General features: G+C 73.0%; 44 protein-coding genes and 2 pseudogenes. 23 read left to right on the top strand and 23 right to left on the bottom strand.

The window, feature by feature from the left end:
• Positions 1–113, bottom strand: a pseudogene (locus AB0L21_RS35365) (esterase); the annotation flags it as partial.
• 429 nt (positions 114–542) lie between these two features.
• Here AB0L21_RS35365 and AB0L21_RS35360 point away from each other — a divergent pair.
• The 4 genes from AB0L21_RS35360 to AB0L21_RS35345 all read left to right on the top strand — a co-directional run bounded on the left by AB0L21_RS35360 (position 543) and on the right by AB0L21_RS35345 (position 4,474).
• Entirely contained in the window at positions 543–2,411 is a 1,869-nt protein-coding gene (locus AB0L21_RS35360; protein WP_365788305.1) for an amidohydrolase, read from the top strand.
• Positions 2,412–2,515: 104 nt separating this feature from the next.
• Entirely contained in the window at positions 2,516–3,178 is a 663-nt protein-coding gene (locus AB0L21_RS35355; protein ID WP_365709617.1) for a hydrolase, read from the top strand.
• Positions 3,179–3,231: 53 nt separating this feature from the next.
• Positions 3,232–3,756 carry a DoxX family protein gene (locus AB0L21_RS35350; RefSeq protein WP_365788303.1) on the top strand — a complete coding sequence of 175 codons (525 nt, stop codon included), beginning with the start codon at positions 3,232–3,234 and terminating at the stop codon, positions 3,754–3,756.
• A complete protein-coding gene (locus AB0L21_RS35345; protein ID WP_365709611.1) occupies positions 3,737–4,474 on the top strand; it encodes a YoaK family protein in 738 nt (245 codons plus the stop codon). The genes AB0L21_RS35350 and AB0L21_RS35345 overlap by 20 nt, the downstream gene beginning before the upstream one ends.
• 155 nt (positions 4,475–4,629) lie before the next feature.
• Here the strand turns inward: AB0L21_RS35345 and AB0L21_RS35340 are convergent, their stop codons facing one another.
• Complete coding sequence (locus AB0L21_RS35340) at positions 4,630–5,607, bottom strand: helix-turn-helix domain-containing protein (protein ID WP_365788302.1); 978 nt, start codon at positions 5,605–5,607, stop codon at positions 4,630–4,632.
• A 202-nt stretch (positions 5,608–5,809) separates the two neighbouring features.
• Here AB0L21_RS35340 and AB0L21_RS35335 point away from each other — a divergent pair, with 202 nt between their 5' ends.
• Complete coding sequence (locus AB0L21_RS35335; RefSeq protein ID WP_365709607.1) at positions 5,810–7,462, top strand: MFS transporter; 1,653 nt, start codon at positions 5,810–5,812, stop codon at positions 7,460–7,462.
• A 13-nt stretch (positions 7,463–7,475) separates the two neighbouring features.
• On the opposite strand, the gene AB0L21_RS35330 is transcribed toward AB0L21_RS35335, so the two are convergent.
• The 8 genes from AB0L21_RS35330 to AB0L21_RS35295 all read right to left on the bottom strand — a co-directional run bounded on the left by AB0L21_RS35330 (position 7,476) and on the right by AB0L21_RS35295 (position 16,869).
• A complete protein-coding gene (locus AB0L21_RS35330; RefSeq protein WP_365788301.1) occupies positions 7,476–9,218 on the bottom strand; it encodes a pyruvate dehydrogenase in 1,743 nt (580 codons plus the stop codon).
• 78 nt (positions 9,219–9,296) lie between these two features.
• Positions 9,297–10,490 carry an XdhC/CoxI family protein gene (locus tag AB0L21_RS35325; RefSeq protein WP_365788300.1) on the bottom strand — a complete coding sequence of 398 codons (1,194 nt, stop codon included), beginning with the start codon at positions 10,488–10,490 and terminating at the stop codon, positions 9,297–9,299.
• 20 nt (positions 10,491–10,510) lie between these two features.
• Entirely contained in the window at positions 10,511–11,500 is a 990-nt protein-coding gene (locus tag AB0L21_RS35320) for an amidohydrolase family protein (RefSeq protein WP_365788299.1), read from the bottom strand.
• Between the two features lie 68 nt (positions 11,501–11,568).
• Positions 11,569–12,051 carry a (2Fe-2S)-binding protein gene (locus AB0L21_RS35315; RefSeq protein WP_365709599.1) on the bottom strand — a complete coding sequence of 161 codons (483 nt, stop codon included), beginning with the start codon at positions 12,049–12,051 and terminating at the stop codon, positions 11,569–11,571.
• Entirely contained in the window at positions 12,048–12,980 is a 933-nt protein-coding gene (locus AB0L21_RS35310) for an FAD binding domain-containing protein (protein ID WP_365788298.1), read from the bottom strand. Before AB0L21_RS35310 ends, AB0L21_RS35315 begins: the two co-directional genes overlap by 4 nt.
• Positions 12,977–15,253: a xanthine dehydrogenase family protein molybdopterin-binding subunit gene (locus AB0L21_RS35305; RefSeq protein ID WP_365788297.1), complete on the bottom strand. Its 2,277-nt coding sequence runs from the start codon at positions 15,251–15,253 to the stop codon at positions 12,977–12,979. Before AB0L21_RS35305 ends, AB0L21_RS35310 begins: the two co-directional genes overlap by 4 nt.
• A 267-nt stretch (positions 15,254–15,520) precedes the next feature.
• Complete coding sequence (locus AB0L21_RS35300; protein WP_365788296.1) at positions 15,521–15,859, bottom strand: GNAT family N-acetyltransferase; 339 nt, start codon at positions 15,857–15,859, stop codon at positions 15,521–15,523.
• A 20-nt stretch (positions 15,860–15,879) separates the two neighbouring features.
• Entirely contained in the window at positions 15,880–16,869 is a 990-nt protein-coding gene (locus tag AB0L21_RS35295; protein WP_365788295.1) for a pirin family protein, read from the bottom strand.
• A gap of 223 nt (positions 16,870–17,092) precedes the next feature.
• Here AB0L21_RS35295 and AB0L21_RS35290 point away from each other — a divergent pair, with 223 nt between their 5' ends.
• From AB0L21_RS35290 to AB0L21_RS35230, 13 genes are all read left to right on the top strand, one after another.
• Positions 17,093–17,536: an SsgA family sporulation/cell division regulator gene (locus AB0L21_RS35290; protein WP_365709589.1), complete on the top strand. Its 444-nt coding sequence runs from the start codon at positions 17,093–17,095 to the stop codon at positions 17,534–17,536.
• 125 nt (positions 17,537–17,661) lie between these two features.
• Positions 17,662–18,237 (top strand): DNA starvation/stationary phase protection protein, encoded by a 576-nt coding sequence (locus tag AB0L21_RS35285; RefSeq protein WP_365709587.1) that lies wholly within the window; start codon positions 17,662–17,664, stop codon positions 18,235–18,237.
• 124 nt (positions 18,238–18,361) lie between these two features.
• Positions 18,362–19,729: a cytochrome ubiquinol oxidase subunit I gene (locus tag AB0L21_RS35280; protein ID WP_365788294.1), complete on the top strand. Its 1,368-nt coding sequence runs from the start codon at positions 18,362–18,364 to the stop codon at positions 19,727–19,729.
• Positions 19,722–20,978, top strand: a complete 1,257-nt coding sequence (locus AB0L21_RS35275; protein ID WP_365788293.1) for a cytochrome d ubiquinol oxidase subunit II — start codon at positions 19,722–19,724, stop codon at positions 20,976–20,978. The genes AB0L21_RS35280 and AB0L21_RS35275 overlap by 8 nt, the downstream gene beginning before the upstream one ends.
• Positions 20,975–22,705 carry an ATP-binding cassette domain-containing protein gene (locus tag AB0L21_RS35270; protein WP_365788292.1) on the top strand — a complete coding sequence of 577 codons (1,731 nt, stop codon included), beginning with the start codon at positions 20,975–20,977 and terminating at the stop codon, positions 22,703–22,705. The genes AB0L21_RS35275 and AB0L21_RS35270 overlap by 4 nt, the downstream gene beginning before the upstream one ends.
• Complete coding sequence (locus AB0L21_RS35265; protein WP_365788291.1) at positions 22,702–24,366, top strand: ATP-binding cassette domain-containing protein; 1,665 nt, start codon at positions 22,702–22,704, stop codon at positions 24,364–24,366. The genes AB0L21_RS35270 and AB0L21_RS35265 overlap by 4 nt, the downstream gene beginning before the upstream one ends.
• A 92-nt stretch (positions 24,367–24,458) precedes the next feature.
• Positions 24,459–25,310, top strand: a complete 852-nt coding sequence (locus tag AB0L21_RS35260) for an NmrA/HSCARG family protein (protein ID WP_365709575.1) — start codon at positions 24,459–24,461, stop codon at positions 25,308–25,310.
• Positions 25,311–25,479: 169 nt separating this feature from the next.
• A complete protein-coding gene (locus AB0L21_RS35255; protein ID WP_365709573.1) occupies positions 25,480–26,544 on the top strand; it encodes a helix-turn-helix domain-containing protein in 1,065 nt (354 codons plus the stop codon).
• Between the two features lie 133 nt (positions 26,545–26,677).
• A complete protein-coding gene (locus AB0L21_RS35250) occupies positions 26,678–29,425 on the top strand; it encodes an AAA family ATPase (protein WP_365709571.1) in 2,748 nt (915 codons plus the stop codon).
• A 46-nt stretch (positions 29,426–29,471) separates the two neighbouring features.
• The gene (locus AB0L21_RS35245) at positions 29,472–30,254 is read left to right on the top strand and encodes an alpha/beta hydrolase (RefSeq protein WP_365788290.1); all 783 of its coding nucleotides are present in this window, start codon (positions 29,472–29,474) and stop codon (positions 30,252–30,254) included.
• Between the two features lie 135 nt (positions 30,255–30,389).
• The gene (locus AB0L21_RS35240; protein WP_365788289.1) at positions 30,390–31,637 is read left to right on the top strand and encodes an ABC transporter substrate-binding protein; all 1,248 of its coding nucleotides are present in this window, start codon (positions 30,390–30,392) and stop codon (positions 31,635–31,637) included.
• Positions 31,609–32,541 carry a sugar ABC transporter permease gene (locus tag AB0L21_RS35235; RefSeq protein WP_365788288.1) on the top strand — a complete coding sequence of 311 codons (933 nt, stop codon included), beginning with the start codon at positions 31,609–31,611 and terminating at the stop codon, positions 32,539–32,541. Before AB0L21_RS35240 ends, AB0L21_RS35235 begins: the two co-directional genes overlap by 29 nt.
• An 11-nt stretch (positions 32,542–32,552) precedes the next feature.
• Positions 32,553–33,368 carry a carbohydrate ABC transporter permease gene (locus AB0L21_RS35230; RefSeq protein ID WP_365788287.1) on the top strand — a complete coding sequence of 272 codons (816 nt, stop codon included), beginning with the start codon at positions 32,553–32,555 and terminating at the stop codon, positions 33,366–33,368.
• Positions 33,369–33,429: 61 nt separating this feature from the next.
• Here the strand turns inward: AB0L21_RS35230 and AB0L21_RS35225 are convergent, their stop codons facing one another.
• From AB0L21_RS35225 to AB0L21_RS35200, 6 genes are all read right to left on the bottom strand, one after another.
• Complete coding sequence (locus AB0L21_RS35225) at positions 33,430–33,657, bottom strand: hypothetical protein (RefSeq protein ID WP_365788286.1); 228 nt, start codon at positions 33,655–33,657, stop codon at positions 33,430–33,432.
• Between the two features lie 33 nt (positions 33,658–33,690).
• Entirely contained in the window at positions 33,691–34,140 is a 450-nt protein-coding gene (locus AB0L21_RS35220) for a DUF5709 domain-containing protein (protein ID WP_365709621.1), read from the bottom strand.
• An 11-nt stretch (positions 34,141–34,151) separates the two neighbouring features.
• The gene (locus AB0L21_RS35215) at positions 34,152–35,078 is read right to left on the bottom strand and encodes a glyoxalase (protein ID WP_365788285.1); all 927 of its coding nucleotides are present in this window, start codon (positions 35,076–35,078) and stop codon (positions 34,152–34,154) included.
• A gap of 113 nt (positions 35,079–35,191) precedes the next feature.
• Positions 35,192–36,061: a ferredoxin gene (locus AB0L21_RS35210; protein WP_365788284.1), complete on the bottom strand. Its 870-nt coding sequence runs from the start codon at positions 36,059–36,061 to the stop codon at positions 35,192–35,194.
• Positions 36,062–36,102: 41 nt separating this feature from the next.
• Positions 36,103–36,564 carry an AAA family ATPase gene (locus tag AB0L21_RS35205; protein ID WP_365788283.1) on the bottom strand — a complete coding sequence of 154 codons (462 nt, stop codon included), beginning with the start codon at positions 36,562–36,564 and terminating at the stop codon, positions 36,103–36,105.
• Between the two features lie 115 nt (positions 36,565–36,679).
• The gene (locus tag AB0L21_RS35200) at positions 36,680–37,402 is read right to left on the bottom strand and encodes an FAD binding domain-containing protein (protein WP_365788282.1); all 723 of its coding nucleotides are present in this window, start codon (positions 37,400–37,402) and stop codon (positions 36,680–36,682) included.
• 196 nt (positions 37,403–37,598) lie between these two features.
• On the opposite strand from AB0L21_RS35200, the gene AB0L21_RS35195 reads away from it, so the two are divergent.
• The gene (locus AB0L21_RS35195; RefSeq protein WP_365709551.1) at positions 37,599–37,997 is read left to right on the top strand and encodes an ACT domain-containing protein; all 399 of its coding nucleotides are present in this window, start codon (positions 37,599–37,601) and stop codon (positions 37,995–37,997) included.
• 31 nt (positions 37,998–38,028) lie between these two features.
• Here the strand turns inward: AB0L21_RS35195 and AB0L21_RS35190 are convergent, their stop codons facing one another.
• Positions 38,029–38,595 carry a helix-turn-helix domain-containing protein gene (locus AB0L21_RS35190; RefSeq protein WP_365709549.1) on the bottom strand — a complete coding sequence of 189 codons (567 nt, stop codon included), beginning with the start codon at positions 38,593–38,595 and terminating at the stop codon, positions 38,029–38,031.
• Positions 38,596–38,680: 85 nt separating this feature from the next.
• Between AB0L21_RS35190 and AB0L21_RS35185 the strand changes: the two genes are divergently transcribed.
• Positions 38,681–39,604 (top strand): SDR family oxidoreductase, encoded by a 924-nt coding sequence (locus tag AB0L21_RS35185; RefSeq protein WP_365709547.1) that lies wholly within the window; start codon positions 38,681–38,683, stop codon positions 39,602–39,604.
• A 177-nt stretch (positions 39,605–39,781) separates the two neighbouring features.
• On the opposite strand, the gene AB0L21_RS35180 is transcribed toward AB0L21_RS35185, so the two are convergent.
• Entirely contained in the window at positions 39,782–41,959 is a 2,178-nt protein-coding gene (locus AB0L21_RS35180; protein ID WP_365788281.1) for an MMPL family transporter, read from the bottom strand.
• A 277-nt stretch (positions 41,960–42,236) separates the two neighbouring features.
• Here AB0L21_RS35180 and AB0L21_RS35175 point away from each other — a divergent pair, with 277 nt between their 5' ends.
• Positions 42,237–43,058, top strand: coding sequence for a DUF1684 domain-containing protein (locus AB0L21_RS35175; protein WP_365788280.1), 822 nt, complete (start codon positions 42,237–42,239; stop codon positions 43,056–43,058).
• A gap of 394 nt (positions 43,059–43,452) precedes the next feature.
• Here the strand turns inward: AB0L21_RS35175 and AB0L21_RS35170 are convergent, their stop codons facing one another.
• Positions 43,453–44,115 carry a ScbR family autoregulator-binding transcription factor gene (locus tag AB0L21_RS35170; protein WP_365788279.1) on the bottom strand — a complete coding sequence of 221 codons (663 nt, stop codon included), beginning with the start codon at positions 44,113–44,115 and terminating at the stop codon, positions 43,453–43,455.
• A gap of 290 nt (positions 44,116–44,405) precedes the next feature.
• Between AB0L21_RS35170 and AB0L21_RS35165 the strand changes: the two are divergent.
• A pseudogene (locus AB0L21_RS35165) lies at positions 44,406–45,030 on the top strand (MFS transporter); the annotation flags it as partial.
• A gap of 180 nt (positions 45,031–45,210) precedes the next feature.
• Positions 45,211–46,056 carry a DUF1206 domain-containing protein gene (locus tag AB0L21_RS35160; RefSeq protein WP_365709539.1) on the top strand — a complete coding sequence of 282 codons (846 nt, stop codon included), beginning with the start codon at positions 45,211–45,213 and terminating at the stop codon, positions 46,054–46,056.
• A 32-nt stretch (positions 46,057–46,088) separates the two neighbouring features.
• Here the strand turns inward: AB0L21_RS35160 and AB0L21_RS35155 are convergent, their stop codons facing one another.
• From AB0L21_RS35155 to AB0L21_RS35140, 4 genes are all read right to left on the bottom strand, one after another.
• A complete protein-coding gene (locus AB0L21_RS35155) occupies positions 46,089–47,807 on the bottom strand; it encodes an LCP family protein (protein ID WP_365788278.1) in 1,719 nt (572 codons plus the stop codon).
• Between the two features lie 159 nt (positions 47,808–47,966).
• Positions 47,967–48,338, bottom strand: a complete 372-nt coding sequence (locus AB0L21_RS35150) for a metalloregulator ArsR/SmtB family transcription factor (RefSeq protein ID WP_365788304.1) — start codon at positions 48,336–48,338, stop codon at positions 47,967–47,969.
• A 212-nt stretch (positions 48,339–48,550) separates the two neighbouring features.
• Entirely contained in the window at positions 48,551–48,808 is a 258-nt protein-coding gene (locus tag AB0L21_RS35145) for a hypothetical protein (protein ID WP_365788277.1), read from the bottom strand.
• Between the two features lie 279 nt (positions 48,809–49,087).
• Positions 49,088–49,288 carry a hypothetical protein gene (locus tag AB0L21_RS35140; RefSeq protein ID WP_365788276.1) on the bottom strand — a complete coding sequence of 67 codons (201 nt, stop codon included), beginning with the start codon at positions 49,286–49,288 and terminating at the stop codon, positions 49,088–49,090.
• Positions 49,289–49,491: the final 203 nt, after the last annotated feature.

Raw genomic sequence — 49,491 nt, 5'->3', positions numbered from 1 at the left:
CGGCCCTCGGCGGGGGGCAGGTCGAACAGGTACGGCGGGTTGGCGGTCGCCGCAGCGAACTCGGCCGCGGCGGGCTCCAGCACCGGGGTCACCGGCGCCTGGGCATCAGACATGCGAATCTCCTGGACATGCGTAAGGGGCGCCGGTCGTTCCGGCATACGACCCGGATCGTCGTGCTGGGCACTCCGGCGCCGCTGAGCGCAACCGTAGACCGCTGTCCGCACGGCGGTTGCCCGTCCGTGCACGCCTGACGTCCTCAAAGCGCACGAACACCGCCCGCCGCACGCCGAGTGCGCTATGGGGAACAGGCCTGTGCACGGACGGGACACACGGCGGTGTTCCCCGGGCCTAGCGTGAGGGCACAGCGGTCGCGGTCCGCCCATCGGCACGACGGCGGACTCTCGCGCCACCACCGCTTTTCTCGCCCGCGTCTCTGATCGCTTTCTCGTCGCTCCGCTCGCCGCTCTCGGCGACCGCCGAGCGCGAGGGCAGCGGACATCCAGGACGCCCACCACGGAGGAGGTCCCGCACACGTGTCTGCCATGCCGGTCGGCGGGCTGGTTCCCCAGGCCATCGACGATGCCGCGGAGCTGGTCGTCCGCAACGCCAGTATCCATACGGGTGACCCGCGCCGCCCGCATGCCGAGGCGCTCGCCGTGCGAGGCGGTGTCATCACCGTCGTCGGCGACGACAAGGACGTCGCCCCGCACATCGGGCCCGCCACGAAGGTGGTGGACGCGCTCGGCCGGCGGATGATCCCGGGACTCAACGACGCCCATCTGCACGTGATCCGGGGCGGTCTCAACTACGTCCTGGAGCTTCGCTGGGACGGGGTCCGCACGCTCCGTCAGGCGCTGGCGATGCTGCGGGAACAGGCCGCGCGGACGCCGAAGGGCCAGTGGGTGCGCGTGGTCGGTGGCTGGTCGGCCGACCAGTTCGCCGAACGTCGGCTGCCGACCGTGGCCGAGCTGAACGCCGCCGCCCCCGACACCCCGGTGTTCGTGCTGCACCTGTACCAGTCGGCCGTCCTCAACCGGGCGGCGCTGCGGGCCGCCGGATTCGACAAGGACACGCCCGACCCAAAGGGCGGACAGATCGTCCGCGGCCGGGACGGGGAGCCGACGGGCATGCTGCTGGCGGCGCCGAGCGCCCTCATCCTCTACTCGACACTGGCCAAGGCGCCGGTTCTGGAGGGCGAGGACAAGAAGGTGTCGACCCGTCACTTCCTGCGCGAGCTCAACCGCTTCGGTCTGACCTCGGCGATCGACGCCGCCGGCGGTTTCCAGAACTTCCCGGAGAACTACAGCACCGTCATCGAGCTGGCGAAGGCCGGCCAGCTGTCGCTGCGCATCGCCTATCACCTCTTCCCGCAGACCGCGGGCCAGGAGATAGCCGACCTCACCCGCTGGATCGAGATGGCCCGCCCGGAGGACGGGGACGCGTGGCTGCGTCTCAACGGCGCGGGCGAGAACCTCACCTGGGCGGCTGCGGACTTCGAGAACTTCAGCCAGCCTCGTCCTGAACTCGGCGAGTACGAGGGTGAGTTCGAGAAGGCCGTACGTCTCCTCATGGAGAACGGCTGGGGATTTAGGCTGCACGCCACCTACGACGAGACCATCCGCCGGGACCTCGCGGTCTTCGAGAAGCTGGCCGCCGAGGGGCTCTTCCCGGCGGGGAACCGGTGGTTGTTCGACCACGCGGAGACCGTGTCCGCGGAGAGCCTGGACCGTGTCGCCGCGCTCGGCGGTGCCATGTCCGTCCAGAACCGGCTGTACTTCCAGGGCGAGGCGTTCCTGCGCCGCTACGGCCCCGGAGCCGCCGCGGACGCCCCGCCCATCCGGGCCATGCTGGACCGCGGACTGACCGTGGCCGCCGGCACGGACGCCACCCGGGTCTCCACCTACAACCCCTGGGTCGCCCTGCACTGGCTGGTGAGCGGACGCGACATCGGCGACCTGGTGCTCCGCTCCCCCGGCAACCGAGTCGACCGGGAGACCGCACTGCGGATGTTCACCGTCGCCGGCGCCGAGCTGACCGGCGAGGAGCAGGTCAAGGGCGTGCTGCGGCCGGGGTGTTACGCGGACCTCGCGGTGCTGTCCGACGACTACTTCACCGTGCCGGAGCCGGAGATCGCGCACATCGAGTCGCTGCTCACGGTCACCGGCGGCCGGATCGTCTACGCCGCCCGGGAGTACGAGGGCCTCGACGAGGAGCTGCCGCCCGTCACCCCCGCGTGGAGCCCGGTGGCGCACTTCGGCGGCTACCAGGCGTCCCGGCCGGCCGGCGTGCGCCAGGCGGAGGCCCTCGGCGAGGCCGTCGCGGAGTCGGAAGAGCACCGGGCGTGGCGCGCACGGCGGGGCCTGGCCCCCGGCGCCGCCGACATGCCGTTCGATCCCTGCTTCGTCCTCTGAGCGAACCCCCCTTCGTTCGCACCCACAGACCCCGTCCTCAGGACGGTTTTCCCCGACGCGGACGCCCGTCCGCGCCGCTGCTCATGGAATGGAAAGGCACTCTCATGGTCGACATCGCCCAGGTCACCGCGTCCCCCAGCCCCGACCTGCTGACCCCGGACAACTGCGCGGTCCTGTTCGTGGACCACCAGCCGCAGATGTTCTTCGGCACCGGCAGCGGCGACCGGACCGCGATCATCAACTCCACCCTGGGTCTGGCCAAGGCCGCCAAGGTGTTCGACGTGCCGGTCGTGCTGAGCACCGTGGCCGCCGAGTCCTTCTCCGGTCCGATCCTGCCGCAGCTCGCGGACGTGTTCCCGGACCAGAAGATCATCGACCGCACCACGATGAACGCCTGGGAGGACACCGCGTTCGTCGAGGCCGTCAAGGCGACCGGCCGCAAGAAGCTCGTCATCGCCGGTCTGTGGACCGAGGTCTGCGTCGTCCTGCCGGTGCTCTCCGCCATAGCCCAGGGCTACGAGGTCTACGTCGTCACCGACGCGTCCGGCGGTGTCAGCCCGCAGGCCCACGAGCACGCCGTCCAGCGCATGATCCAGGGCGGCGCCGTGCCGGTCACCTGGGTCCAGGTGCTGCTGGAGCTCCAGCGTGACTGGGCCCGCGGCGAGACGTACGTGCCGGTGACGGAGGTCGTGAAGGAGCACGGCGGCGCCTACGGCCTCGGCCTGGTGTACGCCCAGACCTTCATCGGCGGCCACGCGGCCGGCTGATCCTCTCCCCCAGCACAGCGATCAAGGACTGAGTCAGGAACAGGCAGGAAGAGATGGACGCGGGACTGCTGGTCCTCCGGGTGGTGGCGGGACTCCTCATCACCGGCCACGGAGTACAGAAGGTGAGCTTCCGGCTCGGGGGCCACGGCTTGGCAGGCGGAACCGAGGAGTTCCGGCACGACGGGTTCCGCGGCGGCCGGCTGACCGCGGTCGTCGCCGGCGCCAGCCAGATCGGGGCCGGCCTGTTCCTGACCGCCGGTCTGCTCACACCCCTGGCGGCGATGGCCGCCATGGGCGTGATGACGGTCGCGGGCACCGTCAAGTGGCCCAAGGGCCTGTGGGTGCAGAACGACGGCTACGAGTACCCCCTGGTCCTCGTGGTCGTCTCCGCGGCGCTGGCCCTCACCGGGCCCGGCGCGTGGTCCCTCGACCACGCGCTCGGCGTCACGCCGTGGCCCGTGTGGGTCGCGGTCGCCGCGATCGTGACCGGCCCGGCGAGCGGGCTGCTGACCCGCCTGGTGCTGCACCGCTCGCCCCTGGCACCGGAAGGAAAGACCTATGCGCAGCCTGCTGACTGACGCGGCCCACACGCTGGTCCCGCCCAAGGGCGACCGGCACGGCCCGCTGCCTCCCCTGATGCTGACCCTGACCGTGGTCACCGGTCTGGTCGACGCGGTGAGCTATCTGGCGCTGGGCCACGTCTTCGTCGCCAACATGACGGGCAACGTGGTCTTCCTCGGCTTCGCCCTGGCAGGCGCCCAGACCCTGTCCGTGCTCGCCTCCGTCGTCGCGCTGGCGGCATTCCTCGCCGGCGCGCTGAGCGGCGGCCGGCTCGGGACCCGGTTCGCGGGGCATCGCGGGCACCTGCTGAAGACGGCCACCGCCGCGCAGACCGTGCTGGTCGCCGTCGCCGTCGTCGTCACGGCGGTCGCCGACGGCCGGGTCACCACCGGCGTCGAGTACACGCTGATCGTGTGCCTCGGGCTCGCCATGGGGCTGCAGAACGCGGTCGCCCGGCGCCTCGGCGTGCCGGACCTCACCACGACCGTACTGACGCTGACCCTCACCGGTCTGGCCGCGGACTCCCCGCCGGCGGGCGGCGCGGCACCCAGGCCAGGCCGCCGGATCCTGTCCGTGCTGGCCATGCTGCTCGGCGCCTTCGCCGGCGCGGAACTCGTCCTGAACGGCCACCTCGTGCTCACCCTGGGCCTGTGCCTGCTGCTCCTGGCGGTCACCTCCGCGGTGACCCACCGCCTGTCCACCGACGGTGCCGCCTGGACCCGACCACCGTCCTGACCGAAGGCCCTGGTCAGAACGGAACGCCCTGGTCCGGACGCAAGGCCCCCGTCCAGATGCAACGCCCCGGGTCCAGACGGAACGCCCGGCCCAAACGGAACCCCTGGTCCGGGCGGAACCCCTGGTCCGGGCGGAAGCACTCCGGCCGGCCGGGTTCATCCCCCGGCCTCCCGGTCGCCCCGCCCGGCGAACTCCCGCCATTCGCTGGGCGACATCCCGTAGGCCGCGCGGAACACGCGGCTGAAGTGGGTGGGGCTCGCGAAGCCCCAGCGGTGCGCGACCGCCGCGATGGTCGTGTTCTCCGCGGAACGCAGGGTGAGGGCACGCCGGCACTCGGCCAGCCGCCGGCGCTGGATCAGCCGGCCGACCGTCGTGCCCTCCTCCCGGAACAGCTTGTGCAGGTAGCGGACGGAGATGTGGTGGGCACGGGCGATCGTCTCCGGAGACAGGTCGGCGTCGCTCAGCCGCAGGTCGATGAAGTCCAGGATGTCCGACATCAGCGGCGCCCGGGTGCCGGGCTCCTGTCCACCCTGGTCGGCCAGTTGCTCGCCGGCCAGGGTGGACAGCAGGCTCACGGCGTTCCAGGCGAGCATGTCACCGACCGGGGACCGGGACACCGCCGCGGTGTCGGCGAAGTCGGACAGGAACGGCGAGAGCAGGGCGCCCAGCCGGGACGTCGGGGTGACCGGGGCGTGCGTGAGGCGGGGCACGTCGGAGTGGGCGAGCCCGAGGAGTGCACGGGAGAGCAGGAACACCTTCAGGCGTGCCTGCCGCGGGAAGTCCAGCTCGGGGGGCTGGTGCACGTCGTAGAAGCAGATGTCGCCGGGACCCAGGAGCACATCCGCGGCGGGCTTCCGTGCGGGTGAGGCGCCGCCGGTGCCGCGCAGCCCCACGAAGAGGTACTCGCCGCTCTCCCGGGCGATCAGCCGCCGGGGACGTGCGGCGGGGCCCGGCGCCGCGTACGGCGGTCTCTCCCGGGGCAGGCATGCGGGTACCGCGTCCCTGATGACGATGTCCAGGCCCATGGGCATCCGCCGCGCCCTGCTGCCCGGTGACGTACCGGCGGTGGACGGGCCGGCCGTGGATGCGCCGGCCGTGCGCCTGCCGATGAGGGACGTCCCTGTGACAGACATGAACCGCCCTTGCCTCCGAACCGTTGTCGCGTGGAGCGGCGACGGCGTCGGAGGATCCGGACCCGGCTCCGCTTCGCCCGGAGCGTAGGCCGGTGGATGTGCGAAAAAAGTGACAAGACAGTGACCGGGGGCTGCGCTGCCGGGCCACACCCCATGCGCTCATGGTCAAGAGCCGGGGGACGGCGGCCCCTACTGTCCCGGCATGAGCAGCGCATCTCCAGCCTCCGCACCCGCCGCGACCGACTCCCCCTGGGCGCCGCTCGCGGCGCGCGTCTTCCGGGCCCTGTGGATCGCCCAGCTGGTCTCGAACATCGGCAGCTGGATGCAGACGGTGGGCGCGCAGTGGCTGCTGGTCGGGCACGGTGCCGCGCTGGTGACGCTCGTGCAGACCGCCGCCGGCCTTCCCGTGCTCCTGCTGGCCCTGCCCGCCGGGGTGGTCGCCGACCGCTTCGACCGGCGCTCGGTGCTGCTGGCCGCGCAGTGCGCGATGCTCGCCGTGTCCGGTGCCCTCGCCGTGCTGGCGTTCCTGGACGCGCTGACGCCGGCGGTGCTGCTCCTGCTCACGTTCCTGCTGGGGTGCGGCACCGCGCTGATGGGCCCGGCCTGGCAGGCGATCCAGCCGGAACTGGTGGAGCGCCGGCGGCTCGGTCAGGCGGCGGCGCTGGGCGCGGTGAACATGAACCTGGCCCGTGCCGTCGGTCCGGCGCTCGGCGGGGCGGTGGTGGCGGCGGCGGGCGCGGGCTGGGTCTTCGCCTTCAACGCGGCCTCCTACCTGGGCATCGCGGCCGTCCTCGTGGCGTGGCGGCGCCCGGAGCCGGCTACCGCCACCGTCCCCGGGAACGACGGCCTGCTGGCGGCCCTGTACGCCGGCCGCCGCTATGTGTGGAACGCGCCCGGCGTCCGCCGGGTGCTGCTGCGCACGCTCCTGTTCATCCCCGGCGGTGCCGCGCTGTGGGCGCTGCTGCCGCTGACCGCGAGCCGCTTCCTCGGCCTCGGCTCGGGCGGATACGGGCTCCTGCTCGCGGCGGTGGGCGTGGGAGCCGTGGCGGGTGCGTTCGCGCTGCCGCGCGTCCGTGCCCTGCTGGGTGCCAACGGCACGCTCGCCGCAGGCGCCCTGGTGTTCGCCGGGGTGCTCGCCGTGCTGGCGACGGTCCGCACACCCTGGCTGGTCACGGTCGCTCTGCTGCCGGCGGGGCTGGCCTGGATCGGGGTGCTGTCCACGCTCAACGCGGCCGTGCAGACGCGGCTGCCCGGCTGGGTCAGGGCGCGTGGCCTCGCCGTGTATCTGCTGGTCTTCCAGGGCGGCCAGGCGCTCGCGGCACCGCTGTGGGGCGCGGTGGCCGACTGGGTGGGGCTCAGCGCGTGCCTGCTGGTCGCCGGCGCGGTGATGCTGCTCAGCGCGGCCAGTGTGCGCCGGTGGCCGCTGTACGACGCCGAGGGCATCAATCCCTCGCCGTCCGACCACTGGCCGGCCCCTCCCCTGGTGTTCGAGCCGGGAGAGGCCGACGGCCCGGTCCTGGTCTCCGTCGTCTACCGCGTCCCGGCCGGGAACCGGGCCGCGTTCACGGACCGCATGCGCCAGGTCGCCCGCTCCCGGCGCCGTACGGGAGCCCTCTCCTGGGGTCTCTACCAGGACGGCAACGACCCGGAACGCTTCGTCGAGAACTACCTCGTCGGCTCCTGGGCGGAACACCGCGCCCAGCACCACGTCCGGCTGACGGCCACCGACCGCCGGCGCGAGGAGGAGGCTCGTGAGCTGCTGGCGCCGGGGACGGTGCCCGAGGTGACCCATGCCTTCGACACCGTGGCGGGGCCGGCCGTACCGGCCGGGTCCGGCCCCGCGCTCGCCGAGTAGGGTGCGCGCCCGGTCAGGGGCGGGGGATGTTGCGGAGGTTGGCCCGGGCCAGGTGGACCATGCGGCCGACGCCTCCGCTCAGGACGGTCCGGCTGGCGGACAGGGCGAAACCGGTGAGCTGCTCGGTGGTGATCTTCGGCGGTACGGCCAGCGCGGCGGGGTCGGTGACGACGTCGACCAGCGCGGGCCCGTCGTGGGCGAACGCCTCGCGCAGCGCGTCCCGGACCTGGCCGGGCTGCTCCACCCGGATGCCGCGCGCTCCGGCGGCCGTGGCGATGGCGGCGTAGTCGGCGTGCGGGTAGCTCGTGCCGTGCGGGGGCAGGCCGTCGACCATCATCTCCAGGTCGACCATGCCGAGGGAGGAGTTGTTGAAGACGACCACCTTGACGGGCAGGTCGTACTGGACGAGCGTGAGGAAGTCGCCCATGAGCATGGAGAATCCGCCGTCGCCGGAGAGCGAGACGACCTGCCGGCCGCGGTCGAGGAACTGGGCGCCGATGGCCTGGGGCAGCGCGTTGGCCATGGAGCCGTGCACGAAGGAGCCGAGGATACGACGGCGGCCGTTGGGCGTGAGGTAACGCGCCGCCCACACACAGCACATGCCGGTGTCCACGGTGAACACGGCGTCGTCGGCGGCCTCTTCGTCGAGCACCGAGGCCACGTACTCGGGGTGGATCGGGGTGTGCCGGTCGACGTCGCGGGTGTAGGCGCTGACGGCGCCTTCGAGGGCGTGCGCGTGCCGCTCCAGCATCCGGTCGAGGAACCGGCGCGACTGCTTCTCCCGCACCGCGGGGGTCAGGCAGCGCAGGGTCTCGCGGACGTCTCCCCAGACGGCGAGGTCGAGTTGGGTGCGCCGGCCCAGCCGCTCGGGCTGCACGTCGACCTGTACGGTGCGCACATGGCGGGGCAGGAAGTCGGTGTACGGGAAGTCGGTGCCGAGGAGGATGAGCAGGTCGCACTCGTGCATGGCCTCGTAGGCGGCGCCGTAGCCGAGCAGACCGGACATGCCGACGTCGTACGGGTTGTCGTACTGGATGTGTTCCTTGCCGCGCAGGGCGTGGCCGACGGGGGCCTTGACCTTCCCGGCGAACTCCATCACCTCGGCGTGGGCGCCGGCGACGCCCCGGCCGCAGAACACCATGACGCGTTCGGCGCCGTCCACCAGCTCGGTGAGCCGGGCGATCTCCTGGTCGCTGGGGCGGATGGCGGGCAGGTCCAGGGGCATGGCGAGTTCGGGTGCCGCGTCCGGGGAGTCCTCGGCGGCGGTGTCGCCGGACAGCGCCACGACCGAGACCCCGCGCCGGCCGACGGCGTGCTGGATGGCCGTCTGCACCACGCGGGGCATCTGACGCGGTGAGGAGATCAGCTCGGAGTAGTGGCTGCACTCGGCGAACAGCCGGTCGGGGTGGGTCTCCTGGAAGTAGCCGGTGCCGATCTCGCCGCTGGGTATGTGGGCGGCCAGCGCCAGCACGGGCGCCATCGAACGGTGGGCGTCGTACAGGCCGTTGATCAGGTGGAGGTTGCCGGGTCCGCAGGATCCCGCGCACGCCGCGAGCCGCCCGGTGAGCTGGGCCTCCGCTCCGGCGGCGAACGCCGCGACCTCCTCGTGGCGGACCTGGATCCATTCGACGTCGGCGTGCCGCCGGACCGCGTCGACGACGGGATTCAGGCTGTCTCCGACCACGCCGTACATGCGGCGCACGCCGGCGCGCGCCATGAGGTCGACGTATTGTTCGGCGATGGTCTGCTTGGCCATGGCACTCCTCGGGTTCGGGCCTTGCGGCACGACCCTCCGGGCGGGGGCACGGAGGGCCTGCCTCGCGCCCGGACCACGCTAGTGAGCGCGGAGCCCCGCGGTTGTCCGTCCGCGCACGGGATCGGCTCCGGCAGCGCACCGGGCGTCGGCGGCGCCGGGACGGTCCCCGTTCGCGGTCGGGTGGATGGGCCCGTCCAGCAGGGCGAGCGGGCGGGCGCTGCGGCCGCTGCGGACGGCGATGAGTTCCGCGGCGAAGGACACGGCGGTCTCCTCGGGTGTCGACGCGCCCAGGTCGAGGCCGAGGGGCGCGTGCAGCCGCGCGAGGGCGTCGGGCGACACGCCGGCCGCGGCGAGGTCCTCCCGCCTGCGTGCCTGGACGCGGCGGGAACCGAGCGCTCCGACGTAGGCCAGGGGGCGGCCGAGGGCTTCGGCGAGGACGGGGACGTCGAACTTCGGGTCGTGTGTCATCACGCACACCACGGTCCGGTGGTCGGTCTCCGTGGCCGCCAGGTACCGGTGGGGCCAGTCGACGACGACCTCGTCGGCGTCCGGGAAGCGCTCGGGTGTGGTGAAGGTGGCGCGGGCGTCGCAGACCGTGACGTGGTAGCCGAGGAGGGTGCCGATCCGGCTCACCGCGCCGGCGTGGGCGTTGGCGCCGAAGACCAGCAGCCGGGGCGGCGGGGCCCACGCCTCGAACAGCACGCGCGGGGCGTGCGGCTCGCTCGGCACGCCTGCGGCGTACGTCCGTACGGCGGTGCCGTCCTGGTCGAGCATGCGGCGGGCGTCGGCGAGGACGGCGAGGTCCAGGGCGGGGTTGCCGGTGCTGCCCAGGTGCCCGTCCTTCCACACGGCGACGGATCCGCCGTCGTCTCCGGTGGGTCCCGGCAGGACGCGCGCCACGACGACCGGGCGCCGCGCCGCCGCGGCCAGTGCGGCGGCGCCGAGGACCCTTGCCGTCCCGTCGTCCACGGCCTGGACGAAGACGTCGATCTCGCCTCCGCACATCAGCCCCACCGCGAACGCGTCGTCGTCGGCGTACCCGAAGGACACGCACCGCGCCCGGCCCGACTCCAGCACCTCACGGGCCAGGTCGTAGACGGCGCCTTCGACGCAGCCTCCCGACACACTGCCGAGGGCCGTACCGTCCTCGTGGACGCAGAGCGCCGCTCCGGTGCGCAGCGGTGCGCTGCCCCGGACGGCGACGACGCTCGCGAGGGCGCAGCGGGCTCCGGCGGCCTGCCACTCCAGCAGGCGGGGCGCCAGGTCTCGCATGGGATCTCTCCGATCTGCCGTCAGCTGTGGTTCGGCGTGCTCAGGCCGAGGAACCTGCGGCCGTTCGCTTCGAGGGTCTCGGCGTCGATGCCGTGCGCCAGCGGAAATCCGACCGGGTCGGGCTGCGCCATGTCGAAGGGGTAGTCGCTGCCGCAGACGATCCGGTCGGGCGAGGCGTGGGCCCGCAGCAGCGCGAGGACCTCGGGGTCGTGGGTGATGGTGTCGAAGTAGAGCAGGCCGAAGGACTCCGCCGGGGGACGGCTGCTGCCACGGCGCACGTCGTCGCGGGTGCGCCAGCCGTGTCCCCACCGGCCCAGCAGCGAGGGCGCGCAGCCGCCGCCGTGGACGAAGCAGATCCGCAGGCCGGGGAGTTCTTCCAGGACGCCGCCGAGCAGGACCCCGGCCACGGCGGTCGTGGTCTCCACGGGGTTGCCGATGAGGTTGACCAGGTAGTGGTGGTCCCATTCGGTGCGCGGCAGTTGCATCGGGTGGACGAGGACGGACAGGCCCAGTTCGGCCGCGATGCCGAGGACCTGCCGGGGGACGCCCCGGTCGTAGGAGCGGCCGTCGACCACGGGCGGGACCGCGATGCCCGCGATGCCGTCGGCGGCGGCGAGCCGGGTCAGTTCCCTGCGGGCGGCGTCGGCGTCGTCCAGCCGGACCAGTCCGAGTCCGACGAGGGTGCCGTCCGTGCGGGACACGGCGTCGGCGAGTTGTTCGTTGTAGGCGGCCACGTAGTCGTCCGCGTCGGCGGGGGCGTGCACGGGGAAGGCGAAGGGCGGGGCGGAGATGACGCGCGCGCCGAGTCCGGCCTTCAGGGTGTCGGCGACGATGGTGTCGACGTCGGTCATGGCGGTGGTCGGGAACGACAGTGGGATGTCGCCCAGGAAGAGTTCGCCGTCGCGGTCGTTCATGCCGCCGAGCGGGTTCCCGGGTGGCAGGGGGAGCAGGTCGCGGGGCAGCCAGTGGGCGTGCACGTCGATCACTCCGGCGCGGATGTCACCGTTCATGTGTGTCTCCTCGGTCGCCCCCGGGACCGCCGCTTCGCGGGGGCGGTCCGTGCGGGGGCCGGCGTGTGTCAGGCGGTGGTCTCCCGCTGTTCCCGGGCGGCGCGGGCGATGGCGCGCCGGATGGGTTCGTAGCCGGTGCACCGGCAGATGTTGGAGCCGACGACGGCTTCGACGGCGTCGGGCTTGTCGGCGAGGTCGGGGTCGGCGTCGAGCGCTCCGGCGGCGACCATGAGGAAGCCGGGGGTGCAGAATCCGCACTGGAGGGCGTGCTCGGCGGAGAACGCCCGTTGCAGCGGGTGGGGTTCGCCGTCGGGCCCGGCGAGGCCCTCGACCGTGCGGATCGAGCTGCCGTCGCACTGTACGGCCAGCACCAGACAGGCGCGGATCGCCTCGCCGTCCATGAGCACGCTGCACGCCCCGCAGATGCCGTGCTCGCAGCCCAGGTGGGTGCCCGTGAGCCCCAGGTCGTCGCGGAGGACGTCGGCGAGCAGGCGGCGGGGCTCGACGTCCAGGGCGTGTGCGGTGCCGTTCACGGTGAGCGTGATGTTCATCGGGGGTCTCCCTGTCGTGGGACGGGACGCGAGCGCAGGTCGGTTGCCGCCTCGGTGAGTGTTCTGCCGACCAGCACGGCGATGGCCTGCCGCTTGTACTCGACGTCGGCGTACGGCTCGGCGAGGGGTGCGGCGTCCTCCTGGGCGGCGGCCCGGCCGGCGCGGGCGAACGGATGGCCGTCGGGGAGCCGGGAACCCGCGGGGAGCGGGGCGAAGTCGGCGCCGATCAGCGCCTGTTCGGCGGCGCGGGCCCGGAGGGGGCGGTCGGCGGAGTTGACCAGTCCGATGCGTGCGTCGCTGATCACGCCGTCGGTCACCGTGAGGGCCGCCGCGACCGCGACCTGGGCGAAGCAGAAGTGCGTGCGGCGGTGTTCGACGAAGCCGACGCCGGTGTTCTCGCCGAGCAGTGGCAGGCGTACGGCGGTGATCAGCTCCTGCGGCCGGCGCGCGGTGCGGTACGGGCCGAGGAAGTAGTCCCGCGCCGGGATGGAGCGGGCGCCGTCGGGGCCGGTGACCTCGACGGTGGCGTCGAGGGCGACGCCGATGGCGCACCATTCCGAGGCGGGGTGGGCCCAGCCGAAGCTGCCGGCCATGGTGCCCCGGGAACGGATGGGCGGGTGGGCGATGTTGACGACGGCCCGGGACAGCAGGGTGCCGAGCGGGCCGGGGACGGCGTCGGCCGACTCGAAGGCCGCGTGGCGGACGAGGGCGCCGACGCGCAGTTCGTCGCCGTCGACGCGCATGCCGTCGAGTTCCGGGATGCGGTTGATGTCGACGACGAGCTGCGGCCGGACGCGTTGCAGGTGCATCTCCAGGATCAGGCTCTGTCCGCCGGCGAGCACCTGGGCCGCGCGGCCGGTGTCGCCGAGTGCCTCGACGGCCTCGGCGACCGTGCGGGGGACGGCGTAGTCGAAGGACGCGGGTTTCACCGGACACCTTCCTCGTGCTTCGGGGCGCGGGCCGCCCGCCAGACGCTGTCCGGCGTGAGCGGCATCTGGAGCAGGTCGGGATCGGCGGTCCGCAGGGCGTCGGCGACGGCGTTGACGATGGCGGCCGGGGTGCCGATGCAGCCTGACTCCCCCGCTCCCTTGGCGCCCAGCGGGGTGCTGGGGCTGGGTGTGCAGGTGTCCTTGATCTCGATGGGCGGGATCTCCGTGTACGTCGGCAGCAGGTAGTCCAGGAATCCGCTCGCCAGGTGCGGTACGCCGTCCGCGTCGAACGTCATGCCTTCGTAGAGGGCCTGGCCGATGCCCTGTACGGCGGATCCGTACGCCTGTCCGTGGACCACGGTGGGGTTGAGGACCACTCCACAGTCGTCCACGGCCACGAGCCGCAGGACGTTCACGGTGCCGAGGTCGGGGTCCACCTCGGTCACGGCGACATGTGCGCCGAAGGGGAAGGCCATGCCGGCCTCGTAGCGGTCCTCGACGCGCAGCGGTCCGGTCGCCCTGACCAGTTCGGCCAGGCTCAGGACGGCCGAGCCGCCGGAGGTCGCGTGGACGGTGCCGTCGGCCCACGCGACCTTGCCGGCCGGCAGGCCCCACAGCTTTGCCGCCCGGTCGCGGGCCTCCTCCATCAGGAGGCCGGCCGCGTGCTGGAGCATCGCGCCGGCGACCTGTGCCGAGCGGCTGGCGAAGGAGCCCAGTCCTTCGGGCTGTTCGTCCGTGTCGCCCTCGATGAGGCGGACCTGTGCCTCGGGGATGCCGAGGGTCTTGGCGACGAGCGCGGGGAAGACCGTCTCGTGCCCCTGGCCGCTGGGGGCGGCGCCGCAGCGTGCGGTGACGGTGCCGTCCTCGTGGGCCTCCAGGCTGCCGAACTCGTGCAGACCCCCGGGTTCGCCGCCCGAGCGCTCCACGTAGCAGGAGACGCCGATACCGAGCGGCAGCGCGTCGGGGTCGCCGCGGCGGCGCTCCTGTTCGGCGCGCCACTCCTCGTAGCCGGCCGTCTTCAGCGCGAGGTCCAGGGCGGCGGCGTAGTTCCCGCTGTCGTAGCGGCGGCCGGTGGGTGTGTCGTACGGGAAGGCGTCGGGCGGGATGAAGTTGCGCCGGCGCAGCTCGATCGGGTCGATGCCGAGGCGCCGGGCGAGCAGGTCCATGGTGCGCTCGATGGCGATGGCGGCCTCGGGGCGTCCGGCGCCGCGGTAGGGGTAGGTCACCATGGTGTTGGTGAGCACCGAGCGCAGGGTCGCGTGGACGTGCGGGGTGGTGTACGCGCCGGACGCCATCCATGCCGTCTGCATGGGCAGGCCGACGCCGAGGTGGGGATAGGCGCCGACGTCCGCGTTGATGTTCAACTCGTAGGCCAGCAGGCGCCCTTCGGCGTCGGCGGCGAGCCGGACGGTCTGGTCCTGGCCCCGGCCGCGGGTGGCGACGAGCATCGACTCCAGGCGGTCCTCGATCCAGCGCACCGGCCGGCCGAGCGTGACGGCCAGGTAGGCGACGACCACGAACTCGGGGAAGGCGGCGCTCTTGGAGCCGAAGGCTCCTCCGGTGTCCGGGACGACGACCCGGACGCGGTCGGCGGACCAGCCGAGCAGCGCGGCGAGTTCGCGCCGCAGCCGGTGCGGCATCTGGTGCCCCGACCAGACGGTCAGCCGGTCCCCCTCGGGTACGGCGAGGATCGTGCGGCACTCCATGGGGCTGGGCATGAGCAGTTGCTGCCGGTAGGTGGCCTCGACCACGGCGGCGGCGTCCTGCCAGACGGCCGGGTCGATGGGCGCGCCGGCCTCGCCCCGCAGGGCGGTGTTGCTGAGGCCGTCGAACAGGCGGACGGAGTCGTCCAGGGCAGCGGACGGTGTCACCACCGCGGGCAGCGGATCGATGACGGCGGTGACTTCGGCGGCACCGTCCTCGGCCCGGTAGCGGTCCTCGCCGAGGACGACCGCCAGCGCCTCGCCGGGATAGCGCACCCGGTCCTTGACGAGCGCCGGCCACTCCCGGCCCGCGACGGCTTCCTCCGTGGACAGCCGGGCGAGCAGGGTGTGCGGAACCGGAGGCAGGTCCGGCAGGTCCGCGGCCGACCAGGCGCCCACGACACCGGGCACATCACGCGCCGCGGCACAGTCCACGCTGCGCAGCGAGCCGTGGGCGACCTTGCTTCTCACAAATGCGGCGTCCAGACATCCCGGCACGTGAATATCGGCGACGTACCGGCCTTTCCCGGTGAGCAGCCGTTCGTCCTCGCGCCTTGTCCATCGCTCCACAACAACACCTCGTTCGTGTGGGTGCGGGAATTGACCGGGGCGACGGCCGTGTCCGGCGGCAAGCGTGGCGCGGGATATCCGGCTCGTCGCTGCGTGGCCGTTCCCGGGGAACGCCACGCCGGTGGAATTCGACTGCTTGGACACTAACCGCGGTGGCGGCTGCGGAGCGAGGGGGACACGGACAGTGTGCGCTGTGGGACCAGAGACGTGCGCGGCGTGGACAGCCGGCCGCCGGCCCTGGACGGCCGGCGGCCGAGGTGGGGCGGGTCAGCCCAGTTCGGTCTCCAGCCACCGCAGGACGTCGGGCGTCACGGGGTCGACCAGGTCGGCGAACTCCTCGTGTCGCTTGAGGAACTTGGCCACGTACGGGCAGACGGGCACGATCCGCTTCCCGGATTCCCGTACGTCGGTGAGCGCCTCCTGGACGAGCCGGGAGGCCAGGCCCTGTCCGGCGAAGGCGTCGTCGATCTCGGTGTGGTAGAAGACGCGCTGCGCGTCGCGGTCGCGGTAGGCGGTCAGCCCGGCGCGCTTGCCGTCGACGAGTATTTCGTAGCGATTCCTGGCGTCCACGCGCTCGACGACGGGGGTGGCGGAAGGCTGGCTCATGGGGTGCCTTTCGGATGGCGTCAGTGACGCGGCGGATTCCTGCGCGGAGTGATGGTGGCATTCGGCAGGACGGGGGCGGGAAGACGGTCTCCCGGATATCCTTCGACGGCGCCGAAGCGATCGGAAGAGTTCTGCCAGTCCTCGCGGGCCCTGACAATATCCTCGTGGCTCCGGCCGATGAAATTCCACCACATGACGATCTCCTCCTCGAAGGGTGTTCCGCCCAGGAGGACCGTCCGCGCGACGTCGTCCGACTGGTTGGTCAGGGTCAGCGTGCCGGGGCCGGGGTGGACATAGCCCAGCTCGGCGGGCTTCAGAAGGACGTCGGCGAGGCGGACGGCGCCCTGGTCGACCAGGAGACCGTGCTCGAAGCCGGGGTCCACGGCGAGGGTGACGGCCGTGTGCGGTTCAAGGACGATCTCGGCGCCGAGCAGGGGCGTGAAGGTCGGCACCGGGGAGGTGGCGCCGGCGAGGGAGCCGAGGAAGACCCGGATCTCGGCGCCGCCGGTCCGTACGGGCTCGGGGACGTGGTGCCGGAAGTCCCGCGCGGTGGCGCGGTGCTCCTCCGGCAGTGCCACCCACAACTGGACGCCGTGCAGGACGGTGGTGCGCGGGGTGGAGACCTCGGAGTGGCTGATGCCGTACCCGCCGGTCATCAGGTTCAGCTCGCCGGGCCGTACGAGGGCGTGGCTGCCCAGGCTGTCGCGGTGCTCGATCTCCCCGCTGAAGAGCCAGCTCACGGTCTGCAGTCCGGTGTGGGGGTGCGGGGCGACGTCCATGCCGCCGGTCTCGGCGACGTCGTCGGGGCCGTAGTGGTCGGCGAAGCACCAGGCGCCGATCAGGGTCCGGGCGCGCTGCGGCAGTGTGCGCCGTACGGTCATCGCGCGCGGGCCGCCCAGGGGCACGTCGCGCGGGGTCAGTACGTCGACCCGTGGCGTCCCGGCCGGCGGCCCGCCGTCCTCCTCGGTGCCGCAGCGCACTTCGACGGGCTCCGTCTCGACATTGCTCATCGGGATCACCTCTCCACCCAGTAATTGTTCTACATTCAACCATCATCCGGCCGGACCGGCCCGAGCGCCAGGCGTACAGGCCCGAGCCCTTCTTCTTCGGACAACATCCCGTGCACGCGTCGGCAAGCCGCACCCCCGCACCAGCCGTACCGTCGTCAGCACCTCGGCCCGTCAGAGCGCGGGCCGGCACACCGAACCGAACCGCCGCAGACAGGGGGACGGCATGAGAAACGATCCTGCCGGGGCCACGGACGAGGACCCGATCGTATGCAAGACCAGCGTCCGCGTCACCGTGGCCGACGAACTGCCGATACCGGTCCCGGCCGAACTCCGGTACTCCGCGGCGGATCCCTACGCCGTGTGCCTGTCCCTGGGCGCCCCCTCCGCGCTGTGCGTCGAGTGGGTCTTCGCCCGGTCGCTCCTCGCCCAGGGGCTGCGCCGGCCCACCGGGGCCGGGGACGTGGTGGTCTACCCGCGGCGCCAGGGCCGGCCGGACTCGATCCGCGTCCTGCTCAGGACCCGTGCCGGCTCGGCCCTCCTGGAGCTGGCGAGCGCCTCCGTCACGGCCTTCCTGCACCGCACCGAGGTCCTGGTGCCGCCGGGCACCGAGCACCGCCACCTCGATCTGGACCGTGTCGTGGAACAGCTCACGGCCGGCAGCGAGTGACCCGCCCGGCGTGACGTCCGGTGCACTGACGAGCACCAACGCGTGCGCTCCCGGGCAAACCGCCTCCCGGTCCGGCATCTAGCGTCGACCGCGTACGCAAGCACGCCATCCGCAGGAGGCCCGTCATGACCACCGGAACCCAGCCCCCGAGCAGCCAGCCCTGGCTGCACCAGAAGGGCGCGGTCATCCAGGAGTTCGGAACCGTCAAGCAGTTCCCCATCGCCCTGTCCTACGAGGCGCGCATGTACTCCTGCCAGCGCCTGAACAAGGTGCTGGCCGACACCCAGATCCTCTACGGCCTGTACAAGAAGCACCACTGGATCATGCGGGGCGCGACCTTCTACCAGCTGCACCTGCTGCTGGACAAGCACGCCGGCGAGCAGCTGGACCTGGTCGACACCCTCGCCGAGCGCGTCCAGACCCTGGGCGGCGTCGCGGTGGGCGATCCCCGGCACGTCGCCGAGATCACGTCGATCCCGCGCCCGCCGGACGGTGTGGAGGAGGTCCCGGCGATGCTCTCGCGGCTGCTGGAGGCCCACGAGACCATCCTGACCGAGGCCCACGACGCGGCGGCCCGCACCGCCGAGCTGGGTGACGACGGCACCAACGACCTGCTGGTGTCGCAGATCATCCGCACCGGTGAACTGCAGGCCTGGTTCCTGGCCGAACACCTGGTGGACACCCCGCTCGTCCGCTCCTGAGCCCGGCGGGGGACCGCCCACGGCGGAACGGGCGGGGGCGTCCGTCAGCGCGGGACCGCGATCCCGCTGACCGCGCGCCCCCGCCCGCCCCACCTCCCCGTCAGCACCGCTCCCCGGAGTACCCATGGCTTCGCCCGCCGTCGTCGAACTGTCCCGCTGGCAGTTCGCGATCACCGCGATCTTCCATATGACCTTCCCCGCGCTCACCGTCGGGCTGTCCGTGCTCCTCGCCGTCGTGTACACGGTGTACGTCCGCACGGGAAACCCGCTCTACCTGCAGATCTTCCGGTTCTGGAGGAAGATCTTCGCCGTCGGCTTCGGCCTGGGCGTCGTCGCGGGCACGGTGATGACCTTCGAGTTCGGCCTCAACTGGGGGACGTACGCCCACGCGGTCGGACCGGTCATCGGGGTCACCATCGGCATGGAAGTGATCACGGCCTTCTTCCTGGAGGCCGGTTTCATCGGCCTCATGCTCTACGGCGAGGGGCGGATCCGCCCCCGCGCCATGGCCCTGGCCTGCTGGATGGTCGCCTTCGGCACGCTGCTGTCCACCACCTGGATCCTGTCGGCCAACAGCTGGATGCAGGACCCGGTCGGCTACCGGAAGGTGGACGGCCAGTTCCACGCCGAGGACTGGGTGAGCGTGCTGCTCAACCCCGCCTTCGCCCACCGCTTCCCGCACATGCTGCTGGCCGTGCTGATCAGCGCCGCCTGGTTCGTCGGCGGGATCTCCGCCTGGTACCTGGTCAAGAACCGGGTCACCGCGCAGCCCATGGCCCGCCGCTGCCTGTCCATCGCCCTCGGCGTGCTCGGGGTGCTGATGCCGGTCCAGCTCTACGTGGGAGACGGCACGGCGGTCTTCATGGGCCGGCACCAGCTGCCGAAGCTGGAGGCGTTCGAGGGCAACTGGAAGAGCGACAACAACGGCTACAACCTCCTCGTCGTCCCCGACACCGACCACGGTGAGAACCGGCTGCACGTCGAGGTCCCCTACCTCGGCTCGGTCATCGCCCAGGACCTCAGCGGCAGGACGAACACGCCCGGACTGCTCCAGACCCCGCCCGACGAGCGCCCCAGCATGTGGACCACGTTCTACGGCTTCCGCGCGATGTACTTCGCCGCGCTCCTCATGTTCGCCACGGCCTTCGCCGGCGTGGTCCTGCGCGTGCGGCGCCGCCTGTTCGACTCACCTCGATTCCTGCGCTGGATGGTGTGGATGACCCCGGCCGGGATCGTCGCCATCACCGGCGGCTGGATCGTCGCCGAGACCGGCCGCCAGCCCTGGGTCGTCTACGGCCAGTTGCGCACCGCCGACGCGGTCTCCCACCTCGGCACCTTCGAAGTCGCCGCCACCCTCGCCGGTTTCGTCCTGCTCTACGTCACCCTGCTGGCCATCTGGGTCCGCTACATCGTCCGTACGGTCAAGGCCGGCCCCGAGCCACTGCCCACCGGACCCGCCGCGCCCGACGTCCCGGAGGCCCTCGTTGCTTGAGTACGCCGCCTACGCCCTCGCCCTCTTCTCGCTCGGCATGTACGTCGTCCTCGACGGCTACGACCTCGGGGTGGGCATGCTCAGCCTGGCCGCCGGGCCCGAACGCCGACGCGAGTACGGCGAGATCGTCGCGACCGCCTGGGACGCCAACGAGAGCTGGATCATCCTGGCCGGGGTCGTCCTGTGGGCCGGTCTGCCGGGCGCCTACTCCGTCGTACTGCCCGCGGTCTACCTGCCGCTCGCCGGCATGCTGATCGCCGTCATCCTGCGCGGGCTCGGCCTGGAGATGCACAGCGCGGCCGGCCGTTACCGGCGCGGCTGGGCGCTGCTGTTCGGCGGGGCGTCGCTCGCGGCGGCCGTCTGCCAGGGTCTCGTGCTCGGCGCCGTGCTCACCGGCCCCCGGCAGGAGGGCGGACGCTTCACGGGCGGGGCCTTCGACTGGCTCAGCCCCTACAGCCTGCTGTGCGCGCTCGGTCTGGTCGTCGTCTACCTGCTGGCCGGGGCCGCCTGGTTGCAGGACAAGACCGAGGGCTGGTCCCGGTCACGGACCCGCCGCACCGGGCGGGCGCTGCTCGCGGCCACGGCGGCACTGGCGGTGCTGCTCGGCCTGCTGCTGCCGGGTGCCGACCCGCAGCGCCTCCAGCTGGGCGAGCCGCTGCGGGCCGTGCCGTTCTGGCTCGCGGTCGCGGTGGCCGTCGGGGCCGGTGCGGTCGCCTGGTCCGGCTTCGGCCGCGCCCCGGACTGGCGGCCGTTCGCCGCCGTGGCCACCCTGACGGCCGCGGGTCTGCCGGCCCTGGTGGCGCTCACCGCCCCGGTGGTCGTCCCGCCCGCGTCGACCGTCCACCAGGTGGCGAGCCCGCACTCCTCCCAGCTCTTCCTGGTGCTGGGCGTGGGACTGTGCATGCCGTTCGTCCTGGCCTACAACGTGTACGCGTGGCGCAGCTTCCGGGGCAAGTACACCGATCCGGTGGAGCAGGCCCCTGCGCCGCAGCGGGCGGTACCGCGCACGCCGGTGGCTCCTCCCGCGCCCTCCGGCACCGTGCGGACCGTGCTGCGCCGGACCCTGCTGGTGGTGCTCGGCGTCCTGGCGACGGCCCTGTCGCAGGACGTGTTCGGCGGGGTGGCCGAGTGGATCGGCCCGCTCGGCGTCACCGTGCTCGCCGGGGCCGCACTGGCCGCGTGGATCGCCGGGGACCGCCGTGACCTGCGGACCGGCTGCTTCGACGCGGAGGCGGAGCGCACGTCGTGAGCACCGCCACCACCGTGCTGCTGGACGAACTGGCCACGGACCGCGCCGGTACCCCGGCGACCGAACGGCTGCGGGAATGGGCGTCCGCGGGACGGCCGGAGCTGCGCCGCGCGGGACTCCTGCGCGGCGCGGCCCAGGCGGGCACCGTCGTCTGGGCGGGCGGTCTGGCCTGGGCGGCCCGGCGCGGGCTGGACGCGCTGCACGGCGCGCCCCTGACCACCGTACTGGCGCCCGCCCTGACGACGGCGGCCGGAGTCGCCCTGCGGGCCGCACTGCTCTGCGCCGGGGAGGCCGCCGCCGCCCGGGGTGCCCGCGCCGTGCGTGAGGCCCTGCGCGCCCGGCTCGTCGCGGCGGCGCTGCCGCTGCGCGGCCCGGCCCGGACCGACGTGGACGACACGGCGCCGGCCCAGGCGGTCGACGGCGAGGTCGACGAGCTGAGCGACTGGCTCACCGAGTACGTGCCCGCGCGAACCACCATGCTGCTCGGCAGCGGCCTCACCCTGGCCGCCATCGCCTGCCGCAGCTGGTTCGTCGCCCTGCTGGTGCTGGCCGCGACGCCGCTGCTGCCGGCCAACCTGAAGGTCATCGGCCTGGGCACGCAGACCGCCGTACGCGCCCAGCTGTCGGCCATCCGCGTCCACCGGGCACGGCTGCTGGACCATCTGCGCGGGCTGCCCACCCTGGTCGGGCTCGGCGCGCACGAGGAGGCGGCCGGTGCGCTGGCCCGCTCCGACCGGGAGGTCGCCGGCCGCACCGAGAAGGTGCTGCGGATCGCCTTCCTGTCGACGGCGTGGGTCGAACTGCTCATCACCGGCACCCTCGCCGTCGTGGCCACCTACTGCGGGCTGGCCCTCCTCGACTACCTGCGGCTGCCCCTCGTACCGGACCACATGAGCCTGTCGGCCGCACTGTTCGTCCTGGTCCTGGTGCCCGCCTACTTCGCGCCCGCCCGGGATCTGGCCGCCGGCTACCACGCCCGCGCCCGGGCGACCGCCGCCGCCGGCCTGCTGGCCCCGCTCCTGGACGCCCACGGCGAGGCCGAGGCACCGGCCGGCCCACCGGCACGGCCGTCCGTGACGCCACCGGGGGTGCGCCTGGACGCCGTGACGGTCCGCCATCCGGGCCGGACCACACCGGCGTTGGACGGTGTGAGCGTGCACCTGGCGCCCGGGCGGTGCCTCGCCGTCACCGGTCCCAGCGGGGCGGGCAAGTCCACCCTGCTGGCGGTGGCGGCCGGGCTGTGCGCACCGCACGGCGGACGCGCGCTGCACGTGCTCGACGGCCGGCCCGTGCCCGCCGATCCCGGCCGAGTCGCCCGGGTGGGCCAGCCGGCCCACCTGCTGCCCGGCACCGTCCGCGAGAACCTGCTGCTGGCCCGGCCCACCGCGAGCGACCACGACCTGCTGGACGCCCTCGCCTCGCTCGGCTTCACCGACCTCCTGGCCGTACTGCCCCAGGGGCTGGACACACCGGTGGGCGAGCGGGGCACCGGCCTGTCGTCCGGGCAGTCGCAGCAACTCGCGCTCGTCCGCGCGCTGTTGCGGGACGCCCCCGTGCTGTGCCTGGACGAGCCCACCGCCCATCTCGACCCCGAGGCGGAGCGGCGCGTCATGGCCGCGCTGCGTACCCTGACCCACGACCGGACGGTCCTGCTCGCCACCCACAGCCCCGCACTGCTGGCCCTCGCCGACCAGGTGGTCACGCTCGACCGAGGCAGAGCCCGATGAGGCCGGACCGTGCCTGGCGGCTGCTGCGGACGGCCGTCCCGCGCCGGGCCCTGGTCACCGGTCTGCTGCCGGCCGCCGCGGGCGAACTCGCCGGAGCCGCGCTGCTGGGTGTCTCCGGATGGTTCCTGACGACCTGCGCCGTGGTGACGCTCCAGGCCAACACCACCTGGTCGTGGATGTATCCGTCCGGTGCCGTGCGGGCGCTGGCCCTGGGCCGTACCGGTCTGCGGTATTGGGAACGCCTGGTCAACCACCGGGCTCTGCTGGCCGCCCAGGTGGCCCTGCGCGCCCGGCTGGCCCGGGGTGCGGCCCGGCTCACCGCGCGGGAGCTGCGCGCACAGCGCGACGGGACGCTGCTCACCCGGCTCACCACCGACGTGGAGACGGTGGCGGGCCTGTCCGCGAACGTCTGCGCGCCGCTGGTGGCGGCGATCACCACCGCGTGCCTGGTGGAGATCCTGCTGCTGGCGGCGATGCCCCGGCTGGGGCTGGCCGAACTGCTCGTCTGGGCGGCCGGTCTCTGGTGCGCCCGGCGCGCGCACCGGCGGGCGCGGGCCCACCTGGCCACCGCCGCCGAGGCCCGGGCGGCACTGCGTACCGTGCTGCTCGGCAGCCGGGCCGCCTTCGACGAACTGCGCTGCCTGGACGCCGTTCCCCAGGCGCGACGGGCGGCGACGACCGCCGTGACGGCCGTCGAGTCGGCCGAGTGGGCCGCCGCCCGGGCCGAACGGCTCGGCCGGCTGACGCTGCGTTGCCTGGCCGCCGTGGGCCAGGCGGCGGTACTGGTGATCGCCCTGGGCGCGGCCCCGGCCCAGCCGGTCGCCGTCGTGGTGGGCGAGGTGCTGCTGCTCACCGCCGGGTGGGAACTGCTGGAGAGGCTGCCCCGGCTGCTCCAGCACCTGGCCCGGGCCGATGACGCCGCCGCACGCCTCGCGCCGCTGGCGGCCGACGAGCGGGCCGTGGACGGGACCGGGGACCGGCAGCCGGAGACCGCCCGCTCCGTGGAAGCGTCCGGTCTGCCGCTGCTCGGCTCGTCCGCACCCCTCACCACCACCCTGTCGGGTCCCGGCCTGACGCTGATCACCGGCCCCAACGGCAGCGGGAAGTCGACGCTGCTCGGCCGGCTCGCCGGGCGCCTGCCGGCCCCCGCCGGCACAGTCCTCCTCGACGGCACCGCGGTGCATCGGCTGCCGGCCGGAACCGTCGCCGGGACCGTCACGCTCGTGGAGGCCGACGACTGGCTGGCCGACGACACGGTGGCGGCCAATCTGCGGCAGGCGGCACCCTCGGCCGGCCCCACCGCCCTGGAGGCCGTCCTGGACGTGGTCGGACTGTCGGCCCTGCCGCTCGACGCCTCCGTGGGCCCCGGCGGGCGCCTGCTCTCCCAGGGGCAGCGCAGGCGCCTCGCCATCGCGCGGGCCGTGCTGAGACGTCCCCCGGTCCTGCTGCTGGACGAGCCCGTCGCCGGCCTGGACCGCCCCACCGCCCAGGCCCTGCTGGCCGCACTGCCCCGGGCGCTGCCCGACACCGCGCTGGTGATCGCGCTCCAGGACCAGGACGTCGACCTGCTGGACCGGGCACCGACCGACGTCGTCCGCCTCGGGGACGGCCTCGCCGCCGCCGCGCCGCCGGGGACGGCCGCGGCCACCCGCGCGCCGTGACGCCGGGTACGGCGGCCTGGGTGGAAGGTTGCCGGGGGGCCGGCTCACTGCGGCCGGACTTCATCACCGCATACGAGAGAGGGAGATCTTCGATGACCGACCAACCGGTTCTGGTGCTCGCGGCGACCGGCGGGCAGGGCGGGGCGGTGACCGAGGCGCTGCTGGGCCGCCGGGCCCGGGTCCGCGCGCTGGTGCGTGACCCGGGCCGCAGATCCGCCCGGGAACTGGCCGAGCGGGGCGTCGAGGTGGTGGCGGGATCGCTGAGCGACCGCGAGTCGCTGGCCTCGGCGATGAGCGGGGTCGCGGGTGTCTTCGCGTTCACCACCCCCTTCGAGGCAGGAGTCGACGCGGAGGTGGACCAGGGGCGGGCCATCCTCACCGCCGCGACGGAAAAGCGCGTTCCGCATCTGGTGTTCAGCTCCGTGGCAGGGGCCGACCAGGACAGCGGGGTGCCGCATTTCGAGAGCAAGGCGCGCATCGAGGCGGAGCTGGCCGCAGGCGATGTGCCGTACACGATCCTGGGGCCGACCTACTTCTTCGACAACGCGCTGGGCGGTGCGGAGCGCATCCTGGACGGCGTCCTCGATCTGCCGCTGCCGCCCGACCGGCCGTTGCAGCAACTGGCACGTCCCGACCTCGGCGCGTTCGCGGCAAAGGTGCTGCTCGACCCCGCTCCCTACACCGGGCAGCGCATCGAACTGGCCGGTGACGCACCCACTCCCTCCGAGATGGCGGACGCGCTCGGCGCGGCGCTCGGGCGGGAGGTCCGGCACGAGCAGGTCCCGCTGGCGGCGATCGGCAATCCGGACATGCACGCGATGTGGGAGTTCCTGAACGGGCCCGGCTACCGCGTCGACATCCCCGCACTGCACGCCGCCCACCCGGAGGTCCGCTGGACCCGCTTCGCGGACTGGGCGCGGCGCGTCTGGGCGGGCGCCCGCTGAACCGGCCGTCCTGACACCGGCCCACGGCGGGACCGCTCCGGCCGGCCCGGGGCGGAACCGCCCGGCCCCTGCCCCGTACCGCTGGTCTCACGCGTTCACGCGATGTGGTGACCCGGGCCGTCCTGGCACGCTGCGTTTTCGAAAGCGCACCGGCCGAAGGGCGGAGATCATGTCGTCGGATCCATCGACACCGGACACCGGGACCTCAGTCACCCTCTACACCACGAAGACGGTTCCCACGCACAGACGACGGGCGTACTGGCGCGAGGCCCTGTCCCAGACGTTCGGTGCCCTGGACATAGACGTTCCCGACGACGTCGGCTGCGGCACGATCCGTGTGTCACCGCTGGGCCCGATACTGGCGGTCACCGTGGACGGCGATCCACTGCGGGCCCAGCGCACCCGGCGGCTCATCGCGGGGAGCGACAACGACGACCACGTGGTGGTGAAGCTGCTGAGCATCGGGGTGGCCCGCATCGAGCAGGACGGCCGTGAGGCGTTCGTGCGGCCGGGGCAGCTCTTCGTCTACGACATGGCGCGGCCCGTCCAGCTGACCCTCCCCGAGCGCTTCCGGTCGAAGTCCCTGGTCCTGCCCCGGGAGGTCCTGGGTCTGAGCGAGTCGGACCTGCGGCAGATCACGGCGGCTCCGCTCGGCTCCGAGTCGGCGGTCGGCAGCCTGCTGACGCCGCTGCTGTCCCGGCTCGTGGACAGCGCGGCGACGTATCCGCAGCGGACGGGTGAGCTGATCGCCCGCAATGTGGTGGACCTGGTGCAGACCCTGGCCGAGGAGCGGCTCCGCAGCGGGACCGAGGACGCGGCGAGCGGCGCCCGGATGTCACTGGCGCGGATCCGGGCGTACATCGACCGGCATCTCCCGCATCCGGATCTGACGCCGGACTCCATCGCCCGGGCCCACCACATCTCGGTGCGCTATCTGCACAAGCTGTTCGAGCTGGAGGACATCACCGTCAGCCGGTGGATCCAGCAGCGCCGGCTGGAGTACTGCCGTCGTGACCTGGCCCGCCGGGAGTCGGCGGACCTGACCGTCGCCGCGGTGGCGCACCGCTGGGGCTTCACCAGCGCGTCCCACTTCAGCCGGGTGTTCCGGGCCGCCTACGGGATCTCCCCCGCCGCGTGGCGCGACTCCGCCCTGCGTGAACGGTCTGCGTTCCTCCAGGGCCGGACGGACGCAGGCCCCGCTTCGCTGTTGGTCGGGCCGGCCGCGTCGGCATGAGCCGGTCCGGCGGGCGTCAGCATGAGCCGCGTCACGCACCACCGCTTCCTCACCATGCGCTGAGCTGCCGTTTTTGCCATAGTGGCCCCCGGGGCGCCGGCCTGACCGGCGCGTACGGACAGGGAGGGCCGAGGTGGCGGGGTCAGGCGGACCGCTGTCGCGCAGCGGTCTGCGCGGCCGGGAGGCCGAGCTGGAAGAGCTGCGGACGCTGATCGACGCGGTGGCCCGCACCGGCGGCGGCGCACTCGCCCTGCTCCGCGGGGAACCGGGCATCGGCAAGACCACGCTCCTCACCGAGGCCGTCACCAGGGCCGAGGCCGCGGGATTCTCCGTGGGTCTCGGCAAGGCCGACGAACTGCACCACCTCGTGCCGCTGTCGTCGTTGGCGACCTGCGTCGTGCACGGCGACCGGCCGCTGCTGTCCGGTGACGCGCTGGTCGACCTCGCGCGCCGGCACGACCAGCGGATCTGGCTGGTGGAGCGCCTGGCGGAGGTGATCGAGGAGCGAGCAGGCGGCGTGCCGGTGCTGATCGCCCTGGACGACGTGCAGTGGGCCGACCCGCTGAGCCGGTTCGCCCTCAAGCAGCTGCCCAGCCGCCTGCGGACCTCACCCGTGCTGTGGCTGCTGACCGAGCGGCAGGGCGTCGGCGGGCCGGCGGAGGAGATCGTCGCGGCCGTACGGGACGAACTCCCGGTGCGCACCCTGTCCCTGGGCCCGCTGTCCGGCGCGGCCATCGGCCAGCTGGCCGGTGACACCCTGGGAGCCGCCGTCGACGAGCGGGTACGCGACCTGCTCACCGGAGCGGGCGGGAACCCGTTCCTGGCCGTCGAGATGCTCGCGGGACTGCGGACCACCGGCTCCTCGGGTGACCCCGTGCCCCCGGGGCTGGTGGTGGGCGTCCGCGGCAGGCTCAGCTCGCTGCAGCCCGACACGCTGCGCTTCCTTCAGATGGGAGCGGTGCTGGGCCGCCGGTTCGGCTTCCACGACGCCGCCGCGCTCTGCGGCCGGCCGTCCGTCGCGTTGCTCCCGGCACTGGAGGAGGCGGTGCGCGCGGGGCTTCTGGACGACGACGGCGACCAGCTCGTCTTCCGGCACGACCTGCTGCGCCAGGCGGTGTACGTGGACATCCCGCCGTCGGCCCGGAAGGTGCTGCACCGGGAGGCCGCGGGCCGGCTCGTCGCCGCGGGCCACCAGCCGATCGACGTGGTGTCGCACATCCTCCGGGGCGCCCAGCCGGGAGACGAGGAGGCGGTGGCGCTGCTCAGGCGCGCCGCCACCGACGTGCTGCCGGTCACGCCGGGCCTCGCGGCCGACCTGGTGACGCGCGCGCTGGACCTGGTTCCGGTGGCACGGCCGTCGTGGTTCGCCGTGGGTGAGCAGGCGATCGTGTCCCTGACCCGGGCCGGCCGGAACCGGGAGGCGCTCGCGACCGGGGACCGGCTGCTGGCCTGCCGGCCGCCCATGGAGACGTTCGGCCGGCTCCATGCCGCCCTCGGCGGCACGCTGTGGAACCTGGACCTCGCCGACGAGCTGCGCCGCCGGACCGAGGCGGCCCTCGCGGTCGGCGGCGTGGCCCCGGAGGTGGGGGCGCGGCTGGCCGGGCTGCGCGCGCTGGCGTTGTCCCGGGCGCACGATCTGGCACCGGCGCGGGAGGCCGGCGAGGACGCGCTGCGTGCCGCCGTCGCGACCGGCGACCGGGAGGCCCACGTCCAGGCCCTGTTCGCGCTCGGGGAGATCGCGCTCAACGCGGGGGAGAACGCCCTCGCGCTGGAACGCTTCACCGCGCTCAGCGCCGTCGACCCCGCCTTCTTCCCCGAGGAGATCGTCGCGTACCAGCACATGGACGACTTCGTCACCAGCGAGCGGCTGCTGGCGAAGGCGGCGGACGACTCCGGCGGAATCCGTGAGGCGATGCTGCTGTGGGCACAGGGACAGCAGCATCTGGAGCTGGGCCGGCTGGACGACGCGGAGGCCGACTTCGTGACGATGGAGCGCCTGGAGGACGAGGTGCAGGCGCACGTGCAGCAGGTGAACGGCCGGGTGATCCGCTCCCGGATCGCCCTGCTGCGCGGCGACCGGGAGGCCGCGCGGCAGCACCTGGCCGAGGCGCGGGAGCGGCTGGCGGTCAAGCCGAACCCGGGCAACACGGCCGCGGTGCGCTTCCTGGAAGCGGTCCATGCCGAGGCCGACGGGGACGCCGGACGCGCCGTCGACAGGATCCGGCAGGTACAGCGGGAGGGGCCGTTCCTGCGCTGGCGGCTGCTGCGCACGTGGGTCGGCACGGCGATCCGCGTGGCCCTGCGCGGCGCGGACCGCGCACTCGCCGAGGATCTGGCCGCGCAGGCCGAGGCCCACGCCGCGCGCAATCCGGCGGTGCCCACCGCCACGGGTCTGGCGGCGCGCGCCCGCGGGCTGGTGTGCGACGACACGGCCCTGCTGGAACGTTCCGTCGCCCTGCTCAGGGAGAGCCCGCGCCCGCTGGTCCGGGCGGCGGCCTCCGCCGACCTCGGACGGGCGCTCCTGGCGGCGGGCCGGCGGGCCGAGGCGGTGGCGGCCCTGACCGAGGCCCAGGCCGCTTTCGCGGCGTCGGGCGCGCACGCCGTGGCGGCCCGCGTCCAGCGCGATCTGCGGCGTGCGGGGGCCGGCGGACCGCGGACCGCGGACCGGCAGCGCCCCGTCCAGGGCTGGGAGGCCCTGACCGCCTCGGAGAAGAAGGTCGCGCGGCTGATCGCCGAGGGGCACACCAACCGTACGGCCGCGGAGCTGCTGGTCGTCTCCCCGCACACCGTCAACACGCATCTGACGTCCGCCTTCCGCAAGCTGTCGGTCAACTCCCGGGTCCAGCTGGCCAACCTGGTCATGGCCTTGCCCGACGAGTGAGCGGTACCTGGTACGTTCGCGCGATGCCGGCGTGACGTGGATGGGCTTGGCTGGAGAACCCCCCACCCACCCGGAGGTCACCGAGGTGCCCGGACGCACGCCTTTGCCGCCGACCGTCGTACTCGTGCACGGGGCGTTCACCGACGCCTCGTCGTGGGCGGGGGTCATCCGGCATCTGCACGCAACCGGGCTGAGGGTGTACGCGCCGGCGAATCCGCTGCGCGGCCTCGCGCACGACGCCGCCTACCTCAGGAGCGTGGTGGGCCGGATCGGCACCCCGGTCGTGCTGGCCGGCCACGGCTACGGGGGCGCGGTCATCACCGAGGCCGACGCCGACAACGTCGTGGCGCTGTGCTACGTCGCGGGGTTCGGGCTGGACGCCGGTGAGTCCCTGCTGGACGTCACGAACCGCTTCCCCCCCGTACCGGGGTTGAATCCGACCGCCGTCGCCGGGCTTCCCGCGCGGTCTCCCGCGGACCCGGACAGCGAACTGTACATCCGCCCCGAACGCTTCCTCGACGTGTACGCCGCCGATCTGGCACCCCGGGTCGGCAGCGTGCTGTCCGTGACGCAGCGCCCGATCGCGCGGGGAGCGCTGACCGCGAGGTCGGGACCGCCCGCGTGGGCCCGCAAGCGGTCCTGGTACGCCATCGCCACCGCCGACCGGATGCTCAGCCCCACCGCTCAGCGCTTCATGGCCCAGCGCATGGCGGCCACCGAACGCGTCGTGGACGGGTCGCACGCCCTGGTCCTGTCACGGCCGGACGCCGTGGCGGCGATGATCCGGGAAGCCGCGGGCCAGAGCGGTGACCACGGGAACCTGTACTGACTTCTGGAAATCTGCTGATCTTCCGATCGTTTGTTTCCGGTACCATCCCTGCTCGGACCGGGACATGCCGGTATGGACCCACTCATCCGGACCCGGGACGGTCCGGTACCAGCAACGTTCGGAAGGCACCACCCCATGAACTCAGCGGCCAGACCGTCGGCGCGGCGGATCACCGCCTTCCTCGGAACCGCCACCCTGGTACTGGCCGCCGCCGGGTGCGGCGGAACCGGCTCGGGATCCGCCGGCGGCGAGGTGACCTCCATCACCGCCCTCGACTACTACACCGACGCGACCGAGCACGCCCAGTGGGGCGAGCGGCTCACCGCCTGCGGCAAGGCCGCCGGTGTCACCGTCGAGCACAGGAGCGTGCCGGGGGCGTCGCTCGTCCCGCAGGTGCTGCGGCAGGCGTCGTCGCGGACCCTGCCCGATCTGCTGATGCTCGACAACCCCGACCTGCAGCAGATCGCGCAGACCGGCGCACTGACCCCGCTGGACCGGTACGGCATCGACGCCGGCGGCTACACCGAGGGCATCCGGTCGGCGGGCACGTACCAGGGGAAGGTGTACGGGCTCGCGCCCACGGTCAGCACGGTCGCCCTCTACTACAACAAGGACATGCTCGCCGAGGCCGGTGTCGCCGTACCGAAGACCTGGGACGAGCTGAAGACGGCCGCGGCCCGGCTCACCCGACCGGGCCGCTACGGCATGGCGGTGGACGCCAACGCCACCTTCGAGGGCACCTGGCAGTTCCTGCCCTTCCTGTGGTCCAACGGCGGGGACGAGACACGGCTGGACACCCCGCAGGCCGCGCAGGCCCTCCAGCTCTGGGTGGATCTGGTCAAGAGCGGATCCATGTCGAAGTCGGTGCTGAACTGGACCCAGGCCGATGTCCACGACCAGTTCGTCGCCGGCAAGACGGCCATGATGGTCAACGGCCCCTGGCGGATGTCCGCGATGAACAAGACGAAGAACCTGAACTGGGGCGTGGCCCCGCTCCCCGTCCGCCGGCCGGGCCAGACCCTGGTCACCCCGCTCGGCGGTGAGGTGTGGACGGTCCCGCGGAACTCCTCCGAGGCCCGGCAGCGGAAGGCCGCCCGGGTCCTCGCCTGCCTGAACGACTCCAAGAACATGCTCGCCCTCGCCGAGCAGTACCACACCGTGCCCTCCCGCTCCTCGGTGGCGGCCCGGTACGCCGAGCAGGTCCCGTCGATGGCCGCCTTCGTCAAGAGCGTGGAGGGGGCCCGGGCCCGTACCGGCAGGCTCGGCGTCAGGTGGCCGCAGGCGGCGACCGGGATCTACACCGCCGTACAGGCCGCGCTGACGGGTGAACAGACACCGGAGGAAGCGCTCAGGGATGCGCAGCGGACCGCCACCGGTTCCTGACCGGTCCACGGGGGCCCGGGCCCGGCTGTGGGCGCGGGTCTCCCGGTGGCTGTTCCTGCTGCCCGCCCTGGTCTACCTGCTGCTGTTCTTCGGCTACCCGCTCGTCGAGAACGTCGTGATGAGCTTCCAGGAGTACTCGGCGACGACGTTCTACACCGGTGCCGCACCCTTCGTGGGCCTGCGGAACTACACGGACGTCCTGTCGACGGACGTGTTCTGGCAGGCCCTGCTCACCACGGCCCTGTTCACCGTCGGCTCGCTCGTCGGACAGTTCGTGCCCGGGCTGGCCCTCGCCCTGTTCTTCCAGCGGAAGTTCCCGCTCGGCGGCCTGCTGCGGTCGCTTCTGCTGCTGCCGTGGCTGCTGCCCCTGGTCGTCTCCGGGACGACGTGGAGATGGATGCTCGACACGGACAGCGGCGTCGTCAATCAGGCGCTGCGCGACCTCCACCTGCTGTCCTCGGGCATCCCCTGGCTGACCGGCACCTCCGAGGCGCTCGTGTCGGTGATCCTGGTCAACATCTGGGTGGGCATCCCCTTCAACACCGCGATCCTGTACGGCGGCCTCAAGGACATCCCGCCCCAGCTGTACGAGGCGGCGAAACTCGACGGCGCCGGCCGGCTGGCGTCGTTCCGCCATGTCACCTGGCCGCTGCTGCGACCCGTGGTCGGCGTGGTGCTGGTGCTGGGCGTCGTCTACACGGTGAAGGTGCTCGACATCATCCTCGTGGTGACGGGCGGCGGACCGGCCGGCGCGACGCAGACCCTGGCCACCCGGTCGTACGAACTGTCCTTCCAGCAGTTCGCCTTCGGGCGCGGCGCCGCCATGGGCAACGTACTCGTCCTCATCTCGCTCGCCTTCGCCCTCGTCCATCTGCGCGCCGACCGGCGTGCCCGCAACACCTGAGGGGCCTTGCGATGAAGCGCAGACCCGCGCGGGGCCCGCTGTCCACGGTCGTGGGCATCGTCCTGCTCGCGCTGATGCTGTTCCCGGTGTACTGGATGGTGAACGCCTCCCTGCAACCGGCGGGCAACGTCCTGCGGGCCGGCTGGTTCCCCCTCCACCCGGACTTCGGCGGCTACGCCACCGCCCTGCGCGATCAGGGACGCAACCTGGTCACCAGCCTGATCGTGGCCCTCGGCAGTGTGGCGCTGAGCCTCGGCCTCGCCGTACCGGCGGCCTACGCGCTGGCGCGGCTCCGCCTGCGCGGAACGACGGTCGTGCTGTTCGCGATCCTCGTCACCCAGACGGTGCCGGGCATCGTCGTGGCCAACGCGCTGTACGGCGCCTACACCGACCTGGGACTCCTGAACTCCTACGGCGGGCTGATCCTCGCCGACTCCACCACGGGCGTGCCCTTCGCGATCCTCGTCCTGCGCACGTTCCTGCAGAGCATCCCCGGGGAGATCATCGACGCCGCCCGCGTGGACGGCGCCGGCCGGCTCCGCGTCCTGTGGTCCGTGGTGCTCCCGGTGAGCCGCAACGCACTGATCACCGCCGGCCTCTTCACCTTCCTGTTCGCCTGGAGCGACTTCCTCTTCGCGCTCACCCTGAACACCACGGAGTCCGTGCGGCCGGTCACCGTCGGCATCTACGAGTACCTCGGCGCCCACACGAACCAGTGGAACGCCGTCATGGCCACCGCCGTCCTGGCGTCCGTCCCGGCGGCAGCGCTGCTCGTCGCCGCCCAGCGCTACGTGGCCGCCGGGATCACCGGCGGAGCCCTCAAGTGAGACCGGCCGGTCCCGGAACGAGACCGGCCGGCCGTGTTCACCTGCGGGACGCGGGACCCCGCTACCGCCGGTCGACGCCGAGGTCCGTGTCGACGTCGTAGCCGGGCTCCGACCCACCGGCGGTGGGGTGGGCGACGTCGGTGGCCAGGTCGAAGGCCGCTGTGTCGATCGCGTCGTCCAGTGTGGACTCCTCACGCTCGACCTGGGCACGACGGTGATGCTCGGCCATGCGTTCCCTGAGGCTCCGCAGGTGGTGGCCGGTGTCGGGCCCCGGTTCAGCCGTGCTCATCGGGTGGTCCTCCGTAGTGGGCCGCGGTGGGCGTCAGTAGCTCTCGGAGTCGGGGATCACGTGCATCGCGGCCTCCTCCGCCGAGGCCCCGGCGCCGTCCAGTCCCCGGTCGGAGGCGAACAGGTCGGACTCGGTGTTCTCATGGCTGCCCTCGTCCGGCGCGACGAGCCGTCCGGCGCGCTCGTCGCCGACCTCGTCGTCGATGAGTTCACCGTCCGTGCCCCAGGTGTCGCCGATGCCGTCGCCCTCCGGCACGCCGACATCCGGTACCTCCTCGGCGAGCCGCTCGTCCAGGCTCTCCCCCCGCCACCGCTCCGCCGCCGTGACGCCGGTGTGCTCCACGCCCCAGGGGCGCTCGGGGGGTGAGTAACCCTCGTCCAGGGCCTCCTCGCCGCTCCGGTAGTCCAGGGTGTCGGAGGCGTCCAGCAGGCCGGCGTCGTCCTGCACCTCCGACCCGTCCGGCTGGTACACCTCGTCGCCCATCGTCGCGTCGGTCACCCGCGCTCCCCTCCCTCATGCAGTTCGGCCAGATAGCCGCCGGGGAACTCCACCATCGCGGAGGACCGGCCCCTCGAAGCGTACGGTCCCCACAGCACCTTCGCGCCCGTTGCCCCCGCCTTGCGCAGCGTCGCCGTCAGGTCCTTCACCGCGTAGCCGGTGGCCTCCCGGCCGAACGGGTAGGGAAGGTGGCCGTCGGTGACGCTGACGACCGTGTCGCCGAACGCGGAGCGAAGGGCGATACGCCGGTACGTCTGCCCCGGCCGGCCGAGGTCACCGCCGTCCGCCGCCCGCTGGTCGGCGACGATCCGGCCGCCGGTGAAGCGCAGGTAGGAGCGGAGGAACGCGTCCACCGAATCCGGCGTCAGATAGACGCGGTTGTCCGGCACGGTCTCCAGCGGGTTGTACGACGGAGCCTTGGTGTGCCAGTACAACTGGGCGTTGATTCCACCCGGGAACTGGACGATCGCGTCCCGGCCGATGGGGTCGTCGAAGGGCGCGACGACGACCTGCGCCCCGCTCTTGCGGGCCAGGCGGACGCCCGTATCGAAGTCGCTCATGAGCCAGCCCGTCCGTTCGGTGCCGAACGGATAGGGCACGGGCGTCTTGAAGTCGAAGACGGACAGGGTGCCGACCGGCGAGAGGACCAGCTCGGACTCGGTCGTGCTGGGCGTCGGGGTGACGGTCGTGACGACCTTGGCCGTGTGGGTCCCGCCGAAGGTCGCCTCCCAGCTGGCGACGAACGCGTCCGTGGAGCCGGGGGTGACGTAGACGTGCGTGGTGTCGTACTGCGGTCCGACCGCCGTGGTCGACGTGGCCGCGGTTCGGTTCTCGTTCTGCGCCGAGGACGGAGCCCCGGAGCCCACCACGCTGAGTGCCACCAGTAACGCGGGCAGCACCCATGCCGTCGCCTTGCGCTTCATTCCCGTCCCCTTCGGTCGGACCCTGTGCACCGAAAAGGTAGGGACCCGGCACGGGGGCGCTGATCCTGACAGCGCCCCGGGTGTTGCCTGTCAGGGAACAGTGCGGCGTCCCGTCACCAGCGGACGCCCGTGAAGTCGATCGGGCGGGGCCGCAGCAGGCGCGTGCGTTCCGTCAGGTCGTGCAGCCGCCGGGACATCTCCCCGGCCGGCAGGCGGCGCCGGTCTCCGTGGCCCGGCAGGACCCACTCGAACCGCAGCCGCCCCGCCGTCCTGGCCAGGGAGTCGGCCAGGACCTCGATGGAGTACCAGGTCACGCTCTCGGCGACCTCCAGATCACCGGTCGTACGCGACCAGTAGAAACTGTCGCCGCTGAAGCAGTACCGGTCGTCGGCGAGATACAGGACGCTGCCGCGGGTGTGGCCGGGGAGCGGGTGGACGGTGACGCCCGCGGCGATCTCCAGCGGTTCGAGTCCGCGGATCACCTGGTCGGCGTCCGGTGCGGCGTCCAGGTCGCCCTCGTGGATCCAGAGCCGGGCGCCGAAGTGGTCGGCGTAGCGGCGGCCGTGCGCGGCGTGGTCGCGGTGGGTGAGCAGCACATCGGTGACGGGGCCGGATGCCGCGTAGCGCTCGGCCAGTTCACGGCTCCAGCGGGGCGTGTCGATCATCATGCTGGTGCCGGACGGCCGCAGGAGCAGGTACGCGTTCGCGCCCGCGGTGTGCGCCGAGTTGTGCCCGCAGATCAGCACCCCGTCGTCCAGGGCCAGCGGGAACGGGTCCAGCGCCGGGTCCGCGCGGCCGGTCGCCGGCCGGATCGAGCGGGTGGGGCAGGCGAAGGCGGCGGCGTGCAGCCGCCGGTTCTCCGCCTCGTCGGCCGGCGGGCGCAGGATCCGCGACTTCCCGTCGGCCTCGCCGATCAGCTCGGGCGCGAACTGCCGGGCCACATCGCAGTTGACGCAGCGGTCGTCCACGTACCATCCGTCCACGGCTGGACTCCTACCCAGACATTACGGAAAAGACCCAGGGTTCAGGCCCGTACCTCGAAGCCGCCGCGCCCGTCGAACCGCACCTCCCGCACCGCGTCGAAGCCGTCCCGCGGCGACGGCCTGCGCAGCCGCTTCAGCGTGGCCAGGACGCCGACGTCGGGGACCCGGTCGCGGCCCTCGCGCGCGGCGTTGCGCCGCACGGAGCCCGTCACGTCCGGTGGGAACCAGTAGGCCGTCGCCGTCGCCCCGTGGGCGTGGGCCGCCTCCACCAGCGGGCCCCACTCCTCCGGCGACGGATTGGTGTTGTCCACGGCCACGGCCCGTCCGGCTGCCAGGTGCTCCGCCACCAGCCGCATCTGCCGGCCCTGCTTGTTCCGGGCACCTCGCGGGAACAGGTCCTTGCTGACCAGCGCGTACCGGTCGGCCAGGCACTGCGCGTAGAAGGTGGACTTGCCGGACGCCTGCAGCCCGACCAGCACCGCCACGTCCGGTTCCGTCGCCATACCCGCCACGATGACACGCCCTCGGCACTCATGTCTCCGCCCGCGCCGCGGCAGCCATACCGGGGGCACAGACCTGGCGAGCGGTGGCGGTGACCGCGCCCGCCACGCCGCCCCCTCAGTCCGCGCCGCGGTTCTCCATCAGGCCGAGCACCTGACGGCGTACGACGTCCCACGCGTCGGCCGGCAGCTCGCCGAGGGCCGTGCCACGCAGTGCGTCGAGGGTCTCGTCGGCGTCGGTCTCACCGGGCGCGGTGCCACTGAGCACCTCGTAGCCGTCCCGTACGGCGACACGCACGCGGTGGGGCGCGCCGTGCCCGGCGTGCAGGGCCGAGGCGACGACGAGGGGTGGCGCGCCGCCCACCTCGCCGGGCAGCTTGCGGTACGCCGAGGCGGTCGGCGGGCGCCAGCGCAGGCTGAGCAGCACCGGCCGCTTGGCGACGACCTCGGCCAGGTCGGCCTCGCGGACGCCGTCGGATTCCAGGACCGTCGCGCGGGCGTCCAGGACGAGCGCGGCGGGCAGCAGGCAGCGCAGCGTGCTGCCGACGATGTTGCCGCCGACCGTCGCCGTCCGCCGCACGGCGCCGGTGCCGACCGTGGCGGCGGCCAGCCGCAGGACGTCCGGCACCCGTTCGCCGATCCGGTGCAGCACGACGGCGCCGCCCACGGTCTCCCGGCCCATGACGTTGGCCTCCGGCAACTCCCGGAGGGACATGGCCAGTTCGGGGAATCCGTCCCGTTGCCAGGTCGCCCACACGAGAGTCGCCCCGCCTATCGGCACGGCGCCCTCGGCCAGGCATTCCCGGGCTTCCGTCACGGACGTGGGCAGACGCAACAGCACAGCGGCCGACCTGCCTTCCTGGGCTCGGACGATGTACGGGCGGCGCCGGCCGCTGCCCGCCGACAGCGCAGTCTTGTCGCACGAACGGGGGCGCGTACAGGGCTCACACACGCACGCGTCGCGCGCTCAGCCCCGTCGGCCTACCAGGTCACCGTCCGAGCGGCCGACCGTCGGCACGGCCCGTAGGGTGGGACCTGTGACGGGCGAGACGGATCTGCGCACCCTGCTCAGCGGCATGCGGCCGGAGCTGAACCCGGGCCGCTATGTCTTCACCATGGCCGAGGGCGGCGTACCCTCCGGCTGCTCCCCGGTGGTCACGGTCGCCGAGCAGGAGGGCCTCACCGTCGTACTGCCGCAGGCGGACGCGGACGCGGCCGGGATGGCGTACGACTACGTGGCCGGGTGGATCACCTTGCGCGTCCACTCCGCGCTGGACGCGGTCGGACTGACCGCCGCGGTCGCCCGGGCGCTCGCCGACGCGGGCGTGAGCTGCAACGTCGTAGCGGGCTTCCACCACGACCACCTCTTCGTGCCCTACGAGCAGGCCGAGCGGACGGTGGAGATCCTCCAGGCGCTGGCGGACGCCACCCACTGAGCCGTGCGAACAGGCGGTCTTCCACCGCAGCTCAGCCGCCGGCAGCCACCGCCCTGAACTCGGTCAGCGCTTCCCGCACCAGGTGCACCAGGTCGCGGTCCTCGGCCGCCTCCAACCAGCGCTCGTAGCCGATCTTGAAGACGGCCACCCCGGCCTCGGCGGCGAGGCTCGCGGCCGGCTCCGGGACGCCGCGCCCGCGCAGGGTGCCGGCGAGCGCGGTCGACAGGGAGGCGAGTTTGATCAGCTCGCGCTCCTTGAGTTCCGCGTTCGCCGTGATCACGTCATGCCGGGCGCGCGCGTACGCGCGGCGGTCGGCGAAGACCTCCGAGGCCGCGTCGAGTCCGGCGGCCAGCGCCTCGATCGGCGCGGCGTCCGCCGGTGCGCCGGTGACCGCCCGCACGAACAGCTCCTCCAGCTCCCCCGAGCCGCCGAACAGCACCTCGCGCTTGTCGGCGTAGTGCCGGAAGAAGGTCCGCTCGGTCAGCCCGGCCCGCTTGGCTATCTCCGCCACGGTGGTCTGCTCGTACCCGCGCTCGCCGTAGAGCTCCAACGCCGCTTCCGCCAGGCGCTCGCGCGCGTTCGGCTCCCATCTGCCCATGCCCAGATCCTACGCGATGACAGTCACTGACATCGGGTGCTAGGGTCCATGACAGTCACTGACATCAAGAGTCTGGGGTTCTCCCATGCGTTTCTTCGTGACCGGGGCGTCCGGCTGGATCGGCTCCGCCCTCGTGCCCGACCTCACCGAGGCGGGACACCAGGTCGTCGGGCTGGCCCGCTCCGACGCCTCCGCCGCCGCGCTCACCACGGCCGGGGCCGAGGTCGTCCGCGGCACCGTCGACGACCTCGACGTGCTGCGGGACACGGCCGCCGCCTCGGACGGGGTGATCCACCTCGCCTTCAAGCACGACCTGGCCTTCAGCGGCGGCTTCCAGGAGGCGGCCGAGGCCGACCGCCGTGCCGTGGACGCCTTCGGCGAGGCGCTCGCCGGCACCGGCCGGCCCTTCGTCCTGGCCTCCGGGCTGCTGGGTGTCACGCCCGGACGGCTCGCGACCGAGCGGGACAGGCCCGCGCTCCACGGCTCGCACTTCGCGATCCGGCAGACCACCGCGGAGGCGGCGCTCGCACTCGCCGAACGCGGTGTCCGCTCGTCCGTGGTACGGCTCTCCCCCACCTGCCACGGTGAGGGGGACAACGGTTTCGTCGCGAGCCTGGTCGCCATCGCCCGCGCCAAGGGCGTCTCCGGCTACCCCGGCGACGGCACCACCCGCTGGCCGGCCGTGCACCGCCTCGACGCCGCACGGCTGTTCCGGCTCGCGGCCGAGAAGGCGCCCGCCGGCTCGGTGCTGCACGGTTCGGCGGAGGAGGGTGTCGCGCTGCGTGACATCGCCGAAGTGATCGGCCGTCATCTGGAGGTGCCGGTGACCTCCGTGGCGCCCGAGGCCGCTGCCGAGCACTTCGGCTGGCTGAGCGGCCCGCTCGGCTTCGACGCGGTCGCGTCGAGCGCCCTGACCCGCGAACTGCTGGGCTGGGAGCCGGTCCAGCCCGGTCTCCTCGCGGATCTGGACGAGGGGCACTACTTCCACAGCCCCGCCGCCACCGGCTGACCGGACCGGCCGGTCCTCGCTCCGGGAACGAAAAAGCCCTGCCGGGCCACTTGGCCCGGCAGGACTCACCGATCAGACCGACCGCCGTCAACCGCGACGCCCGGCACAACCCACCGGTCCCACCGACCGCCACCCGTCACGACGCCCGGCACAACCGGCCGGTGTCACCGGCCGCCGCTAACCGCGGCGCCCGGCCGGGTCGCGGTCCTCGTCGCCCCGGACCGAGCCGGAGTCGACCGCTCCGGCGCCCGTGCCGGCGGCCGGCACCGCCCGGTCGGCGTGGCCCGGCCACCAAGCCGCGTGCCCGATCAGGGCCGTGAGGCTGGGAGTGAAGAACATCGCCATGACGAAGGCGGCCACCGCGATACCGAAGGAGACCGCGAAGCCCATCTCCGACAGCAGCGAGTTGCCGGCCAGCATCATCGTGGCGAAGGTCGCCGCGAGGATGAAGCCCGCCGCGGCCACGGTCGGCCCGGCATGCCTGAGCGCCATGCCGGCCGCCTCGCGCGGCTCCCGGCCCTCGCGGGCCTCCTCACGGAGCCGGGCGATCATGAGGATGTTGTAGTCGGTGCCGATCGCGACCACGAAGAGGTACATGATCACCGGCAGCATGAACATCAGGCCCGAGTGTCCCTGCGCGTCCTGGAAGATCCACACGGTGGCACCGAGGGTGGCGCCGAAGCCGAGGCCCACGGACGCGATCAGGTACCAGGGCGCGACCACGCTGCGCAGCAGCAGCCCCAGGATGACCATGATCAGGGCGGCGGCGACGGGGAAGACCGTCCGGTAGTCGTGGTTGACCGCCGCGTTGATGTCCTTGTAGATCGAGGACATGCCGCCGACGAGCGCCTCGGTGCCCTCGGGCGCCGCGGAGTGCGCGACGTCACGGACCTTGCCCACCGCGTCGATCGCCTTGTCCGTCGACGCCTCGTACTTGAGCGTGACGGTGAAGTCCGCGGTGGTGCCCGCCTTGTTCACCTGGGTCATGCGGGCGTTCGCGACGCCGTCCACGGCGCCGAGCTTCTTGGCGTACGCGTCGAAGGCGGACTTGTCGAGCGGCTTGCCGTCGGTGCTGGACAGGTAGACGTCGGTCGGTGCCGCGGCGCCCGCCGAGTACGCCTTCTGCATCTCGTCCTGGACGACCATGGACTCCTTGGTCTTGGGCATGGAGCCCGACGCCAGGTCGAAGGTGGCCTTGTAGCCGAGGGTGCCGAGCGACAGGACGAGCAGGACGAGACCGGAGACGACTGCGGTCAGCGCCGGGCGGCGCTGGACGCCCCGGCCGAGGGCGGCGAATCGGGCGTTCTCGGGTTCCGTCTTCCAGGACTTGGAGGGCCAGAAGACCTTCGGGCCGATGAGCGAGACCACGGCCGGGATCAGGGTCAGACCCGCGACCAGCGTGGCGCCGACCGCGATGGCGAGCGCCGGGCCCATCTGCTTGAGGAAGCCCAGTGTGGACAGCACCAGGGCGAGGAACGCGATGATGACCGCTCCGGCCGCCGAGGCGATGGCCTCGCCGACCCGGCCGACCGCGTTGACCATGGCCTCCTTGGGCTCGTCGCCGGCCCGCAGACTCTCGCGGTAACGGAATATCAGGAACAGGAAATAGTCCGTGCCCACGCCGAAGAGCACGACGATCAGGATGGACGAGATCGAGCTGTTGGCCTGCAGCCCGAACAGCTTGGTGGCGTAGGCGATCAGCCCGTTGGCGATGGCGGACACCAGGCCGATCAGTACCAGGGGAAGTACGGCCAGGATCGGCGCCCGGAAGATGATCAGCAGGGTGACCAGGATGATCGCAAAGGTGCCGATACCGATCAGCATATCGCCACGCTTGGATGAGTCCTGCTGGTCGAGCGCCTGCGCGGCGGAACCGCCCAGCTTGGCTTCGAGGTCCGTGCCCTTGGCCAGTTTCTTGGCCTCGTCACGCAACTCCTTGGCCGCGTCGGCCTGTTGGGGCTGACCGGCGTTCTTGCTGTCCATCTGGACCAGGGTCAGGTCATACCTGCCGTCCTTGGACGGCTGGCCGGGGACGACCTTCTGTACCTGGTCGATGTGCTTGTCACCCAGCTCTGAAGTGATCCGGGCGACGTCGCGCAGGTCGGTGGCGGTGAGCCTGCCGCCGTCGGTGCGCTGGTAGAGCACGATCGCTGACGGCGTGAAGGCGCTGGGGAACGCCTTCTCCTGCAACTGCGCCGCTTGGATGGACTCGTAACTCTTGGGCAGAAAGCTGCTCTCGTCACTGTTCGAGGGCAGGCTCGGAGCGGTGGCGACGATGGCCACCGCGGCGATCAGCCACGCCACGATCGTCCACACGGGATGACGGACGACGGCGCTGCCTATTCGTCGGAACATGCGGAGGGTCCTCCTGGGAAGGAAGATCACCGCAGCCCGGGGAGCGGTCCCTGGCATCGGCGACCCCGACCGGCCCACAACGAACGGCCGGTCGCATGGTTGTCTTGGCCTCACATCCTAGTGACCGTGGACATGCATCTTCCCAATGGATATACGCGGGTCCGGCCGGCGAACGGAACCGGCCAACTTTCCGGACAAGGACGGGATGAGCACAGGGGCCGCGGTCGTTGACGGCAGGGCGGGACCCGACCGGCAGCGCCGTACCGAGGGAGCGGACATGACCGTCCAGGACATCGACCGGGTGGACTTCGTCAAGGAGTGGGAGGCGTGGCACCGGGCCAAGGAGGAGACCCTGGCCGGACCGCACGGCTTCCTCGCCATCACCGGGCTGCACTGGCTGAGCCCTGAACCGGCCCGCTTCCAGGACGCTCCCGGAGCCTGGTCGGCCGGCGCCGACGGAGTGGTGGTCGAGCTGGCCGAGGGCGAGGAGCTGTCCGTGGACGGCACGGCGGTGCACGGCCGGTACGCGTTCGGGGTCGTCCGCGAGCGGGACAGCCGGTACGCCGGCTGGGGCGACGCCGTCCTCGAAGTCGCCCGGCGCGGCGGCCACGACATCCTGCGCCCCCGGCACCCCGGGAACGCGCTGCGCACCTCCTTCCGGTACACACCCGTATACGCCCCGGACCCGCGCTGGGTCGTCACCGGCCGTTTCCTGCCCTTCGAGGAGCCGCGGCCCGTCACGGTCGGCGCCGCCGTGGAGGGGCTGGAGCACGTCTACGACTCCCCCGGCCGGGTCGAGTTCGAGCTGGGCGGGGCACGGCACCGCCTCACCGCCTTCAACGGCAAGGGTCCCGGCGGTCTCATGGTGCTGTTCACCGACAGCACCTCGGGCGTGACGACGTACGCCGCGAACCGCTCCCTTCGGATCGCCGCGCCCGGCCCGGACGGCACGGTGGTCCTCGACTTCAACCGCGCGACGAACCTGCCCTGCGCCTACACCGACCTGGCGACCTGCCCGCTGCCGCCCGCCGAGAACCGGCTGCCGGTCGCGATCGAGGCGGGCGAGCGCATCCCTCCGGAACGGGGCGGCCGGCCCTGACCTGATCCGCCGTCACCCCATCCCGCCGGTCGGAGACTCCACCCCCGCGGCCGGCGCCGGACGAACACCTCGGTGCTCGGGACCCGTTCGGCGAACCGGCCCACCGGGGAGACGCCGTCGAGCTGGCGGGCGCGTAGTGGGCCAGGACCTCGGCGAGCGGGCGCCGGGCCGGGCCCACGACCTCTTCCACGCGGTCGAGCGCGTCCGGGACGGGTTCGACGTGCACGCGTCGGCCGCCGGTGGGGTCGGGCGTCCGGCGCGCGTATCCGGCCTGCTCCAGGAGGTCGATCACCCCGTCGTAAACCGTCTCGGCGGTTTGATACGTGCCTGTACGGGTGCCTCCCGCGCCGCCCGAGAGACGGCCGCACGCGGAAGCCGGGCGCGGCGGTCGGTGTCAGCCGAAGACGCCGGCGAGGGCCGCCGACTTCTGCTGGACCTCGGCGATCACCCGGGCACCCCGGTCCGGAGCGGTGTCCAGCCGGACGAGGACGGCCGGGGCGGCGATGGCGGGGAGGATGTGGCCGTACAGCGCCGACATACGGTCGTCCAGGTCGGCCCAGCCGGCCACGGCCTGCGAGACGAACTGCGCGCCGATCCAGGCGCCGAGGAAGACCTGGGCGGTCTCCTCGGGGTCCACGTGCGGCAGCACCTCGCCGCGTTCCTTCGCCTCCGTCAGGACGCACGAGGTCGTCCCGGCCCAGGCCGGCCAGGCGCTGCCGAGGACGTCGCGGCCCTGGAGGTCGGCCGAGAGCCGGACGCCGGCGAGCAGTACGGGCTCCTGGGGCAGCCGCTTGGCGAGGGTCATGCCCGCGTCCACCCACTCCTGCAGCTTCAGTTCCCGGGGCAGGTGGTACTCGGTCCTCATCTGCTCCTGGAGCACGCCCCGGGCGAGCGCCGCCTTGGAGTCGAAGTGGAAGTACAGGGCGCCCTTGGTCACGCCGGCCCGGTTCAGGATCTCGGCGATGGTGGCGGCCGCGTATCCGCGTTCCGCGAAGACGGCGGCGGCCGCTTCCAGAACAGCACGTCGGGTCCGGACAGCTCGCTCCTGCTGAGCCATGGACCCTCCCCCAAGCTGAAACCAAACCAAACAGCTCGTACCCTACCGCACGGCACCCGAACGGAAGGGCCGGCAAGGGCGGTTCAGCGGACTTGGCACATGCGCCTGACACGGCACGCTCCGGCCGTGGCCGCGAGCCCGGTATGCGGTTGCGGTGGGGCCGGTGCCGCCGGTGAGCTGGTCGCATGGGCGGTGTCAGGGAGCCGGCGCGGTGGGCCGGGCCGGGACGAGACCGTGGGGTCTCGGCACGACCGGCCGAATGGCGCGGGCCGGCGGTGCTCGCGGCCCTCATGCTGGCCGCCTTCACTTCAACACCGCGGAGAACCTGCCGATCGGTCTCCTGGACCTCATGTCCGACAGCCGCCAGGTGTCGCTGTCGGCGGTCGGGCTGCTGGTCACCGGCTACGGCGTGACGGTGGCCGTCGTCTCTCTGCCGCTCGCCCACGCGCTGCGGGCGGTGCCCCGGCGTCATGTGCTCACGGGGCTGCTGGCCGCGCTGGTCGTGTCCAGTCTGGTCGCGGCCGTGGCCACCTCGTACTGGCTGCTCCTCGGGGCGCGGCTGCTGACCGCCCTCGCCCAGGCGCTGTTCCGGGCGGTGATGGGACCGGTCGCGGTGGGCCTGTTCACCCCCGAGGTGCGCGGCCGTGTGGTCGGGGCGCTCTCCGTCGCCGGTTCGCTCGCCCTCGTGCTCGGTGTCCCCGCGGGGACCTGGCTGGGCCGGCGGCACGGCTGGCCGGTGCCGGTCGCCTCCCTGGCCGTTCCGGGCTGGTCTGCCTCGTGACGATCGCCGTCCTGTTGCCGACCTCCCCTCCGGACGACGAGCCCGCCGCCCACGGCAGCGGCCCCGACGTCCGCCGGTTCGGCACCGTGCTGACGGCGGGATTCCTCTCCGCCACCGGGGCATTCGCGGGATACATGACCCGGTCGCTGGCGGATGCGGGCCAGGGCCGCCGCCCCCCCTCTGCCGGCCGCCCCTCTGCCCTCACGCCCCCTGCCGAGCACCACCGGACGCCACGCCCCCGGTACTCGTCCGGGGAACCTCCCCCGCCCCCGCGGACAGGTGTCGGACCCGCCCCGGGGGGCATCCGGCGGAATATGGACGCACACACTGGGACACTGCGGGGACGGTTCCGGGCGCGGCGGGTGGCGGACAGCGCGGCCATGGACGTGGCGGCCCGGGCGGGCCTCGCGGCGCGTGGGCTGATCTACGTACTCGTGGGTGTCATCGCGGTGCAGATCGCCTTCGGCGGTGCCGGCGGCCGGCAGCAGGCCGACCGCGGCGGTGCCCTCGATGAGCTGGCCGGACGGCCGTTCGGGTCGGTGCTGCTGTGGATCGTGGGCGTCGCCCTCGCCGGGATGGCCTTGTGGCGGCTGTCCGAGGCGGTGTTCGGCGGCTACGGCCCCGACGGGTCCAAGCTCTCCCGGCGGGCGGCGGCCCTGTTCCGGTCCGTCTTCTACTGCTTCGTGTCGTACTCGGTGCTCTCCTACGCGGCCGGAGACCGGGGCAGTGGCAGCGGCTCCTCCGACCGGCACACCGACGACGTCACCGCACGGGTGCTGGACTGGCCCGGCGGCCAGTGGCTCCTCGGGATCGCGGGGACCGCCGTGGTGATCGCCGGAGTGTGGATCTCGGTACGGGCCGTGCGCCGGAAGTTCCTGGAGACGCTGCGGACCAGCGCGATGCCGGCCCGGGTCCGGCCGGTCGTGGAGGGCCTCGGCGTGACGGGCGGCACGGCCCGTGGCGTCGTCTTCGCCACGGCCGGTGTGTTCGCGCTCGTCGCGGCCGTCCAGCACCAGCCGGGGAAGGCCAAGGGCATGGACGACACCCTGCGCGCGTTCCGGGATCTGCCGTCCGGGCCCTGGCTGCTCGCCCTGGTCGCGCTCGGCCTGGCCGCGTTCGGTGTCTTCTCCTGGTGCGACGCGCGCTGGCGCAAGCTCTGATCCGACGACCCGACGGCCGGCCCCGGTGCCGCTCAGGCGTCGGAGTCGGGCTTGCTCCGCGCCGCCGCGTAGGCCTGGGACGGTGTCATGGAGACGCCGTCGAACGTGACCGTCCTGTAGGGGCTCACCTTGGCGCAGGTCTTGGCCTGGTCGGCGGTGGAGGCGTGGGCGCCTCCGACGGCGGCCTTCGTGTCGGCCGGCGCGGGCGAGGACGAGCCTCCCGGGTAGCTGGTGCCGCTGGGCCAGTCGGCGCCGATCACCAGGGTCAGGCCGCTGCCGGCGCCCTGCTTCAGATGGGACGAGGGCAGGCCGAGCGCCTTGGCGACCGTCCGGGCCGCGGCCTTCTCGCCGGTGCCGTAGGTGAGGGTGGTGCTCGGGGCGGGGCTGGGGGCGTTGGCCGTGGTCGTGGCGGAGCTGAAGCCCTGGCCGGTCAGGGCGGTCGCGAGGGCGGAGGCGCGGCCGGTGATGCCGGTGCCGTTCTCCACCGTCACCGCGATCTCGGCGGCGGGCACGGCGGAGGCGGTGGCCTCGGCCTTCGCCTCGGCGGTCGCGGAGGCCGCCGTGGACTTCTTGCCGGAGCCGGTGGTCAGGGACTGGTCGTTCGCGATGGTGGCGAAGAGGCTCTTCGCGCCCGGGCCCACCACCACGCGGTCGCCGTCGCCCGGGTCGGGGGCCGTCTGCATGGTGGTGAAGGTGATCCGCTTGGTGGGCACCTTGTTCACGTCGTCGGCGAGCGAGATCAGCTTCTTCACGGTGCCGAGGCCGTCGTCCACGGTCAGCGCCTTGGTGGCGGCGTCGGCGAGGTGGTAGACCGCGGTGGGGTCGGTGAGCGTGCCCGCGCTCTTGAACTTGCGGATCATCGCGCTGAGGAAGATGTGCTGCGAGACCGTACGGCCGAGGTCGCTGCCGTCGCCGAAGCCGTGCCGGGAGCGGACGAACTCCAGGGCCGCGACGCCTTTGAGGGTGTGGGTGCCCTTGGACAGCTTCAGGTGGGAGTAGGTGTCGTAGACGTCGTCGCTGACGCACACGGAGACGCCGCCGACCGCGTCGGACATCTTGACCACGCCGGAGAAGTCGAGCTTGACGAAGTGGTCGATGGGTATGCCGGTGAGCTGGTGGACGGTGGCGACCTGGCAGGCGGGGCCGTACTGCAGCGCGCTGTTGATCTGCCCGTAGTAGCCGTTCGTGGACTGCCCCGCCCCACTGTCCTTGCAGGCCGGGACCTTGGTCATGGTGTCGCGGGGGATGCTCATCACGGTGGCGTTGGACCGGTCGGCGGATATGTGCAGCACCATCTCCACGTCCGCGTTGCTGCCGGTCTGCACCCCGGTCTTCGAGCAGCCGCCGCCGAGCTTGCAGTCCGTCGCGCTGGTACGGCCGTCGGAGCCCATCACCAGGATGTTGATGGGGGTACGGCCGAAGGCGTCGGCCTTCTCCGTGCCGCCCTTGCCGTCCAGGGAGACGCTGTGGATGTTGCCGTTCAGGTGCTGGTAGAACCACCAGCCCGCGCCGGCGGTGACCACGATCAGGACGGACAGGCCGATCCCCAGGATCTTCAGTACCCGCCTGCCGCGCCGTACCGGCCGGGCCCGGCGGGACCGCCTGCCGCCGGGTGCCCGCGAGGCCGCCCGGGCCGCGGCCCTGCCGCCCGGCGGACGCGCGTCGTCCGGCTCGGCGCCGCGCTGCCGGGGCACCCGTGCGCCACGGCTGCGGGTGCCCTGGCCGGCCGGCCCGTCCCACGGGTCGCTCATCTCCCACTCCCCTGAACGGTCGGGCCTGCGGCACATCGGTTGCGTGGTTGCGCAATCTAGCAAACACGTTGCCGGAACAGCGCAGATCCACAGCCGATTCACAGGCGAGGCATCTCATCGCGGGGCCGTCCGCGTCCGGAGCGGCACGGCAGCCGGAGTCTACGTGCCCTTGGTAAGGGCCCGGCGTGAATCCTGCGCCGGTATGGAGGCGGGGCCCGGGCACGCGGTCAACTTGCCGACCACGGCATGGATCAGGGCCACGACGTCCGGGTCGTCGATGCGGTAGATCTGCCGCCGGCCCTCACGACGGGAGCGGACCAGTCCGGCGAGCTTCAGTTTCGCCAGGTGCTGACTGACGGCGGGCAGCGCACCGCCCACGCGGTCCGCGAGGTGCGTGACATCGCTCTCGCCCTGCGCCAGGGCCCACATCAGATGCAGCCGGGCCGGGGCGGCGAGCAGCCCGAACGCGGCGGCGGCCTCGGCGAGCACCCCGGCGGGCGGGTCCTCGAAGCCCCCGGCCTCCTCGGTCACAGCCGCTCCCGCCCCACCCTCGTCACGGTCGACGCTCACCCGCCCACCCAGTGTAGGCACCCGACCCGGGCCATCGGGGCGCGCTCTTGCGGTACCTGGCGGCCGGCGGGCTGGGCGGCGCCGCACCGTACACGCCACGGCCGAGCCGCCGCCTGCCCCGCCCCGGCTCCGGGCCGGCATCGGCCGCACCGGCTGACCGAGCCCTCGGCGCCCTACGGTCCGCGGTCCGCGGTCCGCGGCCGGATCTCACAGACCACGTTGACGGGAGTCCGCGCGGCCCGGCGAAACCGGGTGAGGCGCGCCTCGGTGGCCACCTCGCGGACCGCCGCCTCACCGGCCTGCGCGCCCAGGGCGTGACCGCCCTGCCAGGAAGGGGCGTCGGGCACGCACAGAAACGTGGAGCCGCTGTGGTACGGCCGGCCCACCGGATGGAAGTTGTCCTCGATCCGGTCGGGCGCGAGCGGTTCCACGCGAAGCCACGTGCCGTCCGCGGCGAGCGCCTCGCGCACCGGTCGGGCGGACAGGTGACCCGCCCGGCGGCCCCGGCCTCGGCGGCCCTCTCGCGCGCCGGCGTGATCGACTCGCCGTGGTGGCCGGAACCCACGACCTCCGTCCGCGATCACGCCTCGGCCGGCAAGAGCGACGACGGGCCGAGACCGCGTCCCACGTCGGCGACCCGGGCCCCGGCTCCCGACTTGGCGTCGACCCCGTCCCGCGCCGGGATCCCGTGCGGGACCGGCTCGGCCTCGTCATGGGGGGGCGTCGGCGAACTCCTCGGGTGTCGCCGGGCCCTCGGCGAGTGCCCGGCCAGAGCCCGGCCGGTGACCCAGCGCGAGGGTGCCGGCGGCCTCGGCCGACGCGAGGTCGGTGACGAAGTGGTCCAGGAACGTGTTGATCCTCTCCCGATCCGTCCCGGCACCTCCTTCCCGCCGGCCGGCTCGGGCCGTCACGCCCTCCCGGGCCGCGCGGCGCGGAGTCCCCGGTGTACTCGCGCGCGGACACCCGGGGGCACCGGCCCTGCTGCGTAGGGACCGGTGCCCCCGGGTGTCCGTCTCGCGGGCCTAGGTGTGCTGTCCCGGGACGTTGGTGACACGCGTGCTGGGTGCTTGAACAGGTGAGGGCCTTCTGGGTTCGGTGTGGATTGCGAAATCTG

This window comes from Streptomyces sp. NPDC052721, from assembly GCF_040678315.1.
Taxonomy (GTDB): Bacteria; Actinomycetota; Actinomycetes; order Streptomycetales; family Streptomycetaceae; genus Streptomyces.
This window is presented reverse-complemented; position numbering and strand designations above follow the sequence as displayed.

Bases quoted from the DNA above. Each gene is read 5' to 3' on its own strand.
- AB0L21_RS35345 (WP_365709611.1), top strand. From the start codon at position 3,737: ATGCGCAGCCTGCTGACTGACGCGGCCCACACGCTGGTCCCGCCCAAG.
- AB0L21_RS35320 (WP_365788299.1), bottom strand. From the start codon at position 11,500: ATGAACGGTGACATCCGCGCCGGAGTGATCGACGTGCACGCCCACTGG.
- AB0L21_RS35225 (WP_365788286.1), bottom strand. From the start codon at position 33,657: ATGAGCACGGCTGAACCGGGGCCCGACACCGGCCACCACCTGCGGAGC.
- AB0L21_RS35205 (WP_365788283.1), bottom strand. From the start codon at position 36,564: ATGGCGACGGAACCGGACGTGGCGGTGCTGGTCGGGCTGCAGGCGTCC.
- AB0L21_RS35290 (WP_365709589.1), top strand. From the start codon at position 17,093: ATGAGAAACGATCCTGCCGGGGCCACGGACGAGGACCCGATCGTATGC.
- AB0L21_RS35215 (WP_365788285.1), bottom strand. From the start codon at position 35,078: ATGAAGCGCAAGGCGACGGCATGGGTGCTGCCCGCGTTACTGGTGGCA.
- AB0L21_RS35340 (WP_365788302.1), bottom strand. From the start codon at position 5,607: ATGTCTGTCACAGGGACGTCCCTCATCGGCAGGCGCACGGCCGGCGCA.
- AB0L21_RS35360 (WP_365788305.1), top strand. From the start codon at position 543: ATGCCGGTCGGCGGGCTGGTTCCCCAGGCCATCGACGATGCCGCGGAG.
- AB0L21_RS35325 (WP_365788300.1), bottom strand. From the start codon at position 10,490: ATGCGAGACCTGGCGCCCCGCCTGCTGGAGTGGCAGGCCGCCGGAGCC.
- AB0L21_RS35230 (WP_365788287.1), top strand. From the start codon at position 32,553: ATGAAGCGCAGACCCGCGCGGGGCCCGCTGTCCACGGTCGTGGGCATC.
- AB0L21_RS35265 (WP_365788291.1), top strand. From the start codon at position 22,702: ATGAGGCCGGACCGTGCCTGGCGGCTGCTGCGGACGGCCGTCCCGCGC.
- AB0L21_RS35190 (WP_365709549.1), bottom strand. From the start codon at position 38,595: ATGGGCAGATGGGAGCCGAACGCGCGCGAGCGCCTGGCGGAAGCGGCG.
- AB0L21_RS35170 (WP_365788279.1), bottom strand. From the start codon at position 44,115: ATGGCTCAGCAGGAGCGAGCTGTCCGGACCCGACGTGCTGTTCTGGAA.
- AB0L21_RS35315 (WP_365709599.1), bottom strand. From the start codon at position 12,051: ATGAACATCACGCTCACCGTGAACGGCACCGCACACGCCCTGGACGTC.
- AB0L21_RS35180 (WP_365788281.1), bottom strand. From the start codon at position 41,959: ATGTTCCGACGAATAGGCAGCGCCGTCGTCCGTCATCCCGTGTGGACG.
- AB0L21_RS35280 (WP_365788294.1), top strand. From the start codon at position 18,362: ATGGCTTCGCCCGCCGTCGTCGAACTGTCCCGCTGGCAGTTCGCGATC.
- AB0L21_RS35160 (WP_365709539.1), top strand. From the start codon at position 45,211: ATGGACGCACACACTGGGACACTGCGGGGACGGTTCCGGGCGCGGCGG.
- AB0L21_RS35335 (WP_365709607.1), top strand. From the start codon at position 5,810: ATGAGCAGCGCATCTCCAGCCTCCGCACCCGCCGCGACCGACTCCCCC.
- AB0L21_RS35300 (WP_365788296.1), bottom strand. From the start codon at position 15,859: ATGAGCCAGCCTTCCGCCACCCCCGTCGTCGAGCGCGTGGACGCCAGG.
- AB0L21_RS35295 (WP_365788295.1), bottom strand. From the start codon at position 16,869: ATGAGCAATGTCGAGACGGAGCCCGTCGAAGTGCGCTGCGGCACCGAG.
- AB0L21_RS35220 (WP_365709621.1), bottom strand. From the start codon at position 34,140: ATGGGCGACGAGGTGTACCAGCCGGACGGGTCGGAGGTGCAGGACGAC.
- AB0L21_RS35240 (WP_365788289.1), top strand. From the start codon at position 30,390: ATGAACTCAGCGGCCAGACCGTCGGCGCGGCGGATCACCGCCTTCCTC.
- AB0L21_RS35330 (WP_365788301.1), bottom strand. From the start codon at position 9,218: ATGGCCAAGCAGACCATCGCCGAACAATACGTCGACCTCATGGCGCGC.
- AB0L21_RS35285 (WP_365709587.1), top strand. From the start codon at position 17,662: ATGACCACCGGAACCCAGCCCCCGAGCAGCCAGCCCTGGCTGCACCAG.
- AB0L21_RS35355 (WP_365709617.1), top strand. From the start codon at position 2,516: ATGGTCGACATCGCCCAGGTCACCGCGTCCCCCAGCCCCGACCTGCTG.
- AB0L21_RS35235 (WP_365788288.1), top strand. From the start codon at position 31,609: ATGCGCAGCGGACCGCCACCGGTTCCTGACCGGTCCACGGGGGCCCGG.
- AB0L21_RS35185 (WP_365709547.1), top strand. From the start codon at position 38,681: ATGCGTTTCTTCGTGACCGGGGCGTCCGGCTGGATCGGCTCCGCCCTC.
- AB0L21_RS35175 (WP_365788280.1), top strand. From the start codon at position 42,237: ATGACCGTCCAGGACATCGACCGGGTGGACTTCGTCAAGGAGTGGGAG.
- AB0L21_RS35155 (WP_365788278.1), bottom strand. From the start codon at position 47,807: ATGAGCGACCCGTGGGACGGGCCGGCCGGCCAGGGCACCCGCAGCCGT.
- AB0L21_RS35260 (WP_365709575.1), top strand. From the start codon at position 24,459: ATGACCGACCAACCGGTTCTGGTGCTCGCGGCGACCGGCGGGCAGGGC.
- AB0L21_RS35255 (WP_365709573.1), top strand. From the start codon at position 25,480: ATGTCGTCGGATCCATCGACACCGGACACCGGGACCTCAGTCACCCTC.
- AB0L21_RS35350 (WP_365788303.1), top strand. From the start codon at position 3,232: ATGGACGCGGGACTGCTGGTCCTCCGGGTGGTGGCGGGACTCCTCATC.